Genomic DNA, 57,671 nt, shown 5'->3' with positions numbered 1-57,671 from the left:
AAGTGCCGCGGGCTTCACGAAGAGCGTCGATCGCAGGCTCATCTCACGTCCGCCGGACGGCTCGCCTTCCTCGTACGCGCAAGGTGCTGGGTCTCGATGGACAGGCCCCCACGTTACGCACCTCCTGAACGCCACCGGTAGCATCGGTGACGATGGCGGAGCTGGTCGGGGGCGGCAACGGCCAACGAGTCGCAGTCGTCGGCTGCGGTGCGATCTCGCACCAGCATCTGTCGTTCCTCCAGGGCTCACCGAGGGTCGAGCTCGTCGCTACCTGCGATCTTTCTGCCTCGCTGGCCGATTTCGCGCGCGAGCGATATGGCGCGAAGGCGGCCTTTGTCGACGTGTCGGCCATGCTCGACAGCGCGCGCCCTGAAGTCGTCCACGTCCTCACCCCACCGCACACCCACGTCGAGCTGGCCCAGCTCGTGCTGGAGCGGGGAGCCCACGTGATCGTCGAGAAGCCTCTCGCCCCCTCGTACGACGAGACCGAGATGCTGGTCCGCAAGGCGCGTGAGGTCGGCAGAGCCGTCGTCGAGGGACGCAACCTGCTGTACAACGACCAGGTCGAGGTGATCGACGCTCTGGTCGCGCAGGGTCGGCTGGGCGAGCTGCGCGAGGTGGAAGTGATGCTGTCGCTCGACCTCACCGCCGGCGCGTTCGGAGACCGCAACCTGTCGGGCCGTGCGGTAAGCCTGAGGGGCGGCGCGGTTCACGACTTCTTGCCCCACCTCACCTACCTCGCGCTGCACTACCTCGGGTGCGACCAGACGCCCGAGCGGGTGACCGGCACGTTGGCCAATCTCAGCGGGAACCCTCGCGTCGGTGCCGACCATCTCGACGCTGTCGTCTGGGTGGGCAACCGGCGGGCCAGGCTCTACGTCGCCTCGGATCTGGCCCCCGACGCCTTTCGCCTCGCCGTCAGGGGTACGGCTGGGTCGGCGACGACCGACTTCTACCACCCGTTCCTGCGCATCGAAGGCGGCAAGAACGTCGGCAAACGGGCACCCCTCGAGCAGCTTCAGTTCGGCGCCAGGATGCTGGGCACCGGCATCGGGAACCTGCGCGACAAGTTGCTTCAGCACGGTTCGTACCACGGGGTTCCGCGGATGCTCGACGACGTGTATGCGCGCCTGGCCGCTGGGCTCGACCCACCGTTCTCCGATGGCGAGCTGTTGGCGAGCGCGGCGCTCGTCGACTCGCTCGTCGACCTGGCGGACTCGTCGGTGAAGCCGTGAGCGTGCTCGTCACCGGAGCATCGGGTTTTCTCGGACGCGCCGTTGTCGCGGCCGCTGCCCGATCAGGGCACAAGGTGGTGGCGATGGTGCGCGCAGATGCGACGACCGACTCGCTTCCACCTGGCACCGAGGTGCTCCGCGGAGATCTCCGTCAGCCGGCGCTCTGGCGCGATCAGCTCGGCGACGTCAGGGTCGTCGTGCACCTGGCGGCCAGCCCCACCGGCGACCTGGCCGAGCAGTTGGAGGGGACCGTCGTCGGCACGGAGAACCTGTTGAACGCGCTCGACCTCGGCTCGGTCGAGCGTTTCGTCCACGTCAGCTCGTTCTCGGTCTACGACTTCCACTCCCCGGCCGAGGGAGCTGCAATCGACGAAGACTCCGCGCTCGAGGCGCACCCGCAGCTGCGCGACGCGTACACCACGACCAAGCTCGTGCAGGAACGCCTGGTCCGCGAGCGCTGCCGCGCCGCCGGCACACCACTCGTCGTGCTCCGCCCGGGGGCGATCTACGGTCCCGGCAAGGACTGGTCGTGCGGAGCGGCGTTGACCGTCGGGCCGATCGGGCTCGTCTTCTCCCCCCAGGCCCTGTTCAGGCTGACATATGTCGACAACTGCGCCGACGCCGTCGTTCGCGCGATCGACGCTCCGAATACCGCGGGGCGGACGCTAGACGTCGTCGACGACGGCCTGCCCACGCATTGGCAGTACTTCCGCCGCTGCACAGCAGCAGCAGGCAAGAGCCGGTGGGCGCTCCCCGTGCCGTGGCTCGTGGTCGTCACCGTCGGCAGGATCCTGCGGGTGTGCGACGAGCGCATCGGCCACAACCGCGCGCGGTTCCCCGAGTTCTTGTCGCTACGTCGCCAGGAAGCACGATGGAAGCCGTTCACGTATCCGAACGATGCTGTCAAGGCTGCGCTCGGCTGGGCACCAAGAGTTCCGGTCGCCGCCGGCATCCGGGCCACGATGGAACGCACGTGACCGACGTGCCGAGGGTCTCGGGTTCGATTGTGATCCCCGCCTGGAACGAGGCCGACGCCATCGGGCGGACCCTGGTCGGTCTCTTCGCAGGGCTGGACGTGAGCGAGATCGACGTCGTCGTCGCCTGCAACGGCTGCACCGACGGGACCGCCGATATTGCCCGGTCGACGAACCTGCCCGTCGTTGTGCTCGATCTCGGCCACGTCGGCAAGGTGGGAGCGATCCGCGCCGGCGAACGCCAGACGGATCGTCTGCCGCGGATCTATCTCGATGCCGACACCGGGCTGAGCGGGATCTCGGCCACGGCGGTGCTGCGCGCACTCGGCGAAGGCGCCGTCGCGGCACGGCCGCCCGTCCACTTCGTCACCGATCGCTCCTCGTGGCCGGTGCGCAGCTTCTACAAGACCAAGCAGCGGCTGCCCGGGGTGGCCGGCGACCTCTGCGGGGCGGGTGTCTACGGGTTGAGCGCCGATGCACGGGCGCGCTTTGCCGAGTTCCCCGAAGTCCGCGGCGACGACCTGTTCGCCGCGCGGGTGGTCCGTCCGGAAGAGGTTGCGATCGTCGACACCGAACCGGTGCGCGTGTTCGTCCCTCGTACGGCGCGTGCCCAGATCAGGGTGCTCGCCCGCACGTACCGGGGCAACCGCGAGCTGTCCGTCGACTTTCCCGACCTGGCTCATCCGACGACGAGCTCCACCGTCGGTCAGCTCTGGAGCCAGCTCAGATCGGGACACGTCATCGACGTGGTCGTCTATTGCGCGTTCGTCGTCGCCGGCCGTCTCGCGTCGATGCGCCCTCAGCGGTCATGGGCCCGGGACGACTCCTCGCGGACGCCGGGAAGTGCAAAGGTGGCTGCGTGAGCACCCGGATCGTCGACAGCGGGCGCCTGGCCGAGTCGTCCACATCGGTGATGAGGATGCCGATGTGGATCGCCGCCGGTCAGGTCGGCGTCATCGCTGCCGTCTTCATCGGGTTCGGCACCAACCAGCCCGTGCGCCCGACCTTCACGATCGGCATCTTGGCGGCGGCGACGCTCGGCACGATCCTGCTCGGCCCCGTCGGTGGTGTGCGCAGGATCTTGCTCAGCGTTCCGACAGTGGCGCTGATGGCATGGTGGTTTGCGTCCATCTTGTGGACCTACAACACCTTCGGGTGGCGCCGTGAGACCCAGCTCAACGCCGCGATAGTCGCATCGTTGATCGTGATCGGGAGCCTGATCCCGTTGCGGTCGCTGCAACGTGCCCTGGTGACGGCGTGTTACCTCGCGATCGGATACAGCGTCTTCTACACGATCGTGCACTTCAGCTTTGCCACCATGCACCCCGACGGCACGGCCGGTTGGCGAGCTGGATTCGGTCACAAGAACGGTCTCGGTCCGTTCATGGTCTTTGCCCTGCTGGTGTTGCTCAGCTTCGAAAGGCCCCGTCCCCTACGCCACGTCGCGGTCGTCGTGTCGCTGGCGTTCGTGTTGTTGTCCCAGTCGACATCTGCATTCGCGGCGGGTCTGGTGCTGGCAGCTCTGGCCGTCGGCTTGACGCACCTGTCGCACGAAGACAAGCGCTGGCGAGCGCTGACGATCACGGTCGGTTCGGTGATCACCGTGTCCATGGTTTGGCTCATCGCCACGTTCCTGCCCCAGCTCCTGGACCTGCGCGGCAAGGACACCACGCTCAGCCGCCGCACCGACATCTGGGAACGGGTCTGGCAGGCGATAACCGAGCGCCCCTGGACCGGCTACGGGATCGGAGGAGTGTGGATCGACCAGGGCGCCGAACCCACACGCACGATGATGAGAGGGCTCGGCTTCACCGTCTTCCACTCGCACAGTGGCATGCTCGAAGTGCTCCTCCAGATCGGGATCGTGGGCCTGCTGCTCTACTCCTGGCTGTTGTTGTCGACCATCGTCGTCGGGATGCGTGTCCTGTTCGTGAACCAGACCCTCGGTCGGTTCGTGCTCCTCTACATCTTGTTGATGATGATCCTCGCCATCACCGAAGTGACCGTGTTCACGATATGGCTCGGCCTGCTCGCCATGCTGAACGTCGTGGCCGCGCGGGAGCTCGGCACCCGCGTGCTCGAACACCGATGAAGGTGGTGATCTCGCTCTCTGGTCTGCACAGGGTGCAGCGCGGGGCCGAAGTGGCACTCGAAGCGATCGGTCGTGACCTCGGTGAGCGCGGGCATCAGATCACCCTGATCGGGTCGGGCGCTCCCCGGGACGGTGAGCCGTACCAATACCGGCGTGTACCCGTCATCAAGCGCGAGCACTTCGAGCGCTGGCCGCGCTTTGGCCCCTTGCGCGATCCGGCTACCTACGAGAGCCTCAGCTTCGCCCCCGGCCTTGCCTGCCGGGCTCCTCTCAAGCATTGCGATGTCACGCTCACCTGCGGGTTCCCCGTCGACAACCTGGTCCTGCGCCGGCCGCTGATCCGCGGGCACCGGCCGCCGCATGTGTTCGTGACCGAGAACGGCGACTGGCCTGCCCAGCTCGACGCCGGTGAAGCGCGGTGGTTCTCCTGCGACGCACTTGTCTGCACCAACCCCTTGTTCTACGAGCGCAATGCCGAGCGCTGGAACGCGTTCCTGGTTCCGAACGGAGTGGACATCGACCGGTTCTCACCGGGGCCGAGGCGTCGGGAGCAGCTGGGCATCCCAGCCGCTGCCCCGGTGGTGCTGATGGTCAGCGCACTTGCGGACAACAAGCGGGTCGCCGAAGGGATCCGCGCGGTCGCGCGCATCCCCGACGTCGTGCTCGTCGTCGCCGGGGACGGACCGTTGCGCGGAGAATTGCAGGCCCTCGGCGGAGAGCTCCTCGGCGACCGCTACGTGCAGCGATCCTTCGCGCACGCCATGATGCCCGACCTCTATCGCTCGGCCGACGTGTTGTTGCACATGGCTCGCTTCGAGTCGTTCGGCAACATCTACATCGAGGCGATGGCCACAGGGCTTCCTATCGTCACGCACGGATCCGTCGTCACCGACTGGATCCTCGGCCCACTCGGGGCGCTGGTGGACACCGACGACCCGGCTCAGGTCGTCGAGGCGTTGGAGGCTGTGCTCCGCGTCGGTCGCGATGCCGGCGCGGCGCAGCGCCGGGACGCCGCGGTGGAGCGCTTCTCGTGGCGGGCCGTCGGGGCGCAGTACGAGCACATCCTCACCGGGATCCGCTGACCGCTTGCCGCTTCACCCGGTGTTTTGCTGTCGTCAAGGGTTGGCCGGTGACCGGATCGTGTCGAGGTCTCCAGGGTATGATCGGCCACCGATGGCGCCTTACTTGCGGTCCGTGGCCGCGCCCGACCAAAGGTTGGAGCTGAAGACAAGTTGACGATGGAGATCGGCTACATCTTCGCTGTGATCCGCCGGTACTGGTGGATCACCGCCGTCCTGGCGCTGCTCGGCTTGGCCGCGGGCTACACCCTCGCGTCGCCCGGTGTTGCGAAGTACGAGAGCAGCGCTCTGGTCGTCCTCCCCGAGCCGACGTCGGGCTCGCCGGAGCGTCAAATCGCCAGCCAGCTGGTCGTACTCGGTTCGCAAGTCGTACGCGAAGGAGCCGCCGAGCGCGTCGGCCTGGATCCGGACGATCCGCTCGTCAGCGACGCGGTCTCGGTCGGCGTGCTGACGGGCACGAACGTCGTGCAGGTCACGGCGTTGACGACGTCACCGCAGCTCTCGGCCGATCTTGCCAACGCGGTCGTCGACGAGTACCAAGAGCTCCTCTCGGCCAACGCGGCGACGGTTTCGGAGACCGAGCGAGAAGCCCTCGACACGGAGATCGACGTGCTCGGGCGGAGTCTGGCCGATCTCGACGCCAGGATTGCCGAGGTGCTCGCGCCGTTCCTGGCGAGCGAGAGCCTGACGATCCCGACCATCGAACAGGTCGCGCCGGATCTGTCGTCGCAGCGCTCGGTGGTCCTCGACCAGTACAGAAACGCCGTGACCGCCCGGAGCGAGCTCGAACGGAGGGCCGACGTGGCCAGCCCGAACGAGGTGCTCCAGCGGGCCGAGCCGGCCACCGCCCCCAACACCGGTTCACGCAAGTTGATCGCTGCCGCTGGGCTCGTCGCCGGCGCCCTCCTCGGTGTGGCTGCCGCTGTGGTCGTAGCAAGGTTGTCCAAGCGCGTGCTCGACATCTCCGAGGTCGCCGCCGTTCTCGGCGCTCCTGCGGTCGCACGGGCTCCGGCGGACAGCGCACTGGTGCGATCCCCGGTGGAGCTGTCTGAGCTCCGACCAGAAAGCGTCCGTTTCCTGCGCGAGCTCTGTGTGCAAGCGGAGTCGTTGGGCGCTGGAGCGAACCCCACTGTCATCGCTGTCGCGGGTTCCCAGCCCGATGCCGGTACGGCCGACCTCGCGTCGGCGATGGCCAACTGGTACGCCTCGTTGGGCCTTGACACCGTGTTGTTGTCGTCTGACGGAGACCGCGCCGAACCGCGGTCTCTGCGGCAGGCCGGAATCGTGCCAGGAGACAACGAGTGGCGGGTCGGCGACGACCTGGAGAGCCTGCAGGCCGAACGCGTCGCCAACCATCTCGTCCACTGTTCGCTGAGCAGCCTCGGCGCCGCGACTTCGATGCGGCTCGGCTCGCTGGCCTCGACGCTGGAGCGAGCCGGCGCCCTCGGCGGCATCGTCGTCGTCGACGGCGGGCCCCTGCTCGGTTCCTCGGCCACGCTGCAGCTCGTCCAAGATGCCCATTCCGTCGTGCTCGTTGTGCCGATTCGCCGCCAGGACGCCGAATCGCTCACGACCGTCGGGCGGATGCTGGACCAGGTGACGCACAAGCTGTTGCCGGTCGCAGTTCAAGGGCGTCAGCAGCAGAGGTCGAGGACGCGCCGTAGGCGCAGCGCAAGCGTTTCCTCCCGCGATTCGTCTCCTGCGTCGCCATCGTTCCCGCCCCCTCCCGGGGGCGAGGGCAGCGTGAGCAGAGGGTCCTCGGCGCGGACCGAAAACGGTGCTTCTGGTCGGGAGCCAGCTTCCCGGAGGGCCAAGCAGCCCACAGGGCCCCACTGATCCGCGCTCAGCGCGCGATCGGGTGCGCGGGAACCCCTACGGCAATCGCCCCGGCGGGGATGTCGCCGATGACGACCGCGCCCGAACCGATCACCGCACCCGCTCCGATCCGCACCGGGCCGAGAACACAGGTGTGCGCACCGAGGAACACGTGGTCTTCGATCACTGGGGCGCCGGGGCGGCTTCCGGCACCGATCGTGCACACCTGGTGGATGGCGCAGTCCGCGCCGATCGAGGCCTCTCCGTTGATCTGAATCGGGCCGAAGTGGGGGATGAACGTTCCCGGGCCGATCACCGCTCGCTCGTCGATGTTGATGAGGGTTGCCAGAGCGACGATCTTGCGCACGACGCGCAGAGCCGAACGCAGCGCGGTCGTGAGGACTCCGGGCGGCAGCGTCATCGCTGCTCGCTGGGCGCGGTAGACGGTCAGGGCCCAGAACCCCTCCGAGCCCCAGCCGCTGGCTCCCTGCGACTTGAAACGCGCCAAGTCGGCGCGCCACGCCCGGCTCTGGCTGTCTCCCGCCCAGGCCTTCACCGTGTCCTTCGAGTACTGCATGGCGGGGAGCGTAGACTCGTGGTCCCAACGCCGGGGCTGGAGAGACGTGGGAAACGCCGTTCGAGGGGGTACCAGTGGGCAGTGACGATGGCGGCGCGCAGTGGGTCGAGTGCAACTTGTGCGGATCCACCGAGTGGACCGTCGAGCACCCTGCCGGTCGCGCGCAGCGCAACCAGATCGTGCGGTGTCGCAATTGCGGTCTCCTGTACGCCAACCCGAGGTCGTTTCTGGTCGACCACGAGGATTACGAGCTACGCGAAGTCGAGCACGTGTTGGACGGTGTCGAGACCGATCGAGATCACGAGTACCGCTGGCGCTACGACAAAGAAGTTGGCCAGACGAGGGACTACGACAAGTCACGCCAGCGGCTGAACGAGTTGCATCCAGGCCGTGGCCGGCTGCTCGAGGTCGGATGCAGCATGGGTCAGCTGCTCCAGAGGTTCCGCGCGGATGGTTGGGCGGTGGAGGGCGTGGATCCGTGGAAGGAGGCTGCCGCATACGCGCAAGGCCATGGCATCCCCTGCCGGGCCTCGACGTTGGAGGATGCGGCGTTCCCCGACGCCTCGTTCGACGTCGTCGTGATGCTGCACGTCATCGAGCACGTCCCCGATCCGCGGGCGACGCTCGCGGAGATCAACCGCGTCCTGCGCCCGGGGGGCCATCTGCTGCTCGAGACACCGCGGTTGGACGGTGTCATGTACCGCACCTTCGGCCGGCGGGAACGCAGCATCAGCTGCGACGGTCACATCTACTTCTTCGGCTTCGAGACCCTCGCCAAGCTGTGTGAAGCCAGCGGTTTCGAGGTGATCGACCACGAGTTCAACGGGCGGACGCTCTCGGCGTCGAGATTGCTCTGGAACGTCGGAGTGATGTCGAAGAGCGAGGGTGTCGCGCGCCGGATCGACACCATCTCCGACCGTCTCGACCTGGACCGGATTCGCTTACGGGTCAATCTGCGGGACATGCAGCGGTTGCTCGTGCGCAAGGTACCGACCGTCGCTCCCGGGGAGACGGCGAACGCCGCGGTCGCTTCCGGGCAGGGCGGACCTCAGCTCGGCGCTGGGGGACCGAACGGGTCCTTGTAGCGGCCGAGCGCCTGTCGGAGCAGGTGGTAGAGCACGGGTGGCTGGTGCAGCAGATAGCGCCGCCAGCGGCGACGTGGCTCACGTACGAGCCGCCACAGCCATTCGAGACCGAGGTTCGTGACGACCGCCGGCGGGCGCACGACGGCCCCGGCCTCGTAGTCGATCGTGCCCCCCAGGGGCAAGAACAGGCGGACGCCGGGCAGTCGGTCGCGGTAGCGATGGATGAAGAACTCCTGCTGGGGTGCTCCGACGCCGACGACGAGCACGGTCGCCCCCGAGCGGTTGACCATCTCGATCACCCGTTCGACCTCGTCCACGTCGTCGAGCCAGCCCGGCGGCGGTCCGTATGCACCGACGACCATCGCTCGTCCCACCTTGTCGTTGATCCGCGTCTGCGCTTGGCTGGCGATGTCGCCTAGCGCGCCGCAGAGGAAGATCGTGGTGTCGGGATCACCGGCGTAGCGGGTGTAGAAGCGGGGGAAGTAGTCGGACCCTGACACCCGCTCCCGGAATGGCGTCTTCAGCATCTTGGCTGCGAACACGAGCACCTGGCTGTCACAGGTCGCCACGTCGAACAGGGAGACGACGTCGTAGAAGGCGCGGTTCTTCTGCAGCTTGGCGAGCGAGTCGACGTGCACGGTGATGATCGTGCCGGATCGCACCTCCAACAGCTCGTCCATGGTGATGTCGTCGAAGGTGACGTTGAGCAGCCGGATCCTGCGTCGGTGCCCTGGCACAGCAGTCGAATCTCCAGACTCGGATCTCAGCACTTCGAGTACTTCTCGATCAGCTCCACCGTCCTCGCGATGTTGCCTCGCGACGATGCACCGAAGACGATCGAATCGACGCGCGGCCGGTCGCATATCCAGGCGATGGCCCTCTCGGGTTCGATCGCCCCGGATGCCAGCACCGACATGGCGATGCAGGTGAACTCGTGGCCTTCGAGGGCTCGGTCGTAGGCCTCGATCCCCCCGCACATGCGGAACCCGACGGCGTTGTAGTTGCAGCAGATGATCGGGTTGCTGATCCCTTCGGAGACCAGCGCGTCGAGCATGCGTGGCATGTTCATCGTGAACACGCCGGCGCGCGCCCCGTGGCGGTTCTGCACGTACTCGACGAACTCGGCGAGCAGCTCGCGCATGCCGAGCCCGAGGAGCAGGTCGGCGATGACGTTCTGCAGGAACACGACCGGGACCTCGACACTGGCGAAGGGCACCAGTTCGGCATCGACGAGCTGGTACATGAGCTGTCGCAGGTCCTTCTTCACCGCCGTCTTGGCCCCACGCGCGACGGCCTCGAAGATCCCTCCCGGTGTCACCTGGCGAAGCGTCTCGAAGATGCCGAGCTCGGTGACCATGTCGGCGTACTTGTGCGCATACGGCATCCCGGGATGGAAGACCAGACCTTGGAACCGATCGCGGTCTGCGGCGACCCGGTCGACGATCTCGGCCATTCGGTCGTGGGTGGTGCACATGAAGGTTCTGATCCCGGCGTCGTACGCGTGGCCGAGCACGTCCAGGATCGCCTGGGTGTCCTGGAACCGCAGCGCCATCGCCCGCGCCTTCTCTTCGGACATGTGGTTCACGCCGAAGAACTGGTTGTCGCCGAACATGATCCGGTCCATCAGCGCCCCTGCCGTCTCGAGCGAGTCGTGAAGCGCTCCACGAACTCGTGCGAGCGCGTGACCGCGCGGTCGAGCCAGAGTGGCACCTGCACGGTGCGCCTCACTTCGCCGGCGGACCGCGCCGGCGAGCTCGATCCGGCTCCTTCGGCGTGGACGCGGGAGATCTCCTCGACCACCCGGTCTGTCTCGGCTGCGCTGCCGAAGTTGTTGACGGGAGTGGAGTCTTTGGCGCGGCAGGCGGTGAGGAAGGACTCGATCTGGGCCGAGTACTCCTCGCCGCGGACGTAGAAGCCGACCGGCGGTTGCAGATCGGTGATGTACCTCACCGTCCAACCCGGGCCGTAGTTCTCGAACTGGACGTCTTCACGAAGGAAGACCCGGCACTCCTGCCGATCGGCGTAGATCTTGCCCTGCGATCCGTGGACCACGATGTTGGTCGTCATCTTGCGCACGGTGGGATCGCACCAGTTGGTCTCGAGGGTTCCTGTGGCCCCGTCCGGGTAGACGAAGATGGCGTGCACGGCATCTTCGATCTCGCGGGAGAAGATCCGCGACAGGCGTGCCCCGACGACTTCCTGCGGCGGGCCGACGACGAAGTTCATCAGGTCGACGACGTGGCACGCGTAGTCGTGCAGGCAGCCTCCTCCCGTGGACTTGGCGGATCGCCAGGTGCGCCCCGCGCCGGAGCGGGGCGTGATGACCTGCCCGAACGCGCTGCCGCTGACGTGCTGCACCTGCCCGATGGCGCCGGCAGCGACGAGCCGGGCCGACTCCGCGAACGTCCCGACGAAGCGGTTGTGGTAGCCGACCTGGTTGGCGACACCGGCCTCCATCGCCCGCTCGGCCAGCCCGCGCGACTGCGCGTACGAGAGAGTGAGCGGCTTCTCGATGAAGACGCCGATGCCGCGATCGAGCGCCAGCATGCCGAGCTCGTGGTGCGAGGCGGTCGGCGTGGCGATGATGACGCAATCGAGGTTGCCGGCGGCCGCGAGCATCTCGTCGAAGCGGTCGTAGCCGGCCAGCCCGGCGTTCGACTGGATCGCGGACAGCAAGAAGCGCTGGTTGTCCGTGACGCCGGCGATCTCGACATCGGGTTGCGCCCTGGTGATGGCGAGGTGGGAGAGGCCCATCTTGCCCACACCCACCAAGCCCACGCGCAGCACGGGTCGAAGGTAGCGGCTTGGCTCGTCGATTTGGGGGAGGTGCATGCCGGCCGAAGCCCTTACCGGGGTTCAGTGGGGGGGTGGGGCGATGGTGTGGGGTCCGGTGTAGTTGGGGGGGTCGAGCAGTCGTTGACCGTTGCCGATCTGGCCGCCTTGGCAGTTGAGCATGTCGTTGATGCACTTGGCGACCCAGGTGTCTTGGATGGTTGGGTCCCACGCTCCGAACCAGTCGGAGTGGAACGTGGACCCGTTGGCGTGGGTCATCCCCGGCATCTGGTCGGAGTCCAGGTGCCAGTTGCGTGAGTTGCCGTCGTGGGAGAACCACGCCCCCAACGTGAACTCGGGCAGCATCACCGGATGCGTCGCCGGGCACGACAGATGCCCGGTGTGAGGATCGGCGCTGCGGTAGGCGAGATGGCTGCGATGGTTCGCGCTGTCGAGGTTGCGGCCGTCCCAACACGTCGGGAACGTCAACGAGACCCCCACGCGCACACCGGAACCGCAGTTGGGGATCTGCTGGGAGCTCGCCCCACCGCTCTCACACGCCCACGAGAAGTGCGTCGGTGTCGAAGGGTTGGCCATGTCGTAGCCGGCGATCATCCGCAACCCTGCCGGCATCGAGCGGATCGCCCGGATCTGAGCCTGGTACTGGGCGCCGGCACCGATCGAACCCTTGTAGTAGACGATCAGGTAGTCGGGGGTGACCACCTTGCCGGAGGCGTCGATCAGCGCGGGCATCCAGTACGCGGAGCGGTTGATCGGCCCGCCGTGGCAGGTGCTCGAACCAGTCGTGCGCAGCGACTCGTACGTCGAGTTCGCGTTGGCCAAGGTGTTGCCGAAGAACATGTGCAGATGCGACTGGCCTGCCTGACCCGGGTACACGATCGGGTCGTCGTAGGCCAGGTGCGAGTACTCACAGATCGCCCGGAAGTTCCCCGACGGCTCCCACGCCGTCGACTCCGGAACCCGATCGTTCAACAAGTACCGACCGACATCGAAGTTGCTCCCCACCGGCGTCACCGAATCACCCGAGCCTGGCGCCGTGGTGGTCGTCGGGCTGGCGACGGTGGTGCTGGTGGCCGGTGTCGTGGTTGCTGGCGTCGTGGTGGCCGGCGTCGTGGTGGCCGGCGTCGTGGTGTTCGGTGTCGTCGTGGTCGGGTTCGCCGTGGTGGTGGTCGGGGCCGGTGTCGTGGTCGTGGTCGTGGTGGTGGGGGTCGACCCTCCCGGGTCGGAGAGACGGGTCGGCCGGCCGGGTCGGTAGTGGAGTCCGCTGCCGATGGTCGCCGCGAGGTCCACCACGACGTGGGTGTCCGTGGTCGAGCGGATGCACGCCTCGCCGGTCGACCCTGGTGCGACCAGCTCGCTCACCGTGGAGCTCTCGTTCGCGTAGACCGGCCCACTCGCCATCGGTGGTACACCGGCGTCGCAGGTGTAGACGCTGATCTCGCCGGCGGAGCCAGCGCCGGTGGTCGTGACGTTGAGAAGCGCCGCAGTCACGCTCTTCGGCACACGGACACGCATCGTGGCGCCGGCCCGCAGAGGGGCCTTCCAGAAGCCGATGCGGGTGTCGTAGAGCCGCACCGGCTTGCTCTCCAAGCGATCGGGCCCGGAGGGAGCCCAGCCGAGGGAGTCGACGACGAGGTCGGTCCGTGTCGAGGAGACGATGCAGACGGAGCCGTCGTTCAACGCACTCATCGTGAAGTTCGAGGTTGCCCGGCCGGCGGAGAAGTTGACCGTCGAGGTCGACGGTTGGCGGGAACCGCAGGCGAAGACGGTCAGGTAGCCGCTGCGGTCGGAGAGCGCGGTCACGTTCAACGCCGCGATGCCGGGTCGGTTCGCCACCTGCACGCGCGTGACCTGCCCACCCGGCACGGAACGAGTCGTGCGCGTATCGAGTAGGCGTACCGAGCTGGCTCGCAGCCAGGGGGAATCCTTCGAGAACTGGCCGACGACGTCGACGGCGAGGTCGGTCGTCGCGGACGAGTAGACGCAGATCTTGCCTGCCTCGCCGAGACCGACGATTGCCAGGTTCGACACGGGTCGCCCGGCGCTGAAGTTGAGGTTCGACGAAGCCGGGCGCGCCGTGCCGCACGGGAAGGCCGTGACGTAGCCATCTGTCGAGGGCCGTGATGCCGACAGCCGGACGGTCACCATGGCGGTGTCGGCGCTGACACCTGCCTGGCCGGCAACCTGCACTTCGAGCACGGAGCCCGCCTGAATGTCGGGCAGCGGCCCGACGGCGCTCTGATCGAATGCTCCGATGGCGAGTGGCACCAGGCCGATCACGAGGCCGAGGTGAACCAGTCCGAGGGTGCGCTTCAAGGGGGTCCTCCGGTGCCAGATGGCGCTGAATGTTCCGTCTCCGCGTCGGAACTGCCGGCAAAGTCATCGGTTCGCAATCGAGCGGACTTGAGGCAGATGTCGGGTATCTAGGGAGCGGTTTGACGCCTACGCTCAGGTCGTGCGATGCCCCCGATGCGGGGTCGCGGCGTGGTCGCCGACGATCGAGAAGCCACCGTTTTGCTATGTGGCCTGCACGGGCTGTGGCCTCACCCGGCTCGAGCCGTTCCCGACGACGGTCGAAGCCGCCGCCATCTACGGGGACGGTTACTTCGAGGCGGCAGCCGGCGGTGGCTACGCGGATTACGTGCGCGACGAGCGGATCCATCGCCGCAACGCCCGTGCCCGCCTACGGCGGATCGGCGAGCCGTCGACTCCGGGGGAGGTGATCGTCGACGTCGGTTGCGCCTACGGCTACACGATGAGCGAGGCCCGTTCGTTCGGTTGGAGCCCGATCGGGGTCGAGGTCAACGCGGCGGCCCGCACCGCGGTAGAGCGTGAGGGCATGACCTGTGTCGAGTCGTTGGCCGACGTGCAGGTGCCCATGGGCACCGTCGGCGCGGTGACGTTCTTCCAGTCGCTCGAACACCTCACCGACCCCGCAGGTGCGCTGAGTGCTGCTGCGCAGCTTCTGCGGCCAGGTGGTCGACTCGTGATCGAGACCTGGGACCGCTCGAGTGCACCGGCGCGCATCCTCGGCGCTCGCTGGCAGCAGGCGACGCCACCGTCGGTGCTGTGGCTGTTCGACCGCGAAGACCTGGTGCACCTGTGCGCGTCCAGTGGGTTCTCCGTGCTCACGTGCAAGACGACGACGAAGTGGGTGTCTGCCGGGCTCATCGCTGGGCAGATGCGCTTCCGCGGTGGGAACAGGATCGCTGTCAAGTTCGCGTCACGTCTTGCCGATCTTCCAATTCCGTACGCGTTGACCGACCTGATCACGGTCGTGGCGGTGCGTTGTTCGTTCGAGGACGATCTCGGCAACGAGGGAGGAACTTCATGACCAGGCCGGTCATCGCCCTGGTGGGTACGGGAACGATGGGCGCGAGCCATGCGCGGATCATCTCCGATTCGTCGCACGCCGACCTCGGTCTCGTGATCGACATCGACGCGGCCGCCGCCGAACGGCTCGGCTGCCGTCATTGGGCGCGTGTCTCTGACCGCCTCGACGATGCCTTCACCTGCGATGCGGCCGTGATCGCCAGCTCGACCGCCGCTCATGTCGAGTGCGCGGTTCCGTTCCTCGAGCGGGGAATCCCGGTGTTTCTCGAAAAGCCGCTCGCGCCGACTCTGGCCGAGGTGGACACGCTGCTCGAGCTCGCCGAGAAGACGGATACGCCGCTGATGTGCGGCTTCGTCGAGCGCTTCAATGCCGCCTTCCGGGCAGCGGAACAGCAGATCGACGAGACACCCGTGCACCTGCTCGCGATCCGTCACTCACCACCGGCGCCGCGGATCGCCGCGAGCGTCGTCGGCGACATGCTCCTCCACGACCTGGACGTCGCGGTGCGGTTGTTCGGGGGGGTCGAACCGAGCGTCGTCGGTGCATGCTGTCATCGCCCGGATGGTCACCGGTTCAACGAGATCGCCGATTGCACGCTCCAGTTCCCGTCGGGGATGGCCAGCCTGTCGGCCAACCGGCTGGCGCAGCGCAAGGTGCGCCTCTTGACGGTCCATACGCACACGAAGTCGGTCGAGGTGGACCTGCTGCGACAGGACGTCACCGTCTACCGGAACATGAGCCAAGAGATGACCCACGGAGCCGACGGGCTCGGGTACCGCTCGTCGACAGAGATCGACCTGCCGTTCGTCCGCCACGTCGGTGAGCCGCTCGCGTTGCAGTTCGAGCACTTCATGTCGTTCGTCGACGGCCGTGGCGACCACGCGGCAGAGCGGCGCCAGATCCGCGCCGCTCACGCATTGATGGAGGCGATCGAGTCCCCACCTGCCAAGGAATGAGCGCTCAGCCGCCTGCCAACTCGTCGATCGCCTCGACACACCGTGCCGAGGCGTGCACGCCGTAGGGGTAAGGGAGCTCACGCAGCTGGGCATGAGTCTGCGCGATCGTCTCCAGCAGGCGGCATGCCACGGTGGAGATCTCCGGGCCGGCCGACACGAGATGCGCGAACGTGCCGAGCAGCTCGGGGCGCTCGGTGGAGCTACGGATGACGACCACCGGCCGCTTCACGATGGTGGCCTCTTCCTGCACCCCGCCCGAGTCGCTGATCAGCAGGGCGCACTCTGCGGCCAGAGCGATGAACTCCCGGTACCCGAGCGGTTCGACGAGTTGCACCCCCTCGAGCAGCTGCAACATCCCGAACTCACGCGCCCGCGCCATGGCGCGCGGGTGGAGCGGCAGCACGACCGGCAGTGGCAGCGCGGCCAGCTGTTCGAGAATCGCCTTCAGCTTCACCGGGTCGTCGGCGTTCTCGACGCGGTGGACGGTGGCAAGGACGAACCGGCTGGGCTGCAGCCCGAGCTCGGCCAGGAGGCTGGCGCGTTCGCCGGCGGACGGCAGGATCCTGTCGAGCGCCTCCTTCAGGGTGCTCCCGGTCACGCGGATCCGCTCCGGTGACACGCCCTCACGTCGTAGCAGCTCCGCGTTGGACGGGTGGGGCGCGAGGCAACGCTCCGACAGGGCGTCGATCAGCACACGGTTGTGCTCCTCGGGCATCGTGCGGTCGAAGCTGCGCAGGCCGGCTTCCAGGTGGACGATGGGGATGAGGGCCGCATTGGCTGCCAGGGCGCCGGCCAGACCGGAGTTCGTGTCGCCTTGCACCACGACGCAGGCCGGTCGCAGCCTCAACAGCAGCTCCTCGATGGCGATCGTCGCGCGACCGATCTGGGCGCCCCTGGTCAGGCCGCCGACGTCGAGATGGTGGTCGGGTTCGCCGATGTCGAGCTGCTCCAGGAAGGTGCGGCTCATCTGGTCGTCGAAGTGCTGGCCGGTGTGGATCGTCGTCGCCCGGTCGCCGAGCTCGTGCACCACCGGGGCCAACTTGATGATCTCGGGGCGTGTCCCGAAGACCACCGCGACCTGCCCGCTCGCCGTCACGGCCGGGCCCCCGTCGCGCTCATTGCAGGGCCGCGACGACGGCATCGGCGACCTGCACCAGCTCGTCCGCGGTGAGGTGCTGGTGCACGGGGATGCTCAGCACCTCGCCCGCGACCCGCTCCGCGGTGCTCGTGTCGTCGTGGTGGTGGACACGGGGGTGGCCGCGGAAGCAGTCGTAGTGGTGCACCGGGCGGGGGTAGTACACGCCAGATCCGATGCCGCGGCTCTGCAGCGAGGCGAGCACCTGGTCGCGCGTGCGGCGCGCCGTGTCGGTGACGCGCAGGGTGTACTGGTGCCACACGTGCCGGCGACCGGCCTGGACGCTCGGGACGACGAGGCCCTCGATCCCGGCGAGGCGCTCGGAGTAGTAGCGCGCGTTCGCCGAACGAGCCTCGGAGATCGCGTCCAGGCGTGCGAACTGGGGGATGGCGACTGCGGCCGCCAGATCGGTCAACCGGTAGTTGTGCCCGGGGCGCTCGTAGTCGTAGCGCGCCCGCATCCCCTGGTTGCGCAGCACCCGGACGCGCTCGGCGACGTCGTCGTCGTCGGTGGTGACCACGCCTCCCTCACCCGACATGAGGTTCTTCGTGGCGTAGAAGCTGAATATCGCGATCCCGAACGACCCCGCCGGGCGCCCTTCGTAGGAAGCGCCGTGTGCCTGGGCCGCGTCCTCAACCACGCGGCAACCGTGGGCCTCGGCGAGGCCTTGGATCGGGCCCATTTCTGCCGTCTGCCCGTAGAGGTGCACAGGCATCAGCACCCGCGTGCGCTCCGTGAGGACCGACTCCACGTGCGCCGGCGACATGTTGAAGTCGATCTCGGAGATGTCGGCGAAGCGGGCCGTCGCACCGGACTCGAGGATCGAGTTGAGCGTCGCGACGAAGGTGAACGGGCTCGTGACCACCTCGTCGCCCGGTTCCAGGTCGAGGGCTTCGAGCGCCGCGCTGAGCGCCGTGGTGCCGTTGCTGACCGCGATCGCATGGCGGGTGCCCGCCATCTCGCGACAACACTGCTCGAACCGCTCGACCATCGGACCCTGCGCCAGCATCCCCGAGCGCAACACCTCGAGTACGAGGGCTTCCTCCTCGGGTCCGCAGCGCACGCTCGTGATCGGGATCATCGTGGTTCCTCTGGCCCGCAATCGTCGCAGTGCAGCGAGGTGGGAGGTGTCTTCGCGTCGCGGCTGATCACCGCGCCGCAGCGGCACACCCAACCGGCGGGACGCGCCGGATTACCGCGGACGAGCTGATGGGGCTCGACGTCGTGAGTGACGACGCTCCCCGCGGCGATCATCGCCCAGCGGCCGAGCGTGGTGCCGCAAAGGACCGTCGCGTTCGCTCCGACGGAGGCTCCTCGGTGCACCTTCGTGGGCACGACCTGCCAGTCGGTCGAGCCCGCGCGCGGCAAGAGGTCGTTGGTGAACACGCACGAGGGGCCGAGGAACACGTCGTCCTCGACGGTCACGCCGTGGTAGACGCTCACGTTGTTCTGGATCTTCACCCGATCGCCGATCACCACGTCGGTGTCGACGTACACGTTCTTCGCGATGTTGCATCCGGAGCCGATGCGGGCGCCCTCACGCACGTGCACGTGGTCCCACAGCCTCGTCCCCGGCCCGATCACGGCGCCGTCTTCGATCTTGGCGGTCGGCTCGGCGACGTAGCCGGCTTTCGATCCACCCGCCGATTGCACGTGGCGCAGGCTAACCGTGCGGATTACCCTCCGGACGGCTGTGGGCGACGAGGCGCGGGCGCAAACCGAGAAGTGGGCGGTGATCGGCGCAGGCGTGCTCGGGATGACGCTCGCCCACCGGTTGGGCGATCTCGGCAAGGAGGTCACGCTGTTCGAGGCGTCGCCCCGTCTCGGCGGGCTCGCCGCACCGTGGCAGCTCGGTGAGGTCACATGGGATCGTCACTACCACGTCACGTTGCTCTCCGATGCGAGGACGCGGGCGATGTACGAGATGCTCGGTCTCGGCGACCGGGTCCGCTGGGTCGAGACGAAGACCGGGTACTACGGGACGGACGGCAAGCTGCGGTCGGTCTCCAACGCGGTCGAGTTCTTGCGGCTGCCCGGGCTGCGCATGGTCGACAAGCTCCGGCTCGCGTCGACGATCCTCTACGGCTCACGTGTCCGCTCGGGCGCCCGGGTCGAGAAGATCCTCGTCGAGCCGTGGCTCACGCGGTGGAGCGGGAAGCGGACGTTCGACGTGTTCTGGAAGCCGCTGCTGCGCGCCAAGCTCGGCGACGAGTACACCCAGACGTCAGCGGCCTTCATCTGGTCGACGATCCAGCGTCTCTACGCGGCGCGTCGCAGTGGCATCGGGCGGGAGAAGTTCGGCTACGTCGACGGCGGCTACGACACCGTGTGCCGCGGATTCGAGGAGCAGCTCGCGAAGCGTGGTGTCGACATCCGGCTGTCCACCCCGGTACGCAGCGTGCGTCCCTCGACCGACGGATCGCTGGAGGTGACGACCGCGGGTGGTGCCGAGCGATTCGACCGGGTCGTCGTCACCACGGCCTCCTCGTTGGCCGCGCGGCTCTGCCCGGACCTTCTCGCCAACGAACGCAAGCGCCTCGAAGAGGTGCGTTACGTGGGGATCGTCTGCGTGTCGCTGCTCCTGCGACGGCCCCTCGCCGACTACTACCTCACCTACATCACCGACCCGAGCACACCGTTCACGGCCGTCGTCGAGATGACTGCCTTCGTCGACCCCCAGCAGCTCGGCGGTCACTCGCTGGTGTACCTACCGAAGTACGCGACCTCGTCGCATCCGCTGTTCGCCATGGACGACGACCGGATCGTGGCCGAGTTCTCCTCGTACCTGCGCACCATGTACCCCGATCTCGCCGAGGAAGACGTGCTCGCCGCGCGGGTGTCGAAGGTGGCCGAGGTGTTCGCCGTGCCGACGCTCTCCTATTCCGACAGCGCACCGTCGATCGCCACATCCGTCCCCGGGCTCTACCTCGCCGGGTCGGCGAACCTGCCGTTCGCGACGCTCAACGTCAACGACACGCTTTCGCTGGTAGACGAGGTGATAATGGCGACTGGCGCGGAGGGCTGAGGCGGTGATCCGATGAACGCAGACCGACCCGGGCGGGCAACGGCTTCGCTCTCCCTCGACGCGGACAACCTGTGGGCGTACCAGATGACCCATGGCGACGCCGGTTGGGAGGAGTTCCCCTCGTATCTCGACGAGCTGTCCGCTCAGGTGCTGGCGATGCTCGCCGAGCTGGGGCTGACGATCACGTTCTTCGTCGTCGGACAAGATGCCGCGCTCACCCGCAACCATGCTGCGCTGCGAGCACTGGCCGATGCCGGCCACGAGATCGGCAACCACAGCTTCCGCCACCAGCCCTGGCTGCACAGGTACTCCCTGACGGAGATCCATAAGGAGCTCGGCCGCGCCGAGGACGCCATCGGTGAGATCTCCGGTCAGCGCCCGATCGGGTTCCGCGGGCCTGGCTACAGCCTGAGCCCCGACGTCATCCGCGCGCTCATCGACCGGGACTACCTGTACGACTGCTCGACCCTGCCGACGGTGGTCGGTCCACTTGCGCGCCGCTACTACTTCCGTTCCGCGAAGTTGGACGCCAGTCAACGAGAAGAGCGCGCGAACCTGTTCGGCAGCGCCCGTGACGGACTTCGCGGGCTGCGCCCTTACCTCTTCGCCTCGGGCACCGACCGGCTGCTGGAGATACCGGTCACCACGATGCCGATGCTGCGGGTACCGATCCATCTCAGCTACGTGCTGTACCTGCGGGGGGTCTCGGAGTCGTTGGCGTTGCGCTACTTCGCGAACGCGCTGCGGGTGTGCCGGCTGCGTCACGTGGAGCCGTCGATCCTGCTGCACCCCCTGGACTTCCTCGGGGCCGACGACGTCGACAGCCTGCGCTTCTTCCCCGGGATGACGATGCCCGGGGCAGTGAAGCGCGCGACTGTGCACCGGTGCCTGCAGGAGCTCAGCAGCCAGTTCGAGGTGGTGGCGCTGCGCGAGCATGCCGAACGGATCCTGGCGCGTGGCGGGCTGAAGACCGAGTCTCCGGCCACGACGGCGTTGACGGGTGCGCGATGAGCGACGCGGGTGAGGGCCAGCGGCTACCGCTCGTGACCGTGCTCGTGCCGGCCTACAACGAGGCGCTGAAGATCATGGTCACGCTGACCACGATCTACGAGTACATGTCCGGCCTGGCCGACAGCTACGCGTTCGAGATCCTCGTCATCGACGACGGTTCGACCGACGAGACGGCCGAGATCGTCGAGGCATTCGCGCGCAGCCGCCCGGAGGTGCGCCTTCACCGCCAGGCGGTCAACCGTCGGATCGGCCAAGCCCAGCGTGACGGTTTCGCGCTGTCACGCGGCGACATCGTCGTGGTGTTCGATGCCGACCTGTCGTACTCGGTCGACCACATCCGCCCGATGCTCGATGAGATCCAGGCCCACGGCGTGCAGATCGTCGTGGCCTCGCCGTACATGAAGGGCGGTCGGACGTCTGCGATCCCTCGCCACCGCGAGCTGATGAGCCGGTACGTCAACCGCCTGCTGTCGGCGACGAGCCAGTACGACGTGAAGACGGTCACCGGAATGGTCAGGGCGTACGACGGCGACTTCATCCGCTCGCTGAGCCTGAAGGCGATGGGGCCCGAGCTGAACACCGAGATCATGTACAAGGCGCAGATCCTGCGCGCCCGGGTGGCCGAGATCCCGGCTCACCTCGACTGGAGCGATCAGACCGAGCGGATGCAGAAGCGGAAGGTGTCGCTGCGCGTCGGCGGCACCTCCAAGCTGCTCGTCTTCGCGAGCTTCCTCTACAGGCCCCTGCTGTTCTTCCTCACGCCAGGCCTGTTGTTGCTCGCCATCTCCTTGTGGTCGTCGCTGTCACTCGCCTGGACCGTCGTGCAAGAAGCGCAGGGCGAAGGGGGCAACTTCGACGAGCGGATCACCCACGGCTTCGCCGACGCCTGGCAGCTGCGCCCTCAGACGTTCATCATCGCCGGGTTCACGTTCGTCGTCGCCGTCCAGCTGATCAGCCTCGGATTGCTGGCTGCACAGGCGAAGAGGTACTTCGAGGAGCTCTTCTACGCCGCGTCGTTCAATCGGCAGGTGCCGATCCAGGCGTGGCCCGAGGTCGAGCCGACGCAGATCGAGTCGCGCTCGGTACCTCGGCCGCGCCACACCGAGCAGGCGTAAGAGCCCCAGGTAGGTCGCTCAAGGTGGTATTCTGCCTGCCCTCAGTGGTGGTTCACAGCGGTCTGATTTCGAGGAGCACCGAATGACGGAGTCCGCGCAGCCAGGGGATGGCCTGCGCTGCCTATTCCTCGGTGATCAGCTGTTGGCCGTCGAGTGCGCGTCGACAGCTCGAACGGCGGGCCTGTCGGTAGCAGCCGTGTTGTCGAACGATGCGCGGACTCTCGAGCTGGCGTCTGCGCGCGGGTTCAAGACCCACTCCGACGTCGAGCCGAGCGAGGTCGCCGGTCTGCTTCGCGACCACCGGGCGGACGTGCTGGTGACGGTCGCTTACGAGCGGGTCCTCCCCGACGAGGCAATCGGCGCGGCCCGCTTCGCGATCAACTTCCACGACGGCCCGTTGCCGCTGTACGGCGGACTGAACGCGCCCACCTGGGCGATCCACCAGGACGCCGCCTGGTACGGAGTCACCTGGCACCTGATCACGACACAGGTCGACCGCGGTGACATCGTCGTCGAGGAGACGTTCCCGATCCGTCCCGACGAAACGGCGTTCTCGTTGAACGCCCGCTGCTACCAGGCCGGGATCGACACCTTCGGGCTCGTCGCGAGAGCCTTGGTGGAGGGAGAACTCCCGGCCCGCGCCCAACCGGACGGCCCGCGCCAGATGTTCCGCCGCCGCGACCGGCCGACGCTCGTGATCTCCGCCGATTCCTCGGCGGCGGAAGTCGAGCGGACCTCACGTGCCCTAGACGTCGGCCCGCGGCTGGCGAACCGAGTGGGCGTGGCGCGCTGGCTGCTCGGCGACGGCCCCGACTGGCTCATCCCGACCTCCGTCCGCCGAGGCGAAGGTGCCGGCGATGGACTCGCCGGCCAGATCCAGGACGTCTCGGCTGCGGGTGTCACCATCCAGGTGCGCGACGCCACGTTGGTGCTGGCCGACCTGGTGACGCCTGCGGGCGCCAAGGTCGACATGGACCGCCTGGTCGAGGCCGGTCTGGTCCGGGTAGGCGGCCAGATCCCGCAGCGGGCAGCGGAGCTGGGCGCGCTACTGGCTCGGCACGACGCGGAGCTGGCCAGCGACGAACCGTGGTGGATCGCTCGCCTGGAGGAATCGACGGTCGAGCCGCTCGCGCTGCTCGAGCCCGCGGCAGGAGCGGAATGGGCCGTGCTCCCCGTGCGCGGCGTCGCCGATGCAGATCGAGCCGTGCTGGCCGGAGCGGTTGCGGCGTGGCTGTGCGGTGTCACGAACGCGCAGCACGCGCTGATCGAGTGCACCGATGCATCGGTACGCAACCGGTACGCCGAGCTCGCCCCGTTCCTCCAGCCGCCGATCGTCGGGCTGTCTGCTCGTCCCGACGAGCTTGTCGTCGAGGTGCGCGACCGCGCCGCGGCCGACGTCGCCGGAGCCTTGTCCCACGGACCGTTCCTGCAGGACCTGGTGGCACGGCTACCCGGCCACCGCGGCCATCCCGTCGACCCCCAGGTGGCGCTCGACCTCGACGTCACCGACATGGATCTCCTGCCGGAGCGCGGCTCGATCAGGATCGCGCTCCAGCCGGACGGCAACCTGGCGCTTCACCACCGGCTCTCCCCCCAGCGCGCCGAGCTGATCGCCGCGCAGCTCGCTGGTCTCGTCGAGGCCGTCCGCGCTGACCCGCAGGGGCCGGTCGGGGCGCTGTCGCTGCTCGGCGCGGGCGACCGAGCGTTGCTGGAGCGGATCAACACCACCGCGTCGCCGCTCGACCCGGTCGACACCATCGACGCCCAGTTCCGCAGGCAGGTCGCGGCCACGCCGACCGCACCGGCGGTGTCGAGCGGTGGGGTCACCCTGCAGTACGCCGAGTTGGCTGCGCGCAGCGAGGTGATCGCTGCTGCGCTCGCCGGCGCCGGTGTCGGGCGGGGTGACACCGTCGGTGTGGCGCTACCGCGTGGTGTCGAGATGCTGGCGACGATCCTCGGTGTGCTGCGACTCGGCGCCGCGTACCTGCCCCTCGATCCCGACTACCCGCGCGATCGAGTCCAGTTCATGCTCGCCGACTCCGGAGCAGGCGTGGTGGTGGCCGACGAATCCGACTTCGGCGGATCGTTCGCGCGCACGGTGTCGCCGCCGGCGCAAGCGCTCGCGGCGAGCGGCGACGTCGACGAGCCCTCTCACGGCGGCGAGGACTTGGCCTACGTGATCTACACGTCGGGCTCGACGGGGCGCCCGAAGGGCGTCGAGATCGAGCATCGCAACGTGGTCAACTTCTTCACCGCGATGGACCGAGTGGTCCCGGTCGACTCGTCCACCGTGTGGCTCGCGGTGACGAGCATCTCGTTCGACATCGCCGTGCTCGAACTGCTGTGGACCCTCACCCGGGGCTGCCACGTGGTGATCCGTCCCCAGAGCGGCTTCGGGATGCCCGAGGCGCAGCGTCCGGCGATGCGTACGCCGTCGTTCAGCATCGCCCACTTCGCCGCGGGCAGCGAGATCTCCGACCGTGGCTACCGGCCGCTGCTCGAGATCGCGAAGTGGGCAGACCGCAACGGGATCGAGGCGATCTGGCTGCCGGAGAGGCACTTCCACGACTTCGGAGGACCCTTCCCGAACCCGAGCGTCGTCGCCGCGGCCATCGCCGTGTGCACTGAGCGGGTCGGGATCCGCGCCGGGAGCGTCGTGCTGCCGCTGCACTCCCCGATGCGCGTCGCCGAGGAGTGGGCGGTCGTCGATCGCCTCTCGGGTGGGCGCGTCGGCCTCGGGGTTGCCGCGGGGTGGCAGCCGAGGGACTTCGTGCTCAACCCCAGCGCGTACGGGCGATCCAACGAGGAGCTCGCCGACCGCATCGACGACGTGCGCAGGCTGTGGCGCGGCGATCCGTTCAGCGCGCCCGGCCCCGACGGCGAGCTGGTGGAGCTGACGACCATGCCCCGGCCGGTGACGGCGGAGCTCCCGGTGTGGATCACCTCGGCTGGCTCCCCGGCCACCTACGAGCGCGCGGGGCGGCTCGGCTACAACCTGTTCACCCACCTGCTCGGGCAATCCGTGGACCAGCTCGCCGAGAAGCTCCGGCTCTACCGCCAGGCCCGACGCGATGCCGGGCACGCGGGAGCGGGACACGTCACCGTGATGCTGCACACCTACATCGGTGACGACAGCGACGAGGCGAAGGGAACTGCACGCGGACCGCTCAAGAACTACCTGGGCACCGCGGCCAGCCTGATCAAGGACATGGCATCGGCCTTTCCGACCCTGCGCGGCGCAGGCGCCGATGCCGACGAGGCCTTCCGGTCCCTCACCGACGACGAGGTCTCCCAGCTGCTGGACATGGCCACGGAGCGCTACCTGACGAGGAGCGGACTGGTCGGGTCCGTCGACGACGTTCTCCCGGTGGCCGAGGCCGTGGCGGCTGCCGGCGTCGACGAGTTCGCGTGTCTGGTCGACTTCGGGGTCGACGTCGAGCGCGTCGCCGCCGGGCTCGACCACCTGTTGGAGCTCCGCCAGCGACTCGAGGCGAGCTGCGCGAGCTCGACGGTCGCGTCCCCCGAAACCGACGCGGAGAACGGCGATCTCGCCTTCCTCGTCGAGCGCTACGGCGTGACGCACCTGCAGTGCACGCCGTCGTTCGCCTCGATCGCGCTGGCCGATCCTGCAGTCAGGCGTGCAGTGGCAACGCTCGACCACCTGCTGGTGGGGGGAGAAGCGCTCCCGCAGAGCCTTGCCGCGGATCTCCGCCGCCTCGTCAAGGGTCGCATCACCAACATGTACGGCCCCACCGAGACCACCATCTGGTCCCTCACGCACGAACTCGTCGGCGACGTGCAGGGAGCGGTCCCGATCGGTGTCCCCGTCGCCAACACCACCGTGCACATCCTCGATGGGGCAGGCCGCACCATGCCTCCTGGCGCCGCCGGCGAGCTGTACCTCGGTGGCGAAGGAGTGGCTCGCGGATACCACGACCGGCCTCAGCTCACCGACGAACGGTTCGTCGACCGGCCAGGGCTCGGGCGCCTCTACGCCACCGGCGACATCGCCCGCGTGAACGAAGCCGGACTGGTCGAGTTCCTCGGCCGCAGGGATCAGCAGGTGAAGATCCGCGGGCATCGGATCGAGATCGGCGAGATCGAGTCACTGCTCGAGCGGCACCCCGGTGTCTCCCGTGGCGTCGTCGTGGTCCGCGCCGGCGACCTGCCCGAGCTCGTCGCGCACGTCGTGCCGGCGAACGGGGCGATCCCCGACGAGGCAACGCTGCGCCGGCACCTCGCGGCTGCGCTGCCCGAGGCGATGATCCCGAGCCGCGTCGAGGTCGTCTCCGAGCTGCCGCACACACCGAACGGCAAGGTCGATCGCGTCGCCCTCGCGGCTGCTGCTCCGAGCAGCCGCGGCATCGTCGTCGCATCTCCGCCGCGCACAGACGTCGAGGGAGCCGTCGCCCGGATCTGGCAGGGGGCGCTCGATCGCCCGGTCGGGCTCGACGACAACTTCTTCGACATCGGGGGGCATTCGCTCCTCGCGGTCAAGGTGCACCGCCAACTGACCGAAGAGTTCGGCGAACGGGTTGCCTTGACCGACGTCTTCCGCTTCCCGACCGTGCGAACCATGGCGACACATCTCGGCGAGACCCTTCCCGAAGGCGAGGGCGTTGTAGACGGAGAGACGCCGACCGTCGACACCGAGCCGACCGGGCTCAGCCGCGGAGAGCGCCGCCGGCGCGCCCGGTCCTTGGAGAACACGCCGCCGTGAGCGAGGCCTCGGCCAGCGACGTCGCGATCGTCGGCATGGCCGGCCGCTTCCCCGGTGCCGCAGACGTAGACGAGCTGTGGAGCCGGGTCGTCGCCGGTGACGATTGCCTGACCGAGCTGTCGATCGACGAGCTGGTCGCGCTCGGCGAACCGATCCAGCAGGTGTCGCGTCCCGAGTACGTCCGCAGAGCCGGCGTGCTCGACGACGTCGCCGGCTTCGACGCCGAGTTCTTCGGCATCGGGCCGCGTGACGCCTCGCTGATGGATCCCCAGCACCGGCACTTCCTGGAGTGCTCGTGGGCGGCACTGGAGTCGGCGGCGATCGTGCCGGAGACGTTCGACGGAGCGATCGGCGTCTTCGGCGGGTGCGGCATGAACACGTACCTGATCAACAACCTGCTCACCGAGCCCGGCCTGCTCGACGAGCTCGGCTGGTTCCTGGTGCGCCACACCGGCAACGACAAGGACTTCTTCGTCAACAACGTCGCCTACCGGCTGAACCTGACCGGCCCGGCGATCAACGTCCAGACGGCGTGCTCCACCTCGCTGGTGGCGGTCCACCTCGCGGTGCAGAGCCTGCTCGCGTTCGAGTGCGACATGGCGTTGGCCGGGGGCGCCACGATCGACGTGCCCCACGGCCGCGGGTACCTCCACGCGGAGGGCGAGATCCTCTCTCCCGACGGCCGCTGCCGGGCGTTCGACACCCGGTCCGAGGGGACGGTGCTGACGAGCGGGGTGGGGGTGGTGGTGCTTCGCCGCTTGGCGGACGCGCTGGACGACGGCGACCCGGTGCTGGCCGTCGTCAAGGGCTCGGCGGTGAACAACGACGGCAGGCGCAAGGTCGGCTTCCTCGCCCCGAGCGTCGACGGCCACGCGGCGGTGGTGCGCGAGGCGCTCAGCGTGGCCGGGCTCTCGGCGCGTGACATCCAGATGATCGAGGCCCACGGCACGGGGACCTTCATCGGTGATCCGATCGAGGTCGCCGCACTCACCGCGGCGTTCCGCACATGGACCGACGACAACGGCTTCTGCCAGCTCAGCTCGACCAAGCCGAACATCGGGCACCTCGACACCGCTGCCGGCGTCGCCAGCCTGATCAAGATGGTTCAGTCGCTGCAGCACCGCACGTTCCCACCACTCGCGAACCACAGCGGGCCGAGCGCGCTGCTCGACCTAGATCGGACACCGTTCCTCGTCTCGGGTGAAGCGCAACCGTGGCCGGGCAGCGTGCCCCGGCGTGGCGGGATCAGCTCGCTCGGTGTCGGCGGCACCAACGTGCACGTCGTGGTCGAAGAAGCCCCGGCGCCGCCCGCAGAACCGTCGGCGCAACCCGGGTGCCTCGTGTTCGCGCTCTCGGCCGAGCACCCCGACTCGCTGACCGGACGTCGTCTGCAGCTCGCCGACTTCCTCGAAGGACATCCCGAGGTGCCCCTCGCTGCGGTGGCGAGCACCCTCGTCACCGGTCGTCGAGCGATGTCGCGCCGGCATGTCGTGACGGCGAGGAGCAGGGAGGAGGCTGTCGAGCTGCTGCGCACCGAAGCCGCGCCGTTCGTCGACACCGGCCCGCCCGTCACCGGCGGAATCCGTCTCGGCTTCATGTTCCCAGGAGGCGGCGCCCAGTACGTCGGGATGGGGTCGAACCTCGACGACCGCTTCACGGTGTTCCACCAGGTCCGTGCGGAGGCGACGGCGCTGTTGGTCGAGGAGCTGGGCGGGCCGGACCTCGGGCCTTGTTGGGACGTCGCCGGCGAAGAAGCCGCCATGCGGCGGGCGACCATCTCGCTGCCGGCGACGTTCGTCACGAGCGTCGCCCTTGCCAGGCAGTGGATCGCGAACGGCGCGGTCCCGGACTTCTTCGTCGGCCACAGCCTCGGCGAGTATGCCGCCGCGCACCTGGCCGGGGTGATGTCGCTGCGCGACGCGCTCGCTCTCGTGCTCACGCGCGCTCGCCTGATGGAGCGGGTGGGAGGCGACGATTCCGGGATGCTCGTGGTGCCTCTGCCCGAGCAGGAGGTGCGCGAGATGCTCGCTCCGGAGCTGAGCATCGCCGTGGTCAACACCGCCGACGACTGCGTGGTCTCCGGTCGCCGGGCAGCGATCGAGTCCCTCGGCGACGAGCTGCGTGCCCGAGGCGTCGAGACGGTCGTCCTGCCGCTGGCGGCGGCGGCACACAGCGCGCTGCTCGACGAAGTCCTCGACGAGTTCGGCGAGGCCGTCGCGCGCGTACGCCTCGACGCGCCGAGCATCCCTTACCCGTCGAACGTCACCGGAAGCTGGATCACCGCCGAGCAGGCCACCGATCCGGCGTATTGGGTGGCGCACCTCCGCCAGACCGTGCGGTTCGCAGACTGCCTGGCCACGGTGCTCGACGGGCAGCCCACCGTGTTGACCGAGATCGGGCCCGGCCGCGCCCTCTCCGCCTTCGCCGAGAGCTCGCCGCAGCCTCCGCTCGCGGCAGTACCCACCATGCCGGGCAAGACCAGAGCCGAGACCGAGTCCGCGTTCGCGTGCCACGCCTTCGCGCGGCTGTGGAGCTGCGGCAGGCCGGTCGATCTGGCCATGGTCGCGGGACCTGCGTCGCGGCGCGCCAGGCTGCCCACGTACCCCTTCCACCACGAGCGTCACTGGACCGGCCCGGCGAACGACCTTCGCCGTGGGTCTGGCGATGCCGGCGCGCCCAGCGGCCCCCGCCGCATCGACGCGCTCGAGGAAGGGCTGTGGCGGCCGCGGTGGGCACCGCTCGCGGTGCGGCCGGTGGTGGACGACTTCGCCGGGCGACGCTGGCTGGTCGTCGGTGACATCGGCGATGCATTCGCGGCAGAGGTCGTCGCCGAGCTGGAACACCGCGGTGCCAGGTCGCGTCTGGTCGAGCTGCCGTCGGCCGACTCCCGGCGCGCGGCGGAGCTGCTCGGCCCCGACCCTCTCGACGGTCTCGTGGTCGTCGCACCGGCGGGCGATCAAGGCTACGAGTCGTCTGCCGATCGCTGGCTCGGCATTGCTCCCGGGATGGCTGTCGCGCTCGGTGCCCAGGCCGAATCGGCCAAGCTCGTTGCCCTCACCCGCGACGCGCTGAACGTCGAGGGCGGCTCGGCGCGCCGTGCTGCGGACGCCCTGGCCGTCGGCCTCTGCAAGGTGGTCGGCCGGGAGTACCCGCACGTCAGCGGCCGGATGGTCGACGTCGACGACGCGACCGCGGCGACTTCGGTCGTCGACGAGCTGGCTCGTACGGGGCCGACCGTCGCCGTCCTACGCGGCGGCGAGGTTTTCGGTCAGACCGAGGTCGTCGTCGAAGAACGAGCCGACGACCAGGTCACGCCCTCGACCGGTTTCGTCACCGGTGGGGCCTACCTGGTCACAGGCGGTCTGGGCGGGGTCGGCTTCGAGATCGCGAAGCATCTGGCCGACCGCCACGGCGCCCGGGTCGTGGTCACGACGAGCGAGCCGCTCCCGGACCCGGCCCTTCACGACCGGTGGTTGGCCCGGCACTCGGTGGACGATCCGACGTCGTTGCGCATCCGTCGGCTGCGCGAGCTGGAGGCGCACGCGTCGAAGGTGGGCGCTGTCGCCGTCGACGTGTCCGATCCGTCTGCGCTGCGGCACGCGCTCGATCGGGCCGAAGAGCTCGTCGGACGGCTCGACGGTGTGGTCCATGTTGCCGGCCGAGTCCACGATCAGCTGCTCGAGTTCGCGTCGGGAGACGAGCTCCGCTTCGTCGCCGACGTGAAGGCGCGTGCTGCGCTCACCTTCGTCGACGAACTGGATCGGCGCCGGGTTCCGCTGCTGGTGCTGGTGTCCTCGACGAGCACCCTTGTCGCTCCGGAAGGCCAGGTCGCATACGTCGGCGCGAACGCAGTGCTCGAAGCGCTCGCCGGCCGCCGCGGCAACCTGCGCGTCGCCACGATCATCTTCGGGCTGTGGTCAGGCAGGGGGATCGCGTCGGCGCTCGCCCGGCAGCATCGCCTGGGGCTGCACGACCCCTATCCGGTGCAGCACCCGATCCTCGACCAGTGCGCAGACGACGGCACGGAGCTGGTCATGGTCGGGCGTCTGGACCCGGCGCACCACTGGGTCGTCGACGAGCACCGTGTGCTCGGGCGCTGGGTACTGCCGGCCACCGGGCACGTCGATCTGCTGCTCACCGCCGCGACCGCCGCCGCCGAGGGAGCGGTGCTGTCGCAGCTTTCGCTGCAGGTGCCCCTCGCGGGCGAGGACGGGCAGAGTCCGACGATTCGAGTCGTGGTCGACCGCGCTAACGGCACCGTGCGACTGGAGAGCGACTTGGGCGGCCTCGACACAGGCGGCGAGTGGACCGTCCACAGCGAGGCGAGATACGGCGCACCGCAGACGTACGGATCGGAGCCGTTCGACTTCGCCGAGATCCGAGCGCGAACGAGCATCTCCGTCACCGACCCGTTCGAAGCCCAGCGCGCGCACCTGAGCCTTGGCGAGCACTGGCACTGCTTCGAGGATGTGCGCATCGGCGACGGCGTGGCGAGCGCAGTGCTGAGCCTCCCTGCCGGCATGGCCGTCGACCAGGACGCCTGGCTGGCGCATCCCTCGATGCTGGATGCGGCGATCGCGGTCGGCCTGGCCATCCGGTCACGCCCGGGAGGACTCCACGTGCCCACCGGGGTGGCGCTGGCCTGGACCAAGGGGCCGCTGCCCGATCCGGTCAACCTGGTGGTGACGGAGCGGCGCCCGGATGTCGCCGACCACACCGCCGGGGCAGACCAGGTGGAGCTCGACATCCTCGCCCTCGACGACGACGGTGCGGTGGTGGCGCGCCTCGACGGGGTGATGCTTCGCCCGCTAGCCGACAACGCCTGGGTGGTAGAGGGTGGATCCGCGCACGAGCCGCGAGTCACCGTCCGACACCACCGCGGTCACGAAACCTCGCTCGTCGAGCTCGCCGACGAGTTGGGACTGCGCCCCGAAGAGGGGACGACTGCCCTGGAGCTCTTGGTGGGGAGCACCGAAGACCAACTGATCGTGACTTCGATCAGCCTGGACGACCTCGATCGCAGCGTGCGTCCGCCGGCGCCCGACGTCGTGGAGGCATCCGACAGCGCGGCCGAGCCGCGCGAGGTCCTGCCCGCGCTTCGTGCGATCTGGACCGATCTGCTCGGCGCCGGTGCCGGCCGCGACGACGACACGGATTTCTTCGAGGCGGGTGGCCACTCGCTGATCGCGATCCGCCTCATGGCGCGGATCCATCGCGAGCTCGGGGCTCGCCTGCAGCTCTCGACGATCTTCGACGCGCCGACCATCAGGTTGCTGGCCGAGCGTCTCGAGGAGGCCCGCCCCGACGCGGCGTCCACCCTGGTGCCGGTCTCGATGGCCGGGCCAGGCCGACCGTTGTTCGTGGTCCACGGTGCGGGCGGGAACGTGTTGTTCCTGTCCACCTTCGCGCGCGCTCTCGCTCCTTACCGACCTGTCTACGGGTTCCAGGCGGCAGGCGTGAATCACGACGAAGACCCCGACGCGTCGGTCGAGAAGATGGCCGAGCGCTACGTCGCGGAGTTGCGTCGCCACGGTCCTGGCCCGTACCTCCTCGGCGGGTACTCCGGTGGTGGCACCGTCGCGCTGGAGATGGCGCGGCAACTGGTCGAGGCGGGAGAACAGGTGGACACCGTGGTGCTCTTCGACAGCGTCCCCCCGGGCAAGGCCGATCCGCCCCCCAGGATGCGGCGCGGGAACCTCGCCCGCCACCTGCTGCGCCATGGCCCAGGGCCGTTGCTAGATCATGTTCGGCGCGTTCTGTCGTGGCGCTTCGGTGCCCGCCGAGTCGACCGATCGAGCGTCGAGATCGCCCGGCTCGACGCCGATGCCGAGAGCCATGGCTTCGTCGACCTGTTCGACCACTTCAGCGCGGTCAGCGAGTCCTACCGTCTGCGGCCCTACCCCGTGGACGTGCTGCTCGTGAAGGCCGACGAGGTGTGGCCCACGCAGCCAGAGGACTACTACTGGGGTCCGCACGTTCGCGGAAAGCTGACGGTGCGCACCGCGCCGGGCAACCACATCACGATGTTCTCCGCCGACTACGCGGGCCACCTGGCCGAGCTCGTCGAACCCCACCTGGGGGACGCCGAGGCCGCGGCAGCTGATTCCGCCGTAGGCCGCAGCGCGTCCTGACCGGGCTCCGTCGGGGCCGCAGTACGATCTGTCTCCCGACGTCTCGTGAAGGGGGTTCACAATGAGCGGTCGTGTGGTGCACTTCGAGGTTCCCTACGACGATGCCGACCGGGCCCGCGCGTTCTACCGCGACGTGTTCGACTGGCAGATCCAACCGATGCCGGAGATGAGCTACAACATCGTCTCCACCGGCCCCGTCGACGACCAGGGGATGCCCGAGGGGCCTGGCTTCATCGGCGGGGGGATGATGCAGCGTGAGGCCACCGTGCCCACGCCGGTGATCACGCTTGCCGTCGACAGCATCGACGCCACGCTCGCCTCGGTCGCCGACCACGGTGGCAGCGCCGTCGGCGAGAAGATGCCCGTCGGTGAGATGGGCTTCGCCGCGTACTTCAAGGACAGCGAAGGCAACCTGATGGGTCTCTGGGAGACCGCCCCCGGCTGGGAGGGCTGACGCTCCCTTCTGGATCACCTCGCCCTGGCGTGGAAGTGCGATATCTCAAGACAGACGGGTGTCACCAGATATCGCACTTCCGCTGGCCCGGCGTCCGGGCGCTCGGGTCGCAAGGCCCCACGCGGGGCCCGCGGACAACGCCGTCTGGTGATCGTCGTCGTCAGCCTGCGCCGGCGAGGACTCCTTCGATCTGACCCATGGCGGCGCGCATGCCCTCTTCCATGCCCATCTCGATGAGCTGCTTCATCGCGTCGGTGGACGCGAACGTCGAAACGAAGGTCATGGTGGTACCGCCGCCGGCCCGCTCGGTCAGCTCCAGCTCCATGCGGGTCACTGGCATCTGCGTGTTCGGCTGGCCGGCCGCGTCGGCGAAGCCGTCGTCCACCACGAACCGCCGTGGGGCCTCGACCTCGAGCACGTCCCAGTAGCCGGCGGACTTCTCTCCATCGGGCCCGGTCATGAAGTACGTCACCCGGCCACCGGGACGCAGGTCGTGCTCGACGAACGTGGCGGGCCACCCGGGTGGACCCCAGAACTGCTCGAGCTGGCGGGGGTCGGCGTATAGCCGCCAGACCCGCTCCACCGGGGCGTCGTACTCGGCGACGACGGTCATCGTGTGGGCGTCGAGGTCCTTGTCGACACGGCTGATGGGCATGAGGGGCACTCCTCGGTGTGTCAGGGATCCTCGGCGAGGATCTGGTCCATTCGCGCGACGCGGTCGCGCCACAGTTGCTCGAAGGCGTCGAGCGCGCTCCGGGCATCGCGTACCCGGTCGATGTCGCCTCGAACCAGCGACTCCCGACCATGGCGTCGCTTGCTCACGAGGCCGGCCTCCTCCAGGACGGCCACGTGCTTGTGCACCGCGGCGAAGCTCATCGGGTAACGCCGGGCCAGCGCGGAGACCGAGTGCTCCTGCACGAGCACCGTTTCGACGATGTCGCGTCGGGTGGCGTCGGCCAGGGCGTGGAAGACCCTGTCGGTCTCCAGCGTGCTCGGAGCGTGATCTATAACCATTCGGTTGTAGTTCTAGCACATGTGCATCGTGTGGGATGGCCGCGATGCGTTCGAACGAGCATGCGGTGGTGATCGCGGGCGGCGGTCCGACGGGTTTGATGCTCGCCGCCGAGCTGAAGCTGGCCGGCATCGACGTCGTCGTCGTCGAACGGCGCACCGGCAACGATCTCGACGGCTCCCGCGCCGGTGGTCTGCACGCCCGCACGATCGAGGTGCTCGATCAGCGCGGCGTCGCCGACCGCTTCCTCACGGAGGGCCAGCCCTATCCGGCCGTCGGCTTCGCGTACAACCAACTCGACATGCGCGACTTCCCCACGCGCCACAACTACGTGTTGGCGCTTTGGCAGCGCGACACCGAACGCATCCTCGCCGGCTGGGTCGACGAGCTCGGCGTGGCGATGCTCCGCGGCCGCGAGGTGGTCGGGTTCTCGCAAGACGATGACGGCGTCGAGGTTGGGCTGTCCGATGGCACGACGCTGCATGCGGCCTACCTCGTCGGGTGCGATGGCGGGCGCAGCCTGGTGCGCAAGGTTGCCGGTATCGAGTTCCCGGGGTTGGACCCCTCGGCGAGCTGGATCATCGCCGAAGTCGAGATGCGCGAGCAGCCCGAGATCGGCACCCGCCCTGAGGGCGGCGGCATCGGCCCGGTGAACCGCGCCGAAGGTGGCGGCCCTTACGGCGTCGTGGTGCGGGAGAGAGTCGTCGCGCACGACCGCGATCCGACGCTCGACGACCTGAGCGAGGCCCTCATCGCGGTGTACGGCAGGGATTTCGGAGCCCACGGCGCGACGCGGCTCTCCCGCTTCACCGACGTGTCACGCCAGGCCGCGGCGTATCGCGCGGGCCGCGTGCTGCTCGCCGGCGACGCGGCGCACGTGCATCCTCCGCAGGGCGGACAGGGCCTCAACGTCGGCATGCAGGACGCGGTGAACCTCGGGTGGAAGCTCGCGCAGGTGGTGAAGGGGACATCGCCCGACGGCCTGCTCGACACCTACCACCACGAGCGCCACCCGGTCGGGGCGCGGGTGCTGCACAACACCAGTGCGCAGGTCGCGCTGGCGACGCCCGACGACCGCCACGACGCCCTGCGCGAGACGATGGCCGAGCTGCTTGCCATGGACGAGCCTCGCAAGCGCACCGCCGCGATGCTGTCCGGCCTCGACATCCACTACGACCTCGGTGAGGGACACCCCCTGCTCGGGCGCCGCATGCCCGACCTCGACCTAGTGACCGCCGACGGCCCGACGCGCGTCTACGAGCTGCTGCACGACGCGCGCCCACTGCTGCTGAACCTGGGTGAGCCTGGCGACCTCGACATCACGCCGTGGATCGATCGCGTTCGCTCGGTCGACGCGAGCTACGACGGCAGGTGGGAGCTCCCGGTGATCGGCGAGGTCGACGCGCCGAGCGCCGTGTTGATCCGTCCCGACGGACACGTCGCCTGGACCGGAGCGCTCAGCGATCCGGAGCTGGCGAGCGCGCTCTCGAAGTGGTTCGGTCCGGCGAAGCGAACTCGGTGAGGAGTCTCTCGGCTCGGGAGGACAGCGACTTGTAGCTGCTGTGCTGGTAGCGGCGCAGGTAGGCAAGCAGGGTCTCGACGAGGGTGGCGTCGTGTCGGGCGAGGGTGGCCAGGGTGTCGAGGCTGCAGTTGAGCACGATCCAGTCGGCGGAGTGGTCGAGGTTGGCGCGCAGGATCCGTACGGCTCGGGCGCGCTGTCTCGCGGTGAGGCGGACCTGGCCGAGCATCTGCGCGACGTGCCACTGCACCGAGGGCTGGTCGATCGTCGCCATACCGCCGAGCAGCGTCGGCACGTGAGGTTGGACGAGTGCGGGGTCCGACCGGCACACCTTCTCGAGGGCGTCGGCGGCTCGCATCGTGACGATCTCGTCGTCGTTGCCGAGCACGCAGGAGATCAGCTCGTCGAGACGGTCGGGATGGGCGTGCACGAGCTCGACGACGGCGCCGACGTTGCCCAGCGTGCGCGGGTTGCCGCCTTCGAGCAGCTGACGTAGCAATGCTGACCCTTCGACGTGGTCGGCCACGCGGGCCTCCGCATTCAGCGTGGTTGTCCTGGCGTCGACGGAGGGTTCGTCGCGACGCGCTGGTGCACCCACTTGACGATGCGCTCCATCGCGGTGGTGGCTTCGGGGACGCCGTCGAGGAAGGGCCAGACGTGAATCAGGTCGTCCTCGACGTTCAGGTCGACGTGGCCGCCCGCGTCGCGCACGCGGGTGGTGAACGCGCGGCTGTCGTCCACGAGGATGTCGGCGGTGCCCGCCAGGATGAGCAGCGGTGGCAGCTTGCCGAGCTGCTCGGCGCCGGCGAAGACGGGTGACACAAGCGGGTGGGAGAGTCGCTCGGCGGCGTAGGCGGTGGCGCTGGCGGCGAGCCGCTCGGCGCTCAGCATCGGGTCGGCGTCGGCGACGGTGGTGATGGACTCGCCCGAGAGAGTGAGGTCGAGCCACGGAGCGATCAGTACGGCCCCGGCGGGCAGCGGCTGTTGCGCAGCGGGCAGCGCGAGCATGGTGGCCGTGGCGAGGCCGCCACCGGCCGAGTCACCCGCGATCACGATTCGGGCCGGGTCATGGCCGTCGGCGAGCGACGCCAGGTAGACGGCAGTGGCGTCCTCGAGCGCGGCGGGGTGAGGGTTCTCGGGTGCAAGGCGGTATTCGACGGCGATCACCGCGATGCCCGCGGCGAGCGCGAGTCGGGCGACGAATGCCCGGTGACTGTGCAGGGAGCCGGCCACGTAGGCGCCGCCGTGCAGGTAGATGATCAGTGCGCCCTCTTCGGCGGCGGGCGGGTCGTAGCGCTCGCAACGGACGCCGCCGATGGCGAGCGTTTCGATGTCGACGCCGGCGGGGACCGGGAAGAGGTCACCGAAACCGTCGAGCCGCTCGCGGGAGGCGTCGAACGCCTCGGGCTCGGCGGTCGATTCGGCTTGGAGCGAGCGCAGCAACTCGACGATGGCTTGGTGCTCGGCGCTAGGCATGATCGTGTCCTTCCGGCCAGCCCGGATCCGTTGGTCCGGGCCAGCATCTGAGCTGCATCCCCGCCGGTGTCCTCGGCAGCTTCGAACTTACGCAACCGGCTCCGCAAGCGCGGAACCGTGTGGGGCGGCTCTCAGTGTTCGTGGCGATGGTGCAGGTCGGGCAGGTGCGGGTGCCGGTGGGTGACTGCGGTGTGGACGTGGTGGTGGGTGTGGCGACCCGCGGTCACCGGATGGCCGTGGTCGTGCTGGTGGTGCTCGTCGTGCTCGTGGTCGTGCGTGTGTGACATCGCCTGATGTCGGTGGGCGTGCTCGTGATGGCCGCCGAGCACGAACCCGACGCCGCACACGGCGATGCCGAACGCCAGCAACTCGCGGGTGCTCATGGGCTCGTCGAACGCCGCCCACGCGACGAGGGCTCCGACGAACGGTGCGGTGGCGAAGACGAGTTGGCCACGGGCAGCTCCTAGGTCTCGCGCTCCCGATACCCACAGGGTGATCGAGGCGCCGTAGCCGAGCGCTCCGACCAGCATCGCCCACAGAGTCGGGGTGATGGCGGGCGTGCTCGTGGTGAGGAGCCCGATGATCAGGTTGGTGCCGCCGGCGATGACCCCTTTGGCGAGGGTGATGTGGCTGGGATTGATCTGGTCGATGGCAGCGGTCGTGCTGTTGTCGATCGCCCAGCACAGGCAGGCCGCGGCGATGACCAGGGCGCCCCAGCGGAAGTCGGGGCTTCCGGACCAGGTCAGGATGGCGCAGGCGGCGACGACAAGGGCCGTGCCCACGATGACGTGGCGACCGAGTTGCTCGTGGAACACGAGGCTGGCGACGACGATGGTGAAGACCAGCTCGAGGTTGAGCAGCAACGATGCGGTCGCTGCCGGCACCAGTCCGAGTCCAACCGCCAGCAACACGGGTCCCACGGCGCCACCGAGCACGACGGCTACCGACAGGTTCGGCAACGACGCGCGCAGCGCGGTGCGTGAAGGCCGAGTGCGGCCAGCGAAGGGCACCACGACGAGGGCCGCGCCGAGGTATAGGAGTCCGGCAAGCGTGAACGCACCCATGTCGTCCGTGAGCTGTGATGCTGCCGGCGCGGACATCCCAAACAGCACCGCGGCGACACCGCAACGAACGATCCCCTTGTTCACGCCGGTCCTGCGGGCGCCGGCTGGCGCGTCCATCGCCGGATGAGTCGGGGGTTTCGGTGCAACGGCTGCGACCTCGCTCCCATGCCCAGCATTCTCGCGAAACGCTCGATCGAGCTAGCTGGTGAGCGATGCTGCTTCGACTCACTGCCGCAACTTTCAAGATGTAAGTTAGCGGCATGGGTGACGAGAGCGAGACAGATCTCCGTTCAGCTTGGATGTCGTTCGTGGACGGGCTGCGCGCCGCAGGCGAGCGCCTCGAGGCCGACACGGCAGGTCTGAGCGTCGCGGAGCGCGCCGACGGGTATCGCGCTCTGCTGCGTGCGCTGAACAACAACCTCGGCCGGTTCGAGGTGGACCGTGAGCGGCCCGAGCTCGTCGCCTTCAACGAGTGGCGCGAGAAGATGCTGATGGACAATCCCGACTTCCGGTACTGGGTGTCCGACATCGCCGACGATCGCTCCTATCGCATCACCGGGATGCGGGGAGGGGCGCAGTACGTGTCGATCACCGTCTACCGATCGGGTGGCACGCTCGACGCCGGCGCCATCGCCCGCATCGACAGCGACGAGATCACCTTCGACACCGACGGGCGTTTCGAGGTGATCGTCTCGCCGCAGCGCTCCGACGGCGATGCGAACTGGCTCCCGCTCGTCGCGGGCGCCTCGGCGGTGTGGGTCCGCTACTTCCACGGCGACGTCGCGCATGACGACCTCGGCGACTGCCGCATCGAGCCGATCGACGAACCGCCCCCCGGCCCGTTCATCGATCCGGCGCGCTTCGTCCACCAAGTACAGCGACTCGGCAACGCCATGGCGGCGATGCCGAAGCTGCTCGCCGCCTCCACCAAGCACGACTTGCAGGCACCCAACCAGGTGCGTCGCTGGACCGAGATGACCGGCGGCGCAGCGTTCACCGAACCGAACATCCACTACCTGCGTGGCGCGTGGCAGTTGGGCGACGACGAGGCGTTGGTGATCGAGGGGTCGGTGCCGGCCTGCCGCTACTGGAACATCCTGCTGTACAGCCGTTACTGCAACTCGCTCGACCACCGGCGACGCCGCGTGTCGTTCACCGGCTCGACGGCACGCCTCGACGGCGACCGATACCGCTTCGTCATCGCCGGGCGCGACCTCGGCCCAGACGTCGACTGGCTCGACAGCGAGGGCCGTCCTTTCGGGATGTTCGTGCTGCGCTTCCTGCAGCCCGAGCACGAGCCCGAGGTCCCGACCGTGCGCGTTTGCCAGATCGACGAGCTGTCGGCGGGGGTGGGTTCGTGAGCGCCTGGCGGCAACCGGCTCGCCGACCCGAGGCTCAGGCGGCGTATGCGGCCGCCGAGGCCGACCGGCGGGCGCGACCCGAGCGGTTCCTGCTCGACGCCGACCACATCACGGCAGTCGCCGCCGGCGACGGCACCACCGAGCACTTCGCCGAGGGCTGGCGCGAGGGACTCGAGCAGTACGTGAGCTCGGCGCGCGACGACGGGCGGCTGAACGCGCTGGGCACTGCGATGGCGGTGTCGACCGCGGTGTCACGCCTACGCGCCGGTGCGACGATGGCCCAGCACCTCGCCGAGCACCCCAACGTCGTCAACCGGCCGATCCTCCCGCCGATCGTCATCATCGGCGGGTGGCGCACCGGCACCACCTTCCTGTTCCGGCTGCTCGCCACCGACCCGCGCCTGCGCGGTCCGCTGCCGTCCGAACTCGCCGACCCCACCCGCGCGGCGCAGCTCGCCGGCGACGAGCGCGAGCGCTTCATCGACGCGAGCTCGAAAGCTCACGACATGTTGCACTTCCTCAACCCGCAGCTGCAGGCGATCCATGACTCCGGCCCGAGGTTGCCCGAGGAGTGCGTGCTCGCGATGGGATCGGACTTGCGGAACTGGGGCTTCACCTCGACCGTCCGTCTCGACGGGTACGCGGCGTGGCTGGCCGGCCAGGACATGGGCGGGAGCTACGCCCGCTACCGGCGCGTGCTGCAGGTGCTCGACCAGGGAGACGGGCGCCGCTGGGTGGTGAAGGCACCGGCGCACACCGCGGAACTGCCCCACGTGGCGTCGGCGTTCCCCGGTGCGATCGTGGTGCAACTGCACCGTGACATCGTCGAGACGATCGCCTCCGGGTCGAGCCTGTTCGCGGTGTTCCGCTCGATGTACAGCGACCAGGTGGACGGCGCCGACGTGGGCCGCTACCAGACAGACACGACCGAGCTGTGGCTCAGACGCGCGAAGACGTTCCGCGACGACCCGGCGTCGCGGGGGGTCACCTTCGTCGACCTCGACTACCCCCGGCTCGTTCACGACCCGGTCGGCTCGATCAGTGAGATCTACGCGGCCGCCGGCATGGAACCACCTCCCGATCCGACCGCGTTCGTCGAGCATTACCTCGCCGCGTTCCCCCGGCACGCGCACGGGCCACACGCGTACACGGCTGCAGACTTCGGGCTCGATGACGCCGCGATCCGCGAGCGGTTCGCCGGGCTCGAGGATGTGGGCGCGTGAAAGCCCGCCGCCGCATGGCCGGCGAAGCCCGGCGCGAGCAGCTCGTCGACGCCGCGGCCACGATCGTCGACACCGAAGGGTTCGCCACGGTCTCGATCGAGCAGGTCGCCGCGATGTGCGACGTCACGCGCACCGTCGTGTATCAGCACTTCGGCTCGCTCGACGGCCTCATCGATGCCGTCATCGACCGGGCGACCGAACGTGCAGGCCACGCGGTCGCCACAGCAGACGCCTCGTCCGGCAAGGTGACCCTGCGCTCGGCGATGGAGCGGGTCTTCGCCGCAGTCGACGCCGACCCGATGACGTGGCGGATGTTCCTCGTCGCTCCGCAATCGGGGCCGACGGCGCTCGAAGACCGGCTCGCACAGGGTCGGGCGGTGATCCGCCAGCAGAACATCGAAGCGTCACAGGGCTCCGGCAGGCTTGCCGATCCCGAGCTGACGGCACGCATGTTGCAGGCGGTCGCGGACGAACTGGTCCGCCTCCGGCTCGCCGACCCGGCGGTGTACACCGTCGAGCGGTTGCTCGACCAGTTCGACGCCGTCGGCCGGGCGATCCTGCGCGGTGGACGGGTCCGCACATGAGCGCCACGGCCAGTCACCGGGGTGGCGTGCACGATTCCTGGGAGTAGCCGCGCGGTGTTGAGTGGGACGATGGATGGCGTGAGCAGCGGTGGTTGGTACGCCTACGGGCCTGGTTCAGTCCGGTGGCGTCGTGCCTCCGCGGGGCCTCTCCTCCGCGGCGGACCGTTCCGGATGATCCAACTGAACGCCGTCGGCTGGTCGGCGCTCGTTGGCCCGCCCGCCCTGGTCGGCGGCGCCGCAACGCTCGCGGTGGGGGGTCGTCCTGCCGTCGGCGCGCTGGGCGGCGCGGGCGCCGCGTTGGTGGTCGTGGTCGTCTGGGACCGGCTTCGTTGGCGGAACAGCGGGGTGTCGGTGTCGAGTGATCTCGAGCTTGCGGAACTGCGACGGGTCGTCGAGAGCCTCCGTGCCGAGGGGATCGAGGTCTCTCTCGATGCCGCCGACCTGGATCCGGCCGAGCTTCCCGCGTCCGAGTACGTCGAGCGGTGGCAGCTCACTACACGCCAGCGGTGGGTGAACCGGGTGCTCGCCGCATTGGACGACGCATCGACAGCTCAACCGCGCCGCTGAGGACCACGTCGAGGGTCGGCGTGACAATGCCTGCGAAGCTCTTCGCCGACTGAAGGTGAGCACGCAGAGCCATCTACATGTGGTCAACACACGGGTAGGCGTCCAACGGCACATGACGCTTCACCGCTCAAGGAAGGCCGGGGGCTCATGGGTGCGCCCGGGAGAACCGGACGCCGCGCGATGGCCTGGAAGATGGGCACCACCTTGTCACGGATGTTGCGATCCACGGCGCCCGGGAGAACCGGGCGCCGCCGATCAGCGTCGCGACATGTTCGATGCTGACGCTACGGTTGCGATCCACGGCGCCCGGGAGAACCGGGCGCCGCTTCTTCTACGACATGTTGACCCGCGGGCTTGGAGAGGTTGCGATCCACGGCGCCCGGGAGAACCGGGCGCCGCTGCCGGTTCCCACTCGGCGACCCGGCGGCGCGCCTGTGTGTTGCGATCCACGGCGCCCGGGAGAACCGGGCGCCGCCCGTGACGCAATCGACACCCTCCACACCTGGTGGTGCGTTGCGATCCACGGCGCCCGGGAGAACCGGGCGCCGCGCTCGTCGCTACGGAAGAGGTAGACGCCATCGGGGAGGTTGCGATCCACGGCGCCCGGGAGAACCGGGCGCCGCGCGACCCGGGCCAGGTCATCAATGGTGCCCTGCTCAAGTTGCGATCCACGGCGCCCGGGAGAACCGGGCGCCGCTCTTTCTCTCTCTCCCCCGGCCGGCCGGACCCGTGACGTTGCGATCCACGGCGCCCGGGAGAACCGGGCGCCGCCCTGTGGACCACCCGGGTCACCATTGATCGCCCAGAGTTGCGATCCACGGCGCCCGGGAGAACCGGGCGCCGCCGCACACAAACAGGGGGATCCGCACTTGCCCTGACGCGTTGCGATCCACGGCGCCCGGGAGAACCGGGCGCCGCAAGACTTGGCGTGGGCTGTGTGGGCGATGAGTAACCGTTGCGATCCACGGCGCCCGGGAGAACCGGGCGCCGCGGGGGCCGAGGTGTGGAGGGTCGCCGGCAACGAATAGTTGCGATCCACGGCGCCCGGGAGAACCGGGCGCCGCTGTGGGCATCGTCCCGTTGGAGTTAACCCCGTTCAACGTTGCGATCCACGGCGCCCGGGAGAACCGGGCGCCGCCGTGACGGCCCCCACCGTCGCCACGTTCACACACACCGTTGCGATCCACGGCGCCCGGGAGAACCGGGCGCCGCAAGAGGGCGGGGTCATGGTGGGGAGCCGTTCGCAAAGTTGCGATCCACGGCGCCCGGGAGAACCGGGCGCCGCCTGCTCGGCCGCTGGCGCCAAACCGGGCTCGCGTGATGTTGCGATCCACGGCGCCCGGGAGAACCGGGCGCCGCGGTGCACGCGGGCTTGAAACCAGATCGAGATGAGGCCGTTGCGATCCACGGCGCCCGGGAGAACCGGGCGCCGCACAACCCAACCACACACAGTGACCAAATGACCAAACGTTGCGATCCACGGCGCCCGGGAGAACCGGGCGCCGCCGAACATTGCCGGGAATCATCACCTCAACATCACCACTAGTTGCGATCCACGGCGCCCGGGAGAACCGGGCGCCGCCCGTCGAGGCGGTGAGTGTTGGGGTGGCGGGTGCGGTGTTGCGATCCACGGCGCCCGGGAGAACCGGGCGCCGCTGTTTGTGATGGATGCGGCTAAGACTGCTGAGCAGGTGTTGCGATCCACGGCGCCCGGGAGAACCGGGCGCCGCGTGACGCTGATTTCCCCTTTGTTGCGTTCTTCAAAAATGTTGCGATCCACGGCGCCCGGGAGAACCGGGCGCCGCCCAGGTCGGGGTCCCAACGGGTGCGACCACTGACGAAGTTGCGATCCACGGCGCCCGGGAGAACCGGGCGCCGCCGGGGTTGGTTTGGAGGGTGGTGCCGGCAGGTACCCGGTTGCGATCCACGGCGCCCGGGAGAACCGGGCGCCGCACTGCTCAAGGGTGATCTCACCGGGCATGGAGCAAATGTTGCGATCCACGGCGCCCGGGAGAACCGGGCGCCGCCCTTTGCCACCAGCGTATTCGCGGGCGGTCACACTCCTCTGTTCGGCCATGAGGGTCATCAGCTGCCATTTTCAAGGTGCGATCGGTCCGAATCGCCGCGGAACCGCCCAGAGTTCGGCGCGCAGCGGCCGGTTCTCGCAACGCTCAGAGTACGAGTGGGTCTCTGATGTCTCGTTCGCGTTGGCCGATCCGGTCGGCTCGCTGACGGCTGTCGCCCGCGAGTGGGTAGAGGGCGACTCGGTCTTCGGCGGGATCGATGATGGTTCGGAGGCGGTCGAGGAGGAGCAGCCGGTCGGACGGGCTGAGGACGCATTCGAAGACAGATTTCTGGACGCGAATGCCGAACGCCTCGCTCGCGGTCGCGACTCGGCGCAGGCGTCGTTCGCCTTCGGTCGTCGTTGTGTTCACGTCGTAACACAGCAGGTAGTCCATGCGGGGCTCACGTTCGGGTGACGTACGGCAGGTAGACGGGAATGTCGCCGCGGAGATGGCGAGCAAGCAACTTGGCTTGGATGAGCGGGACGAGCGCGGTCTCCACCTTCGTGTGCAATAGGGGGTGATTGACAGGCCGACCCTGGTACTGCTGCCAGAGTTCGAGGAACAGCCGACGGCCGTGGTCAGTCAGCCGGATGCCTCCTCCAAGCCCGGCCTCGAAGTGCCGGGCCTGCAGTTGGCGCAGGTTCAGCGTGTTGAGCACGAGCCGGTCCACGAATGTGGGACGAAGCTCCTCCATGAGATCGAGAGCGAGGCTCGGGCGACCGGGTCGGATGCCGTGCAAGAAGCCGATCTGGGGGTCAAGGCCGACTGATTCGAGAGCACCCACGCACCTAAGCCGGAGGAGCCCGTACCCGAACGAAAGCAACGCGTTCAGCGGGTCGAGCGGCGGCCGCCGGGTGCGCCCCTGCCCGGTGGCCGTCTCAGGCTGACGGACGGCGGCTCGCAGCCCCGCGAAGTATGTACGGGCGGCTCGGCCTTCGATCCCTCGGATCGTGTCGAGATCATCGATGGCTGCCAGCTCGGGAAGTTGACGGGTGACCGCCTCGGCAGCATCCCGAAGTACCTGCGTGGTGTCGACGTCAGGGCTGTTGCGGCCGGCCGAGAGGAGGGTTCGCCGGCTGTTCTTGATCTTGCCGGCAGCGATGGTTGCTGCGAGCCGGGCTCGACGTTGGAGGTGTCGATGTGTGTCGTGCTGCGCTTGGCGGAGCAGCACGTTCCCGCTGAGCGGCCCTTCGATCCGGTAGCGGAAGCGGCCTGTACTCGACAGCGATGTGATCGGGCGTCCGTCGTCGGCGCAGCGGGCGATGAGTTCCGACGAAGCGCTGACCGGACCGATGAGAACGATGGCGTCTAGGCGCTGCAGGGGGAGGCGGGTGCGGTTCCCCTTGGCGGTCACGAGAACACTGTCGTGGTCGAGGGCGAGATAGGCGCCGGGGGTCTGCACGAAGAGCGTGTTGAGCGCCTCAGCTTGTGATCGCGTCACGGGCCGTCCTCCGGGTCGAAAAGGTGTTGCCAGGCGGCCTGGAGACGCGAGGGGGCGGCGACGATGTCGGGAAGGCAAACCCCTTCGAGGCTGCAGGTCTTGCAGCGGTCGTCGTTGACGGGGTCTGGTAGATGGGTTCGACCCAGGGCGGCACGTAGTGCTCGCACTTCAGCTTCGACGATCAGGGTGAGGGCACGTACGTCGACGGCCCGCCGTGATCTGGTCTCGGCACTGTAGATGTACCCGACTGCCACGGGCTTGCCCGTCATCTCGGTGAGGCAGAGGGCCTGGGCGGTGACTTGGAGGTCGGCCGGACCGCCCGGGGGCGGGTTGCCGACCTTGTGTTCAACCGGGTAGACGGCGTCGTTGACGATCTCAACGGTGTCGGCGTATCCGTGCAGGCCGAGCCGGTGCGACCACAGGGGGACCGAGCGGTGCACCAGTGCGTCCGGTCGGTGATCCGTCCCCTCGGTGTTCACGCGTCGGTGGGCGAGGGTGCCGGCGGTGGTCCGTTCATCATCGGCGAAGGTCCGGTCGATCCAGATCAACGCGGCCTGCCGCGGGCAGTACGCCCAGTGTTCGAGCGCCGACAGTGTGACCATGGGATCGCTAGCACCGTCCTCGGTCAACCCGTCAGGGTGGTGAGCGTGATCCCGGCAGGCAGGCTGCTCTGGTCGGGGATGCTGATGGTGTAGTCGGCATAGCTTCGCGCGGGCCGATCGTCGCCAACACGGACAACGCGCACGGCCTCGAGGAGGGTGTGCGCGGGAGCGTTGCCGAGCCTGCTCGAGTGCGTGAACACGTGCAGTGCGCGGGTGGCCATCTGCCCGCGGGCGGCGGAGCGGTCATGGTCGAACATCGTGCCGAGGGCGTCGTACAGCAGGGCTAGGTCTTCACTGGTGACCCCGGTGCGTTCAGCGAGATGGGCGGAGAAGAAGCCGTGGCAGCGGTAAAGCCCGTAGGCCACGGTCCATTTGGAGCCCATCTCCGTTTCTTTGGTGTCGGCTTCCCGTGTGGGTGTGACACGAGTGATGGCATGCTCGAACGGAACGACCGGGTCGATGGAACGAGCGAAGGTGAGCTGCACAGGACCTTGCACCTTGCCTGCGTCGAAGTCGCCGGTGGACATCACCGCGCCGAAGACACGGACGTCGAAGAAGTTCTCGCACATCCACGCCTGGGCCTCGCGCACATCGTCCGGCTTACGACCGCCCTTCTTCTTGCCGCTGCCGAGATCCAGGACCTCGTAGGCCCGGCGCATGTGGCTGTTGAGGGCGACGCCGGCTTCGACGAACACCTTGCAGGCGGGGTCGTCTGGCCTGGCCAGGCCGATGTAGTTGCGGATCTTGCGCTTGAGGGCGACGTCCGTGACCAGTCCGTGCCCGGTTTCCGGGTCGACGCGTGGTTGGTTGGCGGCGTCGGGATCACCGTTCGGGTTGCCGTCGGTGACGTCGAACAGGAACACGAACTCCTGGCGGACTGTTGGGTCGAGGTGTCGGTCAGACATCGGTCGTCTCCTTCTGGTCGGCGTCGGCGCTGTGGGCGCGCCTGGCAGTGGTGTCGGCGTGGCGCTGGTGGAGGAATCCGAGAAGGAACTCGCCCTGCTCGGGGAGGGTGAGCGTGGGCGGGAAGGCGTGGAGGTCCGCCGCGATGGTGTCGAGGCGGTCAGCGATGGCGCTGGCGGCGGCGCCGCGTCCGCTGGTGCGCAGCTTCTTGAGATGCGCCTGGGCGCCGGTGAGGACGCGAGGGAGGATGCTGCCCGGTGCCATCGAGCAGCGGCCAAGCACCTTGTCGGCGACGCTGGTGTTTAGGTCCGGTATGGCGCTGTGCTGAAGGGAATCGGCGACCGCCAGCAGGCGGCCGCACAGGTATGCGGGGCTGGTGGCTTCGGAGTTGAGTTCGGGCATCGTGACCTCCGATGGGCTCAGGTGGTGTCGGCGTAGGAGCACACGCAGCAAGGCGGCGCGTTCGTCGGTGAGCTGGCCGTCGGCTCGGACGCGGGCGCAGACGACGGACACGAGCGCGACCGGCGGGGCACTGCCTTCGAGCGCGGCCAGAGTGATCGCGGGTTCGGCGCCGTGGGCTGGGGCGCCGTAGCGTTGTTGGTCTCTTCGCCCGGTTGCGGCGGCCAGCAGCCAGACCGGGAACACGCGCGGCCCGTCCCTGGGTGAGGTGACGGTCGTATCCTCGAACCACTGCTCGAGGGCGGTCAGCACCTCGTCGAGTGTGCGATCGACCCAGCGGTGCACGACCAGGCGGGAGGCGTTGGCACCCGCGATCACGGCATGGAAGCGGGCCGTGTCCACATGCGGGTGGGCACGCCGGTAGGTGTGTATCGATGAGAGCGCAGCATTGAGGGCCGCTGGTGTGTTCGGCGTCAGGCTGAAGGGGTCGAACCGCTGCTTGTCTGTCGTCCACCAGGCGATGACCCGATCGTCCCCCAGACGCTGGTGGCTGTCCTGCTGGTGGAGGAGCCGGGTGAGGGCAGCGACCGAACGGTTGGCGCAGCTGAAGCAGACTGGGGTGTTGGCGAGGCCGATGGTGCCGTCGCGGCCTTGGGACGGTTTGTTGATGGACACGAGGGCAAGCTGCTGCTGCTGGCCGGGCACACTTCCCAGCGGGAGCTGGGCTGGGAATGTGGCCGCCAGTGGGCCGACGGTTCCGCATACGAGGCAGCGTCCCGCAGCACCGGAGGTCTTGCGGCTGAGGACCTCCTTGGCCCACGCCGCTTGGACCTTGGGGTGGTCGTGGACGTAGTGGCCGCTGACGCGGAATGCGGCCCAGTCACCGGCGACGGCGCCGTCGGGCACGCCAAGTCGGGGGGTGGTAGTCAGGAACCGGTCGACGGCATCGAGGGGTGATGGTGTGATCGTGGCGGCCAGTCGGTGATGTAGGTCGACCGCGACTTGGTGGCGTCGTCGGGCGTTTTCTCGCGCTTTCGGTTCGGTGCTGCTAGGCGTGCCGAGGAGGTAGTCGAGCTTGTCGACAGCGACGATGGCGGCGTCGCCGCTGGTACGGACGGCGTTCGGGGTGCGCATCTGTCGGCCCTTAAGCAGATCTTTCTGCGCAGGGTCGGCCAGATCGACGAGACCGGGGCTGACGGGGTTGCCGTTGTCGTCGAGGTCAATGACCCACCGCACGACGCGCTCGGCGTAGGTGGCGTCGGTGCTGGTGGTGTCGGGGTCGCTTGCGAGCAGGCTCTGAAGCAGCATCTGTCACATCCCGCTGGGTTGCTGGTCATCGGGCAATGGGTGGTCGGGAACGGAGAGCACGCCGTGTTCGACCCTGGCGGGGAACCATCCTGAGCGGAGCGGTCGGGACGAGTAGTCGAATCCCCAGAACATCAGGCCGAGGTGGTCGTTCCAGTCGATGGGTGCGGTGTCGGGACCGACCGGACCGAACGAGGCCGTGAACTCCCGGCAACCCAGGAATGGCTGGGTATAGCACTGGCCTCGTTCGACGCGACGGCGGAACTGGTCGCGGTACTTGGCGTGATCGCCCGGCGTGCCACTGCGGGGAACTAGGGCAGCGTCGATGCGGTAGGAGACGTCCCGCAGCCCAAGGGTGGCTCTCTGGTCTCGATCGGTTTCGGCGTCGAATCGCCAGTCGCCTCCGGCGGCGACAGCCCGGCGGATGGCTGTCACCGGTGCCATCGAGGAGACTTCGTTGCGGCGAAGGTTGAACCAGCGGATCGGGCGGAGCACGGCGATGCGGGCTACCCGCCAGCTGACCTCCGGCTTCCAGAAGATCGCTTCGAGCACCCCGCGCGCTGCCGGCGGGGTCATCATTGGGTACGAGACCCGCTCGGTCTTCATCTCGGGTCGGGTGAAGCAAGCCATGTCGCCCCACACCTGGACCGACAGCAGCGACGGTTGTTGGTTCACAGCACGAGGTCCTCCGGTTCGAAAACGGGCTGAACGCCCATCAACGGGTGGTAAGCGCCGTTCCACACATGCACGGTTCCGTCGCCGAGCGCCGTGACGGTCCCCGGCTGGCGCGTCAGCTCCCACCGTCGTACGGCGACCGTGAAGGGCTGCAATGCCCGCAGCACAGCGATGTCGGTGAGTGGCTGACCCGCTCGAAGCCGCTCAAGGGCACTGGTGCAGGCGGTCCATGCCGCCGATTCAACCCACGGTTCGCTGCCGTCGAGGGCTTCGACGACGACCACGTCCACGTCGTCTTGGTCGATCATGCGGAACCGTTCGGCGACAGCAGGGAAGTCGCAGGCGGCCCGGCGCTCTTGAATCCCTGCCAGGTCCTCGCCGACCCCTAGCAGGCCGTAGAGATCGTCGTAGTACTCGGCCAACGCGGCCGGGTCGGCGAGGTCGGCGCCACCGCCGAAGCGGGTGACGGTGCGCTTGGTGGCAATCCGGTACCAGCCGGCAGGGGCGGCGCCGTCGACCAGGTCGAAGACCGTCACGACGCCAGGTGCCGGCTGGCGGCCTTCGCGGTTGCACCGCCCGGCGGCCTGCTGCAGGCTGTCCGCCGGTGCGGTGGCACGCCAAACCGCCGGGAAGTCGAGGTCCACGCCGGCTTCGACTACCTGGGTTGCGACCAGACGGCACGGCCTCCCCGCCGACAGGTCGGCACGCACGGCAGCCAGGACATGGCGACGGTGCGCGGGACACATGCGGGTGGACAGGTGCCAGACCGCATCGGCACGGCTGGCAAGGGTCCGAGCAAGACGAGCGGCGTCTCGGCGGGAGTTGACGATCACCATCGCCTGGTCGCGAGCGGCGAGGGCGTCAGCGACGGTGTCCACCGACATCGGGGAGGGCTCCCATCGGATCGTCGTGCGCCGTAGCAGCTGATGGCGCCACCAGTCCCCCTCGGCCAGATCGGTGACCATCACGCCCCGCATCGGCGGGAGCGACCAGAACTGGGGCTGGGTGGCGCTGGCCAGCACGACCGTGGAGCCAGCGACGGCCGTGACGCGTTGCAGCCCATCGAGGATGGGGACCAGCAGGCGCATGGGGAGTGCCTGGACTTCGTCCAGGACGATGACCGCCTTTGCGAGCCGGTGCACCTTGCGCATTGCCGCCGGCGTGTGCGCGAAGAGCGACTCGAACAACTGCACCGTGGTCGTGACGACCACCGGGACATCCCAGTTCTCGGCGCCCAGACGGGCCCACCAATCCAGATCGGCGGTTCGGGCGGAGTGGTGCTCAAGGACCACGCGCTGGTCGTCGCTGTCGAGCAGCTGCCGGTACACCGAAGCGGTCTGCTCGGTGATGGAGGTGAAGGGAACTGCGACGATCACCCGGTCGAGTCGGTGGTGGCGGGCGTGCGTCATGGCGAACTGCAAGGCCGTAAGGGTCTTGCCGGTGCCGGTAGGGACCGCCAGCCGGAAGAACCCGGTTGGCTCGTCGGCTCGGGCCACACAGGCGGCCGCGATCGTCTCGCGTAAGACTCGCAGAGGGTCGTCGGCCCGGCCACGGAGCAACTCCGCGCGGCGTCGGTCGAAGCGGTCGGCGAGTTCGTCCCAGTTGGCTCGAGCAGCGACCTGGGGTGCAGGCTGATCGGCGAAGTGGGCAGCAGTGTCCAAGAAGTCGGCGTCGACGAGTGCCGAGAACACCAGTCGGGTGAGGAACTCCAGCGTCAGCGGCCCATCGTCGCCGTCGGTTAGCAGATGACCTGCGGCCGCCCGGCCATCGAAATCCACCGGGATGCCGTCCGTGCGGGCGGCCGCCACCAGGGTGTCGAGCTGCAGATCGGCCAACCCCGCCAAGTCGACTCGAAGGGGCCCGTCGGCAGGCAAGCCACCATGGTGACCGGCGATCGCGAATGCGGCTGGTACGGCACCACGACGTGCCGCCAGCGCGGCCCCAGCGAGCTTGTGCCCTGTTCGGCCCACGCCCCGGCCTGCTTCTCGGGCAGCCAGGTACTGCTGCCAGGCACAGCCGTACTTGCCTAGGTCATGCCACCACCCGGCCAGAGCGGCGAGATCACCAGCCCCGAAGCCGGCGGCGAACTGCTCGGCCAACGCCGCAGTCCCAGTGAGATGATCGGCCAAGCGGTGCCGCCGCCCCGCCGGCGACCGAGAGTGCGCCCAAGCCACCGAGCCCTCGGGCAGTACCAGAGACCCGCCGCCGTCCATGTCGGTATGTGTAGCGCAGGGGTGTCACGGAGTCCCGTGATCATCCGTCGTGGTCCCGATGTGTGGTCCTTCAGCCCCCAGCACGATTCGAACCCGAAACGGCTCCGGAGCATGTAGGTCTTGGCCGGCCGCGGATCGTGGCCGAGTCGGTGCGTCACAGTGCCACGGCGAGATCTCGCCACTGCTCGGGGTCCTGACGCTCTCGCATGAGCCGGGTGACGCCGGCGATGATGGCGCCGAACTCGTGGTGCCCGAGCGTCCAGATGAGGATGCAGCCGGCGTGATGCCGGCCTGCCTCGGCCCACTCCCGCAGGAGCGGCGCGAAGTCGCGGGCGTTGCGCGTCACGAGGATTCGTTCCTGCTCGGCTGCCATCTCCAGCACTTGCGGATCGTCCAGTGCGTCCCACACCGGGTTGGCGGCGAGGCTCAACACGTCGTGGCCCCTCTTCTGCAGGACCGAGCCGACCCGCTTCGGTGACAGGTTGGCGTCCAACAGCAGGCGCACCCCTCAGCGGTCCGCCACTGTCACGAACGGGAACAACGCACCGACGCCGGCGATAGGACGGCGGTTCTCGGCGATCGCGTCGTCGATCTCGTCGGGGTACGCCTCCCGATAGGCGAGCGCCAGCCGCACCTGCCCCGCGTTCAGTGGTGTATCGGCGAGCAGCGCCTCGAGCGAGCCGAAGTCCTCGAGCATGTGGATGATCTCCCACGCGTCCAGTCCGGAGCCGATCACCCACGCGCGGCGTCGCGCATCTTCGCCTCGGAATGCGAGCCCCGGGAATCGCCGAGTGCGCGCCGTCTCCTCGGTGAACGCTTCGACCACGGCACTCTTCGTGCGTCGCGTCCGCCGGGCCTCAGCTTCGACCAGCCTCTCGGTCTCCTGCTGCAAGCGCACACTGAACGGCTGGCCCTTAGCCATCCGGCACCTCCTCACTACACTCCCTACACCGTATCGCCGCCCTTACGCCGTTGGACCCTGGTAGGTCCTGGGCGCCCGGGTCGACGGTCAACGGCCCGTCCGGCGAGGTGCTCGGACGGGTAAGGCACCGAGCGTCGTCGAGTCTCCCTCGGTGCAAAGCTGGCAGGTGATGGACCAGGGTGACCGCATGCTGATCTGGTGCAAGGGCGGACCGTCGGTCGGGCGGGCTGTCGTCTATCCGCCACCGCTCGAGCTTGAGGTCGCCGGTGGTGTCTATGTGCTCGTCGACGACGGCTCGCCGGAGCAGTGGCACTTCGAGTTCGTCACTGAAGACCGGCCCTGATGACGATTAGACGCCTCGGCGTTCGAGGCCCGGAGACTCGATCGGCGTGACGGTCGACCGAGAGGATGCCCGGGGTAGGGCGCTGGTCACTTCGATGGGGGCGGGATGTCCATGACCCAGACATCGGTGTTGAAGCTCACGCCGGGGCAGGTGTGGACGACGCCGGGATAGGTGGAGGAGAAGTCCTTGGGTTCGTAGCCGTTGGGGGGCATCGTCGTCTGGATCACACCGGTCTGCTGGAGCATGAACGCGACGAGGCCACTGCAGAAGATCGGTTTGAGGACCGGGGTCTCCATCTCGCGGCCGAGCAACAGCAGGCCGAGCATCATCGCCACCGACTTGTAGGTGTCGCCGTCGACCCACGGAAACGGGGTGCCGTCGATCCCCTGCGCGATCTGCCACATCTTGGCGTCGAACTGTGCGGGCCGGTCTGGCCAGTCGAGCTGCCGCCAGCTCGGGAAGTCGCCGGCCTTGAAGACGAGCTCCATGGTCTGCTCGAGCGGTCCGGCCTGCACACCGCTGTGGGTGCTGCCTGGTGGCTTGGTGAGCGGATCGGCCGCGAGGCTCTCGGACACCGATTGGAACAGGTACTTGTCCCCGTTGTCCGGATCGCGGATCACCATGGTGGTGTGGGAGAAGTGGCTGAATGTCGCGAGCTCTACGCCGAGCGAGATGAGGGAGGTGCCTTGCCAGATCACGACGTCACCGGTGTCGGCTTCGTCGAGGAACTGCGAGAAGGTCACGGTCGCTGGGTCGCCCATCCAGCTGACCCTAATTGCGCCACTAACGTGCAGCGTGTGAGGCCTGGGCGGCGACCAGCGTGACTGCGGGCCCACTGTTCGTCGATCGGGCCATGCTCTTCACCGATATCGAGGGCTCGACGCAGCGGTGGGATGGGGATCCCGACTCCATGCGGGTGCTCCTCCAGCACCATGATCGTCTGGTCAGGGACGTGGTCGCTGCGCGTCACGGAGATGTCGTCCATGGCACCGGTGACGGAATGGTCGCAGCGTTCAGCTCTGTCGGAGATGCGGTAGGCGCGGCTCTGGACTTCCAAGAGGCTCTCGCTCAGGGGCCAAGCGCGGCCGGTCTGCTCGTCGAGCCGTTGCGGGTGCGTATGGGCGTTCACTGCGGTGTTGTGGAGTCTCGCGGTGGTGATCTGTTCGGGCCGGTCATGCATCGGTGCGCCCGGATCATGTCCGCCGGGCACGGCGGCCAGATTCTGATCAGCAGCGCAGCAGCGGAGGAGCTTCGCAGGTCATCACCGGTGGAGGTGGCGCTCGTCGACCGCGGGGTGCACCGCCTGAAGGGCTTTCTCGAGCCCGAAGCGATCGTGGAGGTGATGAGGCCAGGCACGGTGGCGAGCCGCGTCGAGCTTCGGACCGAGAATGCGGTCGAAGGCTGGCTGCCTGCGATCGACGCCGATGCCTTCATCGGACGGGAGGTCGAGCTCGCCGAGCTTGACGATCGCCTCACGCCGGGATGCCTGGTCACGCTCGTCGGGACGGGCGGTGTCGGCAAGACGCGGCTCGCAGTGCACGCGGCGCATGAAGCGCGCCATCTGTTCCCGGACGGAACGTGGTTCGTCGACCTTGCCAGGGTCGCCGAACCCGAGCGGGTCCTCTCGGCGCTGGCCGACGTCCTCGAGCTCGCTGACGACTCGGCCGAATCGCTCACCGCCTCTGTTCGCCGTGCGCTGGGTGAGCGGCGAGCGCTCTTCGTGCTGGACAACTGCGAGCATGTCCTCGACGGGGTCAACGCGATGCTACGAGCCGTTCGCTCGGGCACCTCGAGTGCGGCGCTGCTGTGCACGTCACAGCGCGACCTCGGGCTGCCCGGTGAGCATGTGCTGTACGTCGCGCCGCTCTCGTTCGAGGGCGACGTGCGCGAATCGCCCGCGGCACGGTTGTTCGTGGAGCGAGCCTCCAACGCGAACCCGGGATTCATGGCGGACGAGGAGACGATGGTCCACGTTGCGACCATCTGCGAGCGAGTGGACGGTCTTCCCCTCGCGGTGGAGCTGGCGGCGGCCCGGGTGCGCGTGATGGATGTCGCCACGATCGCCGAACGGCTCGCCGACACCTTCGAGCTGTTGCGCGGCCGCCGCGCGGGCCATCGTCATGACACGCTCGATTCGACGATCGCCTGGAGCATCGACCTGCTCACCGATGCCGACCGCGAGGCACTGATCGACCTGTCGGTCTTCCACGCCGCGTTCGATTGGCGCGCCGCCGCCGCCGTGAGTGGTCGGGCCGAGCTCGACGTCGCTGACACGCTGGACGAGCTGGTGCGGCGATCCCTGATCGTGCGCGTGGGAGGTGGCTTCCGCCTCCTAGCGCCGATGCGGCGCTACTGCAGCTCCACGCTTCAACAGGCCGGCCGCGCATCGGGGGCGGACGCGCGGCACGCGCGTTGGATGCAGCACTCTGTTCCCGTACCGCTCGACGATGTCGACCCGGCAGTCGTCGCCGCACGGATGAACCGGCTGGCCGAGAACATCGACGACCTCTACGCCGCCCACACCTGGCTGCTGGACCACGACCCTCCCGCCGCCGCGCTCCTCGCGCTCGAGCTCGTCGACTTCTGGCTCGTACGCGCCCGCGGCAACGACGCCATGAGCCGGTTGGGAGCCTGTGACGTCGACGGCGTGCCGGATCACATCCGCGTCGAGGTGCTCGGCTGGTACGCGGGCTTCGGCTGGACGGTCGGACGCAACGAGGAGGGTGAACAGGCAGCTCACCGAGCGCTCGACCTCGCGGCGCAGGCCGCCTTGCCGTTGCCGACCTTCGCCGCCACCCGCCTGGCGGTCCGGCTGGCCTTCTCGAACCACACCGCCGAAGCCCTCGAGCTCGCGGCCGCCACGGAGCGCGAGCTGCTCGCCGGCAACGGCGATCCCTTGAGACTCCTCGGTCCGCTCGCGGTGGTGGTGGCCGTCGGAGGCGACATCCCCCACGCGCTCGAGCTGGCCGACCGGGCGATCGCCGAGGCTCGGGCCGTCGGGGTCGTGCGGCTGCAGAGCGCCATCATCAACCGGTTGCTGATCGCACCCGCTGACCCGGTCAGCGATCGCCTCAGAGCCGAAGCAGCCGACCTCGCGCGCGCGCGACCGACCGCACCAATGTCCTCGCCCACACCATCCTCGCCGCCGCCCACCGCAGCCTTCAGGCGGGTGACGGCCGAGCCTTCCTACGTGGTGTGGCCGAGTTCTGCGACATCCAGGTGCAGCACGAGCCCACTGGCGCGCTCGGCGCGCTGCAGCTGGTGCCGGACGTGGCCATCTCCGCCAACGCCCGCGGCGCAGCGGTGCTCCTCGGCGCGCTGGAGGCCCTGGCCGAAGCCCACGACCACCTCGGCACGGACCTCGAGCAGCAGCGGCGCGCGGACGCCACCGCGAAGCTCCGCCGTGTACTCGGTGATGTAGAGCTCTCCAGAGCGATTACCGAAGGACAGCAACTCTCCCTCAACGAGGCCATCGACCTCCTGCACTGGCTGTGCGAGCCAGACCTCCCCGCTGGTGTGCCAGCACGGCGAAGCTGATCGGCGACCGCGTAGCCGTTGATGTCGGGCCTTGCCGATGTCTCGCGACATCACAGCGTGCCCTCGGCAGTGTGGAGTCTCACCACATCGGCAAGGGATGTCGCGCGTCATAGGCAAGGTGGCGGCTGATCTGGCTGGGTGTCGCGAGCCCGGCTGATCATCACCGCTGTCGTTGTTGAGGGTCGTTCCCAGGCCGAGGTCGCCCGGGCTTACGACGTTGCCGAGAGTTGGGTGTCTCGGCTCGTGTCCCGCTGGCGTGCTGAGGGTGACGCCGCGTTCGAGCCGCGCTCACGACGTCCAGTCACGCGTCCCGGGGCGACGCCGGCCACGACTGTCGAGGTCGTGCTCGAGCTGCGCCGCCAGCTCACCGCAGCGGGCCTGGACGCAGGGGCGGACACGATCGTGTGGCATCTCGCCCAGCATCATCGGATCGAGATCTCGCGGGCGACCGTGTACCGGATCCTGCGCCGCGCCAACGCCATCACGCCAGCCCCGAAGAAGCGCCCGAAGTCCTCCTACATCCGATTCCAAGCCGACTTCCCGAACGAGACCTGGCAGGGCGACTTCACCCACCATCGCCTGGCCGACGGATCCGACGCCGAGATCCTGTGCTGGATCGATGACCACTCCCGCTACGCGATCTCGGTCACCGCCCACCGCCGGGTCACCGGCCCGATCGTCGTCACCGCGTTCGCGGCAGCGATCGAGACCCACGGAGTTCCCAGCTCAACTCTCACTGACAACGGCATGGTGTTCACCACCCGCCTCGCCGGCGGGAAAGGAGGCCGCAACGGCTTCGAGCACCTACTCGACTCACTCGGGATCGTCCAGAAGAACAGCCGACCCAATCACCCGACCACTTGCGGCAAGGTAGAACGCTTCCACGAGACCCTCAAGAAGTGGCTTCGCAGCCAACCCGGCCCAACCA

General features: G+C 68.7%; 47 protein-coding genes and 1 CRISPR repeat array (2 of these 48 running past the window's edge). Of the genes, 23 read left to right on the top strand and 24 right to left on the bottom strand.

What is annotated here, in order from left to right; translation table 11 throughout:
* Positions 1-42, bottom strand: the start of a protein-coding gene (locus IPM43_05430; GenBank protein ID QQS25809.1) for a lipopolysaccharide biosynthesis protein. It extends 1,290 nt beyond the left edge of the window; 42 of the gene's 1,332 nt are visible here — the first part of the coding sequence; the start codon lies at positions 40-42; its stop codon lies beyond the left edge, outside the window.
* A 110-nt stretch (positions 43-152) separates the two neighbouring features.
* On the opposite strand from IPM43_05430, the gene IPM43_05425 reads away from it, so the two are divergent.
* The 6 genes from IPM43_05425 (at position 153) to IPM43_05400 (ending at position 7,216) form a co-directional block, all read left to right on the top strand.
* Positions 153-1,235, top strand: a complete 1,083-nt coding sequence (locus IPM43_05425) for a Gfo/Idh/MocA family oxidoreductase (protein ID QQS25808.1) — start codon at positions 153-155, stop codon at positions 1,233-1,235.
* Entirely contained in the window at positions 1,232-2,212 is a 981-nt protein-coding gene (locus tag IPM43_05420; GenBank protein ID QQS25807.1) for an NAD(P)-dependent oxidoreductase, read from the top strand. The genes IPM43_05425 and IPM43_05420 overlap by 4 nt, the downstream gene beginning before the upstream one ends.
* Positions 2,209-3,072, top strand: coding sequence for a glycosyltransferase family 2 protein (locus IPM43_05415; protein QQS25806.1), 864 nt, complete (start codon positions 2,209-2,211; stop codon positions 3,070-3,072). Before IPM43_05420 ends, IPM43_05415 begins: the two co-directional genes overlap by 4 nt.
* Positions 3,069-4,301 carry an O-antigen ligase family protein gene (locus tag IPM43_05410; protein QQS25805.1) on the top strand — a complete coding sequence of 411 codons (1,233 nt, stop codon included), beginning with the start codon at positions 3,069-3,071 and terminating at the stop codon, positions 4,299-4,301. The genes IPM43_05415 and IPM43_05410 overlap by 4 nt, the downstream gene beginning before the upstream one ends.
* Positions 4,298-5,383, top strand: a complete 1,086-nt coding sequence (locus tag IPM43_05405) for a glycosyltransferase family 4 protein (GenBank protein ID QQS25804.1) — start codon at positions 4,298-4,300, stop codon at positions 5,381-5,383. The genes IPM43_05410 and IPM43_05405 overlap by 4 nt, the downstream gene beginning before the upstream one ends.
* Before the next feature lie 156 nt (positions 5,384-5,539).
* Positions 5,540-7,216: a hypothetical protein gene (locus tag IPM43_05400; GenBank protein ID QQS25803.1), complete on the top strand. Its 1,677-nt coding sequence runs from the start codon at positions 5,540-5,542 to the stop codon at positions 7,214-7,216.
* A 7-nt stretch (positions 7,217-7,223) separates the two neighbouring features.
* Here the strand turns inward: IPM43_05400 and IPM43_05395 are convergent, their stop codons facing one another.
* Complete coding sequence (locus IPM43_05395; protein QQS25802.1) at positions 7,224-7,772, bottom strand: serine acetyltransferase; 549 nt, start codon at positions 7,770-7,772, stop codon at positions 7,224-7,226.
* Positions 7,773-7,846: 74 nt separating this feature from the next.
* Here IPM43_05395 and IPM43_05390 point away from each other — a divergent pair, with 74 nt between their 5' ends.
* Complete coding sequence (locus IPM43_05390; GenBank protein QQS25801.1) at positions 7,847-8,857, top strand: class I SAM-dependent methyltransferase; 1,011 nt, start codon at positions 7,847-7,849, stop codon at positions 8,855-8,857.
* Here the strand turns inward: IPM43_05390 and IPM43_05385 are convergent.
* From IPM43_05385 to IPM43_05370, 4 genes are all read right to left on the bottom strand, one after another.
* Positions 8,821-9,594, bottom strand: a complete 774-nt coding sequence (locus IPM43_05385) for a WecB/TagA/CpsF family glycosyltransferase (GenBank protein QQS25800.1) — start codon at positions 9,592-9,594, stop codon at positions 8,821-8,823. The genes IPM43_05390 and IPM43_05385 overlap by 37 nt on opposite strands.
* Before the next feature lie 26 nt (positions 9,595-9,620).
* Positions 9,621-10,481, bottom strand: coding sequence for a hypothetical protein (locus tag IPM43_05380; protein QQS25799.1), 861 nt, complete (start codon positions 10,479-10,481; stop codon positions 9,621-9,623).
* Complete coding sequence (locus tag IPM43_05375) at positions 10,481-11,644, bottom strand: Gfo/Idh/MocA family oxidoreductase (GenBank protein ID QQS25798.1); 1,164 nt, start codon at positions 11,642-11,644, stop codon at positions 10,481-10,483. Before IPM43_05375 ends, IPM43_05380 begins: the two co-directional genes overlap by 1 nt.
* A gap of 69 nt (positions 11,645-11,713) precedes the next feature.
* A complete protein-coding gene (locus IPM43_05370) occupies positions 11,714-13,966 on the bottom strand; it encodes a DUF1996 domain-containing protein (GenBank protein QQS25797.1) in 2,253 nt (750 codons plus the stop codon).
* Between the two features lie 205 nt (positions 13,967-14,171).
* Here IPM43_05370 and IPM43_05365 point away from each other — a divergent pair, with 205 nt between their 5' ends.
* The gene (locus tag IPM43_05365; protein QQS25796.1) at positions 14,172-14,984 is read left to right on the top strand and encodes a class I SAM-dependent methyltransferase; all 813 of its coding nucleotides are present in this window, start codon (positions 14,172-14,174) and stop codon (positions 14,982-14,984) included.
* Complete coding sequence (locus tag IPM43_05360) at positions 14,981-15,940, top strand: Gfo/Idh/MocA family oxidoreductase (protein QQS25795.1); 960 nt, start codon at positions 14,981-14,983, stop codon at positions 15,938-15,940. The genes IPM43_05365 and IPM43_05360 overlap by 4 nt, the downstream gene beginning before the upstream one ends.
* A gap of 4 nt (positions 15,941-15,944) precedes the next feature.
* On the opposite strand, the gene wecB is transcribed toward IPM43_05360, so the two are convergent.
* The 3 genes from wecB to IPM43_05345 are packed head-to-tail and all read right to left on the bottom strand — an operon-like array spanning position 15,945 to position 18,728.
* Positions 15,945-17,081: a UDP-N-acetylglucosamine 2-epimerase (non-hydrolyzing) gene (gene wecB, locus IPM43_05355; protein QQS25794.1), complete on the bottom strand. Its 1,137-nt coding sequence runs from the start codon at positions 17,079-17,081 to the stop codon at positions 15,945-15,947.
* Positions 17,056-18,156 carry a DegT/DnrJ/EryC1/StrS family aminotransferase gene (locus IPM43_05350; GenBank protein QQS25793.1) on the bottom strand — a complete coding sequence of 367 codons (1,101 nt, stop codon included), beginning with the start codon at positions 18,154-18,156 and terminating at the stop codon, positions 17,056-17,058. The genes wecB and IPM43_05350 overlap by 26 nt, the downstream gene beginning before the upstream one ends.
* Positions 18,153-18,728, bottom strand: a complete 576-nt coding sequence (locus IPM43_05345; GenBank protein ID QQS25792.1) for an N-acetyltransferase — start codon at positions 18,726-18,728, stop codon at positions 18,153-18,155. Before IPM43_05345 ends, IPM43_05350 begins: the two co-directional genes overlap by 4 nt.
* Positions 18,729-18,831: 103 nt before the next feature.
* Between IPM43_05345 and IPM43_05340 the strand changes: the two genes are divergently transcribed.
* The 6 genes from IPM43_05340 (at position 18,832) to IPM43_05315 (ending at position 33,531) form a co-directional block, all read left to right on the top strand.
* Positions 18,832-20,100: an NAD(P)/FAD-dependent oxidoreductase gene (locus IPM43_05340; GenBank protein ID QQS26340.1), complete on the top strand. Its 1,269-nt coding sequence runs from the start codon at positions 18,832-18,834 to the stop codon at positions 20,098-20,100.
* A 12-nt stretch (positions 20,101-20,112) separates the two neighbouring features.
* Positions 20,113-21,111 carry a polysaccharide deacetylase family protein gene (locus IPM43_05335; protein ID QQS25791.1) on the top strand — a complete coding sequence of 333 codons (999 nt, stop codon included), beginning with the start codon at positions 20,113-20,115 and terminating at the stop codon, positions 21,109-21,111.
* The gene (locus IPM43_05330) at positions 21,108-22,226 is read left to right on the top strand and encodes a glycosyltransferase family 2 protein (protein ID QQS25790.1); all 1,119 of its coding nucleotides are present in this window, start codon (positions 21,108-21,110) and stop codon (positions 22,224-22,226) included. The genes IPM43_05335 and IPM43_05330 overlap by 4 nt, the downstream gene beginning before the upstream one ends.
* 196 nt (positions 22,227-22,422) lie before the next feature.
* Complete coding sequence (locus tag IPM43_05325; protein QQS25789.1) at positions 22,423-26,946, top strand: LLM class flavin-dependent oxidoreductase; 4,524 nt, start codon at positions 22,423-22,425, stop codon at positions 26,944-26,946.
* A complete protein-coding gene (locus tag IPM43_05320; protein ID QQS25788.1) occupies positions 26,943-33,077 on the top strand; it encodes an SDR family NAD(P)-dependent oxidoreductase in 6,135 nt (2,044 codons plus the stop codon). The genes IPM43_05325 and IPM43_05320 overlap by 4 nt, the downstream gene beginning before the upstream one ends.
* 61 nt (positions 33,078-33,138) lie before the next feature.
* Entirely contained in the window at positions 33,139-33,531 is a 393-nt protein-coding gene (locus tag IPM43_05315) for a VOC family protein (GenBank protein ID QQS25787.1), read from the top strand.
* Positions 33,532-33,691: 160 nt separating this feature from the next.
* Here IPM43_05315 and IPM43_05310 read toward each other — a convergent pair whose 3' ends face one another.
* On the bottom strand, positions 33,692-34,186 hold the full coding sequence (locus IPM43_05310; GenBank protein QQS25786.1) for an SRPBCC domain-containing protein: 495 nt from the start codon (positions 34,184-34,186) through the stop codon (positions 33,692-33,694).
* A gap of 20 nt (positions 34,187-34,206) precedes the next feature.
* Positions 34,207-34,545, bottom strand: a complete 339-nt coding sequence (locus IPM43_05305) for a winged helix-turn-helix transcriptional regulator (GenBank protein QQS25785.1) — start codon at positions 34,543-34,545, stop codon at positions 34,207-34,209.
* Between the two features lie 35 nt (positions 34,546-34,580).
* Between IPM43_05305 and IPM43_05300 the strand changes: the two genes are divergently transcribed.
* On the top strand, positions 34,581-36,065 hold the full coding sequence (locus tag IPM43_05300) for an FAD-dependent monooxygenase (GenBank protein QQS25784.1): 1,485 nt from the start codon (positions 34,581-34,583) through the stop codon (positions 36,063-36,065).
* Here IPM43_05300 and IPM43_05295 read toward each other — a convergent pair.
* The 3 genes from IPM43_05295 to IPM43_05285 form a co-directional block, all read right to left on the bottom strand.
* The gene (locus IPM43_05295) at positions 36,001-36,588 is read right to left on the bottom strand and encodes a hypothetical protein (protein ID QQS25783.1); all 588 of its coding nucleotides are present in this window, start codon (positions 36,586-36,588) and stop codon (positions 36,001-36,003) included. The two genes, IPM43_05300 and IPM43_05295, sit on opposite strands and share 65 nt — an antisense overlap.
* Before the next feature lie 14 nt (positions 36,589-36,602).
* Complete coding sequence (locus tag IPM43_05290; GenBank protein ID QQS25782.1) at positions 36,603-37,538, bottom strand: alpha/beta hydrolase; 936 nt, start codon at positions 37,536-37,538, stop codon at positions 36,603-36,605.
* Positions 37,539-37,669: 131 nt separating this feature from the next.
* Positions 37,670-38,719 carry a DMT family transporter gene (locus IPM43_05285; GenBank protein QQS25781.1) on the bottom strand — a complete coding sequence of 350 codons (1,050 nt, stop codon included), beginning with the start codon at positions 38,717-38,719 and terminating at the stop codon, positions 37,670-37,672.
* Positions 38,720-38,862: 143 nt separating this feature from the next.
* Here IPM43_05285 and IPM43_05280 point away from each other — a divergent pair, with 143 nt between their 5' ends.
* The 4 genes from IPM43_05280 (at position 38,863) to IPM43_05265 (ending at position 42,337) form a co-directional block, all read left to right on the top strand.
* The gene (locus IPM43_05280) at positions 38,863-39,963 is read left to right on the top strand and encodes a DUF1214 domain-containing protein (GenBank protein ID QQS25780.1); all 1,101 of its coding nucleotides are present in this window, start codon (positions 38,863-38,865) and stop codon (positions 39,961-39,963) included.
* Positions 39,960-41,186, top strand: a complete 1,227-nt coding sequence (locus tag IPM43_05275; protein QQS25779.1) for a sulfotransferase — start codon at positions 39,960-39,962, stop codon at positions 41,184-41,186. Before IPM43_05280 ends, IPM43_05275 begins: the two co-directional genes overlap by 4 nt.
* Positions 41,183-41,770 (top strand): TetR/AcrR family transcriptional regulator, encoded by a 588-nt coding sequence (locus IPM43_05270; protein QQS25778.1) that lies wholly within the window; start codon positions 41,183-41,185, stop codon positions 41,768-41,770. The genes IPM43_05275 and IPM43_05270 overlap by 4 nt, the downstream gene beginning before the upstream one ends.
* A 171-nt stretch (positions 41,771-41,941) precedes the next feature.
* The gene (locus IPM43_05265) at positions 41,942-42,337 is read left to right on the top strand and encodes a hypothetical protein (protein QQS25777.1); all 396 of its coding nucleotides are present in this window, start codon (positions 41,942-41,944) and stop codon (positions 42,335-42,337) included.
* A 140-nt stretch (positions 42,338-42,477) separates the two neighbouring features.
* A CRISPR array of direct repeats spans positions 42,478-44,364; the repeat unit is 37 nt; unit sequence GTTGCGATCCACGGCGCCCGGGAGAACCGGGCGCCGC.
* A gap of 144 nt (positions 44,365-44,508) precedes the next feature.
* On the opposite strand, the gene cas2 is transcribed toward IPM43_05265, so the two are convergent.
* The 9 genes from cas2 to IPM43_05220 all read right to left on the bottom strand — a co-directional run bounded on the left by cas2 (position 44,509) and on the right by IPM43_05220 (position 52,863).
* Positions 44,509-44,796, bottom strand: a complete 288-nt coding sequence (cas2, locus tag IPM43_05260; protein QQS25776.1) for a CRISPR-associated endonuclease Cas2 — start codon at positions 44,794-44,796, stop codon at positions 44,509-44,511.
* Between the two features lie 7 nt (positions 44,797-44,803).
* Entirely contained in the window at positions 44,804-45,844 is a 1,041-nt protein-coding gene (cas1c, locus tag IPM43_05255) for a type I-C CRISPR-associated endonuclease Cas1 (GenBank protein QQS25775.1), read from the bottom strand.
* On the bottom strand, positions 45,841-46,473 hold the full coding sequence (gene cas4, locus IPM43_05250; GenBank protein QQS25774.1) for a CRISPR-associated protein Cas4: 633 nt from the start codon (positions 46,471-46,473) through the stop codon (positions 45,841-45,843). The genes cas1c and cas4 overlap by 4 nt, the downstream gene beginning before the upstream one ends.
* The gene (cas7c, locus tag IPM43_05245) at positions 46,470-47,351 is read right to left on the bottom strand and encodes a type I-C CRISPR-associated protein Cas7/Csd2 (GenBank protein QQS25773.1); all 882 of its coding nucleotides are present in this window, start codon (positions 47,349-47,351) and stop codon (positions 46,470-46,472) included. The genes cas4 and cas7c overlap by 4 nt, the downstream gene beginning before the upstream one ends.
* On the bottom strand, positions 47,344-49,056 hold the full coding sequence (cas8c, locus tag IPM43_05240) for a type I-C CRISPR-associated protein Cas8c/Csd1 (protein ID QQS25772.1): 1,713 nt from the start codon (positions 49,054-49,056) through the stop codon (positions 47,344-47,346). Before cas8c ends, cas7c begins: the two co-directional genes overlap by 8 nt.
* Before the next feature lie 3 nt (positions 49,057-49,059).
* Positions 49,060-49,707 carry a type I-C CRISPR-associated protein Cas5 gene (gene cas5c, locus IPM43_05235; GenBank protein ID QQS26339.1) on the bottom strand — a complete coding sequence of 216 codons (648 nt, stop codon included), beginning with the start codon at positions 49,705-49,707 and terminating at the stop codon, positions 49,060-49,062.
* 17 nt (positions 49,708-49,724) lie between these two features.
* Positions 49,725-51,941 carry a CRISPR-associated helicase Cas3' gene (cas3, locus tag IPM43_05230; protein QQS25771.1) on the bottom strand — a complete coding sequence of 739 codons (2,217 nt, stop codon included), beginning with the start codon at positions 51,939-51,941 and terminating at the stop codon, positions 49,725-49,727.
* Between the two features lie 154 nt (positions 51,942-52,095).
* The gene (locus tag IPM43_05225) at positions 52,096-52,446 is read right to left on the bottom strand and encodes a DUF5615 family PIN-like protein (protein QQS25770.1); all 351 of its coding nucleotides are present in this window, start codon (positions 52,444-52,446) and stop codon (positions 52,096-52,098) included.
* 3 nt (positions 52,447-52,449) lie between these two features.
* The gene (locus tag IPM43_05220; protein QQS25769.1) at positions 52,450-52,863 is read right to left on the bottom strand and encodes a hypothetical protein; all 414 of its coding nucleotides are present in this window, start codon (positions 52,861-52,863) and stop codon (positions 52,450-52,452) included.
* 151 nt (positions 52,864-53,014) lie between these two features.
* On the opposite strand from IPM43_05220, the gene IPM43_05215 reads away from it, so the two are divergent.
* Positions 53,015-53,206 (top strand): hypothetical protein, encoded by a 192-nt coding sequence (locus IPM43_05215; GenBank protein ID QQS25768.1) that lies wholly within the window; start codon positions 53,015-53,017, stop codon positions 53,204-53,206.
* An 86-nt stretch (positions 53,207-53,292) separates the two neighbouring features.
* On the opposite strand, the gene IPM43_05210 is transcribed toward IPM43_05215, so the two are convergent.
* Positions 53,293-53,967 carry a hypothetical protein gene (locus tag IPM43_05210; GenBank protein ID QQS25767.1) on the bottom strand — a complete coding sequence of 225 codons (675 nt, stop codon included), beginning with the start codon at positions 53,965-53,967 and terminating at the stop codon, positions 53,293-53,295.
* Between the two features lie 92 nt (positions 53,968-54,059).
* Here IPM43_05210 and IPM43_05205 point away from each other — a divergent pair, with 92 nt between their 5' ends.
* Positions 54,060-56,627 (top strand): adenylate/guanylate cyclase domain-containing protein, encoded by a 2,568-nt coding sequence (locus IPM43_05205; GenBank protein ID QQS25766.1) that lies wholly within the window; start codon positions 54,060-54,062, stop codon positions 56,625-56,627.
* Between the two features lie 254 nt (positions 56,628-56,881).
* Positions 56,882-57,671 carry the 5' portion of an IS481 family transposase gene (locus tag IPM43_05200; protein ID QQS25765.1) on the top strand. It continues 416 nt past the right edge of the window, so only the first 790 of its 1,206 coding nucleotides appear in the window; the start codon lies at positions 56,882-56,884; the stop codon falls past the right edge of the window.

It is taken from the genome of Actinomycetota bacterium (genome assembly GCA_016700055.1).
Classification (GTDB): Bacteria; Actinomycetota; Acidimicrobiia; order Acidimicrobiales; family Ilumatobacteraceae; genus Kalu-18.
The sequence above is the reverse complement of the archived record's forward strand: the minus strand, read 5'-3'. Positions and strand labels throughout refer to the sequence as shown.

Bases quoted from the DNA above. Each gene is read 5' to 3' on its own strand.
- IPM43_05425 (QQS25808.1), top strand. From the start codon at position 153: ATGGCGGAGCTGGTCGGGGGCGGCAACGGCCAACGAGTCGCAGTCGTC.
- IPM43_05405 (QQS25804.1), top strand. From the start codon at position 4,298: ATGAAGGTGGTGATCTCGCTCTCTGGTCTGCACAGGGTGCAGCGCGGG.
- IPM43_05400 (QQS25803.1), top strand. From the start codon at position 5,540: ATGGAGATCGGCTACATCTTCGCTGTGATCCGCCGGTACTGGTGGATC.
- IPM43_05395 (QQS25802.1), bottom strand. From the start codon at position 7,772: ATGCAGTACTCGAAGGACACGGTGAAGGCCTGGGCGGGAGACAGCCAG.
- IPM43_05380 (QQS25799.1), bottom strand. From the start codon at position 10,481: ATGGACCGGATCATGTTCGGCGACAACCAGTTCTTCGGCGTGAACCAC.
- IPM43_05360 (QQS25795.1), top strand. From the start codon at position 14,981: ATGACCAGGCCGGTCATCGCCCTGGTGGGTACGGGAACGATGGGCGCG.
- wecB (QQS25794.1), bottom strand. From the start codon at position 17,081: ATGCCGTCGTCGCGGCCCTGCAATGAGCGCGACGGGGGCCCGGCCGTG.
- IPM43_05350 (QQS25793.1), bottom strand. From the start codon at position 18,156: ATGATCCCGATCACGAGCGTGCGCTGCGGACCCGAGGAGGAAGCCCTC.
- IPM43_05340 (QQS26340.1), top strand. From the start codon at position 18,832: ATGACGCTCGCCCACCGGTTGGGCGATCTCGGCAAGGAGGTCACGCTG.
- IPM43_05335 (QQS25791.1), top strand. From the start codon at position 20,113: ATGAACGCAGACCGACCCGGGCGGGCAACGGCTTCGCTCTCCCTCGAC.
- IPM43_05330 (QQS25790.1), top strand. From the start codon at position 21,108: ATGAGCGACGCGGGTGAGGGCCAGCGGCTACCGCTCGTGACCGTGCTC.
- IPM43_05315 (QQS25787.1), top strand. From the start codon at position 33,139: ATGAGCGGTCGTGTGGTGCACTTCGAGGTTCCCTACGACGATGCCGAC.
- IPM43_05310 (QQS25786.1), bottom strand. From the start codon at position 34,186: ATGCCCATCAGCCGTGTCGACAAGGACCTCGACGCCCACACGATGACC.
- IPM43_05305 (QQS25785.1), bottom strand. From the start codon at position 34,545: ATGGTTATAGATCACGCTCCGAGCACGCTGGAGACCGACAGGGTCTTC.
- IPM43_05300 (QQS25784.1), top strand. From the start codon at position 34,581: ATGGCCGCGATGCGTTCGAACGAGCATGCGGTGGTGATCGCGGGCGGC.
- IPM43_05290 (QQS25782.1), bottom strand. From the start codon at position 37,538: ATGCCTAGCGCCGAGCACCAAGCCATCGTCGAGTTGCTGCGCTCGCTC.
- IPM43_05285 (QQS25781.1), bottom strand. From the start codon at position 38,719: ATGGACGCGCCAGCCGGCGCCCGCAGGACCGGCGTGAACAAGGGGATC.
- IPM43_05280 (QQS25780.1), top strand. From the start codon at position 38,863: ATGGGTGACGAGAGCGAGACAGATCTCCGTTCAGCTTGGATGTCGTTC.
- IPM43_05265 (QQS25777.1), top strand. From the start codon at position 41,942: ATGATCCAACTGAACGCCGTCGGCTGGTCGGCGCTCGTTGGCCCGCCC.
- cas2 (QQS25776.1), bottom strand. From the start codon at position 44,796: ATGGACTACCTGCTGTGTTACGACGTGAACACAACGACGACCGAAGGC.
- cas7c (QQS25773.1), bottom strand. From the start codon at position 47,351: ATGTCTGACCGACACCTCGACCCAACAGTCCGCCAGGAGTTCGTGTTC.
- cas8c (QQS25772.1), bottom strand. From the start codon at position 49,056: ATGCTGCTTCAGAGCCTGCTCGCAAGCGACCCCGACACCACCAGCACC.
- cas3 (QQS25771.1), bottom strand. From the start codon at position 51,941: ATGGACGGCGGCGGGTCTCTGGTACTGCCCGAGGGCTCGGTGGCTTGG.
- IPM43_05220 (QQS25769.1), bottom strand. From the start codon at position 52,863: ATGGCTAAGGGCCAGCCGTTCAGTGTGCGCTTGCAGCAGGAGACCGAG.
- IPM43_05210 (QQS25767.1), bottom strand. From the start codon at position 53,967: ATGGGCGACCCAGCGACCGTGACCTTCTCGCAGTTCCTCGACGAAGCC.
- IPM43_05205 (QQS25766.1), top strand. From the start codon at position 54,060: ATGCTCTTCACCGATATCGAGGGCTCGACGCAGCGGTGGGATGGGGAT.